At 48.9% G+C, this 57671-nt stretch carries 46 protein-coding genes and 2 other annotated features (1 of these 48 cut by a window edge); of the genes, 6 read left to right on the plus strand and 40 right to left on the minus strand.

Features of this window, described 5'->3' with window-relative positions:
- Positions 1-156 precede the first annotated feature (156 nt).
- From H8B09_RS13030 to H8B09_RS13175, 30 genes are all read right to left on the minus strand, one after another.
- A complete protein-coding gene (locus H8B09_RS13030; RefSeq protein WP_191203970.1) occupies positions 157-1071 on the minus strand; it encodes a phosphotransferase in 915 nt (304 codons plus the stop codon).
- A gap of 369 nt (positions 1072-1440) precedes the next feature.
- Positions 1441-2070 carry a P-loop NTPase family protein gene (locus H8B09_RS13035; RefSeq protein ID WP_191203971.1) on the minus strand — a complete coding sequence of 210 codons (630 nt, stop codon included), beginning with the start codon at positions 2068-2070 and terminating at the stop codon, positions 1441-1443.
- Positions 2071-2564: 494 nt separating this feature from the next.
- Positions 2565-3041, minus strand: coding sequence for a hypothetical protein (locus H8B09_RS13040; protein ID WP_191203972.1), 477 nt, complete (start codon positions 3039-3041; stop codon positions 2565-2567).
- Between the two features lie 240 nt (positions 3042-3281).
- Positions 3282-3500: a DUF7660 family protein gene (locus H8B09_RS13045; protein ID WP_191203973.1), complete on the minus strand. Its 219-nt coding sequence runs from the start codon at positions 3498-3500 to the stop codon at positions 3282-3284.
- A 186-nt stretch (positions 3501-3686) separates the two neighbouring features.
- Positions 3687-3977 carry a type II toxin-antitoxin system HicB family antitoxin gene (locus H8B09_RS13050; protein ID WP_191203974.1) on the minus strand — a complete coding sequence of 97 codons (291 nt, stop codon included), beginning with the start codon at positions 3975-3977 and terminating at the stop codon, positions 3687-3689.
- A 253-nt stretch (positions 3978-4230) separates the two neighbouring features.
- Entirely contained in the window at positions 4231-4608 is a 378-nt protein-coding gene (locus tag H8B09_RS13055) for a VOC family protein (protein WP_191203975.1), read from the minus strand.
- An 86-nt stretch (positions 4609-4694) separates the two neighbouring features.
- The gene (locus tag H8B09_RS13060) at positions 4695-4937 is read right to left on the minus strand and encodes a helix-turn-helix domain-containing protein (RefSeq protein ID WP_191203976.1); all 243 of its coding nucleotides are present in this window, start codon (positions 4935-4937) and stop codon (positions 4695-4697) included.
- A gap of 28 nt (positions 4938-4965) precedes the next feature.
- Complete coding sequence (locus tag H8B09_RS13065; RefSeq protein WP_191203977.1) at positions 4966-6114, minus strand: P-loop NTPase family protein; 1149 nt, start codon at positions 6112-6114, stop codon at positions 4966-4968.
- A 160-nt stretch (positions 6115-6274) separates the two neighbouring features.
- Positions 6275-6589: a hypothetical protein gene (locus tag H8B09_RS13070; RefSeq protein ID WP_191203978.1), complete on the minus strand. Its 315-nt coding sequence runs from the start codon at positions 6587-6589 to the stop codon at positions 6275-6277.
- A 366-nt stretch (positions 6590-6955) separates the two neighbouring features.
- Positions 6956-9724 (minus strand): beta-galactosidase, encoded by a 2769-nt coding sequence (locus H8B09_RS13075; protein ID WP_224753569.1) that lies wholly within the window; start codon positions 9722-9724, stop codon positions 6956-6958.
- Between the two features lie 111 nt (positions 9725-9835).
- Positions 9836-11374, minus strand: a complete 1539-nt coding sequence (locus H8B09_RS13080; protein ID WP_224753570.1) for a glycoside hydrolase — start codon at positions 11372-11374, stop codon at positions 9836-9838.
- A gap of 127 nt (positions 11375-11501) precedes the next feature.
- Positions 11502-12497 (minus strand): carbohydrate ABC transporter permease, encoded by a 996-nt coding sequence (locus H8B09_RS13085; RefSeq protein ID WP_191203979.1) that lies wholly within the window; start codon positions 12495-12497, stop codon positions 11502-11504.
- Positions 12484-13416 (minus strand): carbohydrate ABC transporter permease, encoded by a 933-nt coding sequence (locus H8B09_RS13090; protein ID WP_191203980.1) that lies wholly within the window; start codon positions 13414-13416, stop codon positions 12484-12486. Before H8B09_RS13090 ends, H8B09_RS13085 begins: the two co-directional genes overlap by 14 nt.
- Before the next feature lie 262 nt (positions 13417-13678).
- The gene (locus H8B09_RS13095; RefSeq protein WP_191203981.1) at positions 13679-16306 is read right to left on the minus strand and encodes a DUF5696 domain-containing protein; all 2628 of its coding nucleotides are present in this window, start codon (positions 16304-16306) and stop codon (positions 13679-13681) included.
- Positions 16307-16313: 7 nt separating this feature from the next.
- Complete coding sequence (locus tag H8B09_RS13100; protein WP_224753571.1) at positions 16314-16937, minus strand: YIP1 family protein; 624 nt, start codon at positions 16935-16937, stop codon at positions 16314-16316.
- 54 nt (positions 16938-16991) lie between these two features.
- Positions 16992-18449, minus strand: a complete 1458-nt coding sequence (locus tag H8B09_RS13105) for an NHL repeat-containing protein (RefSeq protein ID WP_191203983.1) — start codon at positions 18447-18449, stop codon at positions 16992-16994.
- Positions 18450-18486: 37 nt separating this feature from the next.
- Complete coding sequence (locus H8B09_RS13110) at positions 18487-19308, minus strand: carbohydrate ABC transporter permease (protein ID WP_191203984.1); 822 nt, start codon at positions 19306-19308, stop codon at positions 18487-18489.
- A gap of 70 nt (positions 19309-19378) precedes the next feature.
- Positions 19379-20260, minus strand: coding sequence for a carbohydrate ABC transporter permease (locus tag H8B09_RS13115; protein ID WP_224753646.1), 882 nt, complete (start codon positions 20258-20260; stop codon positions 19379-19381).
- 57 nt (positions 20261-20317) lie between these two features.
- Positions 20318-23203, minus strand: coding sequence for an extracellular solute-binding protein (locus H8B09_RS13120; protein ID WP_191203986.1), 2886 nt, complete (start codon positions 23201-23203; stop codon positions 20318-20320).
- Between the two features lie 172 nt (positions 23204-23375).
- Complete coding sequence (locus H8B09_RS13125) at positions 23376-25454, minus strand: hypothetical protein (protein WP_191203987.1); 2079 nt, start codon at positions 25452-25454, stop codon at positions 23376-23378.
- Between the two features lie 47 nt (positions 25455-25501).
- Complete coding sequence (locus tag H8B09_RS13130) at positions 25502-26842, minus strand: glycoside hydrolase family 30 protein (RefSeq protein ID WP_318152608.1); 1341 nt, start codon at positions 26840-26842, stop codon at positions 25502-25504.
- Between the two features lie 450 nt (positions 26843-27292).
- Positions 27293-30100 (minus strand): beta-galactosidase, encoded by a 2808-nt coding sequence (locus tag H8B09_RS13135; protein ID WP_191203989.1) that lies wholly within the window; start codon positions 30098-30100, stop codon positions 27293-27295.
- A 374-nt stretch (positions 30101-30474) separates the two neighbouring features.
- The gene (locus H8B09_RS13140; RefSeq protein WP_191204523.1) at positions 30475-31515 is read right to left on the minus strand and encodes a LacI family DNA-binding transcriptional regulator; all 1041 of its coding nucleotides are present in this window, start codon (positions 31513-31515) and stop codon (positions 30475-30477) included.
- A gap of 678 nt (positions 31516-32193) precedes the next feature.
- Positions 32194-32541 (minus strand): hypothetical protein, encoded by a 348-nt coding sequence (locus tag H8B09_RS13145; protein ID WP_191203990.1) that lies wholly within the window; start codon positions 32539-32541, stop codon positions 32194-32196.
- Positions 32542-32594: 53 nt separating this feature from the next.
- Positions 32595-33014 (minus strand): hypothetical protein, encoded by a 420-nt coding sequence (locus H8B09_RS13150; protein ID WP_191203991.1) that lies wholly within the window; start codon positions 33012-33014, stop codon positions 32595-32597.
- A 160-nt stretch (positions 33015-33174) separates the two neighbouring features.
- Positions 33175-34038 (minus strand): M15 family metallopeptidase, encoded by an 864-nt coding sequence (locus H8B09_RS13155; RefSeq protein WP_318152609.1) that lies wholly within the window; start codon positions 34036-34038, stop codon positions 33175-33177.
- A 103-nt stretch (positions 34039-34141) separates the two neighbouring features.
- Positions 34142-35245: a sensor histidine kinase gene (locus tag H8B09_RS13160; protein WP_191203993.1), complete on the minus strand. Its 1104-nt coding sequence runs from the start codon at positions 35243-35245 to the stop codon at positions 34142-34144.
- Positions 35238-35930, minus strand: a complete 693-nt coding sequence (locus H8B09_RS13165) for a response regulator transcription factor (RefSeq protein WP_191203994.1) — start codon at positions 35928-35930, stop codon at positions 35238-35240. The genes H8B09_RS13160 and H8B09_RS13165 overlap by 8 nt, the downstream gene beginning before the upstream one ends.
- 24 nt (positions 35931-35954) lie before the next feature.
- Positions 35955-36302, minus strand: a complete 348-nt coding sequence (locus H8B09_RS13170) for a TetR-like C-terminal domain-containing protein (protein ID WP_191203995.1) — start codon at positions 36300-36302, stop codon at positions 35955-35957.
- Positions 36303-36384: 82 nt separating this feature from the next.
- The gene (locus H8B09_RS13175) at positions 36385-36546 is read right to left on the minus strand and encodes a TetR/AcrR family transcriptional regulator (RefSeq protein WP_191203996.1); all 162 of its coding nucleotides are present in this window, start codon (positions 36544-36546) and stop codon (positions 36385-36387) included.
- 130 nt (positions 36547-36676) lie between these two features.
- Between H8B09_RS13175 and H8B09_RS13180 the strand changes: the two genes are divergently transcribed.
- A complete protein-coding gene (locus H8B09_RS13180) occupies positions 36677-37168 on the plus strand; it encodes an SDR family NAD(P)-dependent oxidoreductase (protein ID WP_191203997.1) in 492 nt (163 codons plus the stop codon).
- Here the strand turns inward: H8B09_RS13180 and H8B09_RS13185 are convergent.
- From H8B09_RS13185 to H8B09_RS13195, 3 genes are all read right to left on the minus strand, one after another.
- Entirely contained in the window at positions 37137-38882 is a 1746-nt protein-coding gene (locus H8B09_RS13185; protein ID WP_191203998.1) for an SGNH/GDSL hydrolase family protein, read from the minus strand. The two genes, H8B09_RS13180 and H8B09_RS13185, sit on opposite strands and share 32 nt — an antisense overlap.
- A gap of 257 nt (positions 38883-39139) precedes the next feature.
- On the minus strand, positions 39140-40837 hold the full coding sequence (locus H8B09_RS13190; protein ID WP_191203999.1) for an RICIN domain-containing protein: 1698 nt from the start codon (positions 40835-40837) through the stop codon (positions 39140-39142).
- A gap of 278 nt (positions 40838-41115) precedes the next feature.
- Positions 41116-42813: an RICIN domain-containing protein gene (locus H8B09_RS13195; RefSeq protein WP_191204000.1), complete on the minus strand. Its 1698-nt coding sequence runs from the start codon at positions 42811-42813 to the stop codon at positions 41116-41118.
- A gap of 303 nt (positions 42814-43116) precedes the next feature.
- On the opposite strand from H8B09_RS13195, the gene H8B09_RS13200 reads away from it, so the two are divergent.
- The gene (locus tag H8B09_RS13200) at positions 43117-43617 is read left to right on the plus strand and encodes a CYTH domain-containing protein (protein ID WP_191204001.1); all 501 of its coding nucleotides are present in this window, start codon (positions 43117-43119) and stop codon (positions 43615-43617) included.
- A 60-nt stretch (positions 43618-43677) separates the two neighbouring features.
- Here the strand turns inward: H8B09_RS13200 and H8B09_RS13205 are convergent, their stop codons facing one another.
- On the minus strand, positions 43678-45063 hold the full coding sequence (locus H8B09_RS13205) for an MFS transporter (protein WP_224753573.1): 1386 nt from the start codon (positions 45061-45063) through the stop codon (positions 43678-43680).
- Positions 45064-45190: 127 nt separating this feature from the next.
- Between H8B09_RS13205 and H8B09_RS13210 the strand changes: the two genes are divergently transcribed.
- Positions 45191-46036, plus strand: coding sequence for a helix-turn-helix transcriptional regulator (locus tag H8B09_RS13210; RefSeq protein ID WP_318152610.1), 846 nt, complete (start codon positions 45191-45193; stop codon positions 46034-46036).
- Positions 46037-46094: 58 nt separating this feature from the next.
- Positions 46095-46355: a binding site (T-box leader), on the plus strand.
- 68 nt (positions 46356-46423) lie between these two features.
- On the plus strand, positions 46424-48115 hold the full coding sequence (locus H8B09_RS13215; RefSeq protein WP_191204002.1) for a glutamine--tRNA ligase/YqeY domain fusion protein: 1692 nt from the start codon (positions 46424-46426) through the stop codon (positions 48113-48115).
- A 120-nt stretch (positions 48116-48235) separates the two neighbouring features.
- Here H8B09_RS13215 and bshB2 read toward each other — a convergent pair whose 3' ends face one another.
- Together bshB2 and H8B09_RS13225 are read right to left on the minus strand one after the other, a co-directional pair.
- Positions 48236-48904 carry a bacillithiol biosynthesis deacetylase BshB2 gene (gene bshB2, locus H8B09_RS13220; RefSeq protein ID WP_191204003.1) on the minus strand — a complete coding sequence of 223 codons (669 nt, stop codon included), beginning with the start codon at positions 48902-48904 and terminating at the stop codon, positions 48236-48238.
- Between the two features lie 23 nt (positions 48905-48927).
- Positions 48928-49272 (minus strand): YojF family protein, encoded by a 345-nt coding sequence (locus tag H8B09_RS13225; RefSeq protein WP_191204004.1) that lies wholly within the window; start codon positions 49270-49272, stop codon positions 48928-48930.
- Positions 49273-49642: 370 nt separating this feature from the next.
- Here H8B09_RS13225 and H8B09_RS13230 point away from each other — a divergent pair, with 370 nt between their 5' ends.
- Positions 49643-50650, plus strand: coding sequence for an SGNH/GDSL hydrolase family protein (locus H8B09_RS13230; RefSeq protein WP_191204005.1), 1008 nt, complete (start codon positions 49643-49645; stop codon positions 50648-50650).
- A gap of 52 nt (positions 50651-50702) precedes the next feature.
- Here the strand turns inward: H8B09_RS13230 and H8B09_RS13235 are convergent, their stop codons facing one another.
- Together H8B09_RS13235 and tkt are read right to left on the minus strand one after the other, a co-directional pair.
- Positions 50703-52568 carry an arginine--tRNA ligase gene (locus H8B09_RS13235; RefSeq protein WP_191204006.1) on the minus strand — a complete coding sequence of 622 codons (1866 nt, stop codon included), beginning with the start codon at positions 52566-52568 and terminating at the stop codon, positions 50703-50705.
- Positions 52569-52612: 44 nt separating this feature from the next.
- Positions 52613-52828, minus strand: a binding site (T-box leader).
- A gap of 99 nt (positions 52829-52927) precedes the next feature.
- On the minus strand, positions 52928-54940 hold the full coding sequence (gene tkt, locus H8B09_RS13240; RefSeq protein ID WP_318152611.1) for a transketolase: 2013 nt from the start codon (positions 54938-54940) through the stop codon (positions 52928-52930).
- A 134-nt stretch (positions 54941-55074) separates the two neighbouring features.
- On the opposite strand from tkt, the gene H8B09_RS13245 reads away from it, so the two are divergent.
- Positions 55075-55968: a LysR family transcriptional regulator gene (locus tag H8B09_RS13245; protein ID WP_224753574.1), complete on the plus strand. Its 894-nt coding sequence runs from the start codon at positions 55075-55077 to the stop codon at positions 55966-55968.
- 119 nt (positions 55969-56087) lie between these two features.
- Here H8B09_RS13245 and H8B09_RS13250 read toward each other — a convergent pair whose 3' ends face one another.
- Together H8B09_RS13250 and gpmA are read right to left on the minus strand one after the other, a co-directional pair.
- Positions 56088-57209: an NAD(P)/FAD-dependent oxidoreductase gene (locus tag H8B09_RS13250; RefSeq protein WP_191204009.1), complete on the minus strand. Its 1122-nt coding sequence runs from the start codon at positions 57207-57209 to the stop codon at positions 56088-56090.
- Positions 57210-57325: 116 nt separating this feature from the next.
- Positions 57326-57671, minus strand: partial view of a 2,3-diphosphoglycerate-dependent phosphoglycerate mutase gene (gpmA, locus tag H8B09_RS13255; protein ID WP_191204010.1) — the 3' end only. Its footprint extends 377 nt past the window's final position; only the last 346 of its 723 coding nucleotides appear in the window; its start codon lies off the right edge, out of view; it ends in the stop codon at positions 57326-57328.

Consider the following 57671-nt stretch of genomic DNA (forward strand, 5'->3'; position numbering starts at 1 on the left):
CGGTGATTGAACTATCGTTTCCCGATAGGTTAATCTCGAAATGCCTCGGGCAGACCGAGAAGCCGCCAGTCCCGCAGCTTGGATACGTTGTTATACGATGTTTATGCCTCTAACATGTTTCGCGGCTCATTTTATCACGCCCATTCAATTGGTATATTAATCAGCGAGAGCACGTATTATGTTAGTTTTTGCTTCATTTAGCAACCTTTCATCTTTATCATCAACAGCCTGCATCATTATCCCAGTTGGAATATACATGGCAATCAATCGAGCTAATATCTTCGTTTCTTCATCTACATCCCCATATACATTGAAAAAGTCAGCTCGCGCATCCGGGGGTAAAAAGCTATACACAACATTCAAGTCACAAGCAGGATGTCCTATATTGACATCTCCCCAATCAATAACCCCTGAAACTTTTCCATTCTTATCTACCAGTATATTTTTAAAATGAAGGTCACCATGTAGGAATACGTTCTTTTGTTTCACTCTTTCAGTTCTGAGCCTTTCCAAATAGTTCGTTATGGCATGATACTCTTCTTCACTAAAATGACAGGCAAGGTCGGAAATGCAATTATGCATCTTTTCCTTACGCCTCGCTATATCAGTCAGATTTCTATGGTCATGTTGAACTCCAATTTCTTGAGCTACTTTCACAGGGAATGCATGCAAACCTTTTAAAAATTGTGCGAGCGTTGTTGCTGAGTACGCGCGTTGCTTGTCAGTTAATCCGACTGGAAACTCCCCGGATAAATAGGGGTAGCCAAGGAAGGGCATAGGATAATTGTAGTCCCCTTCCCCAAAAAACATGGGTAAAGAATAGGCTATAGAAATATAATCTTTAAGCTTAGGTAATATCTTTCCTTCCATCCTTAAAGAACTGAGTGCAACTTTCCTTCTTGGAAAGCGAAATACATATTCACCCCCGACAAGAAAAACAGTGTTATCCCAGCCGTGTCCTAGTTTTTCTACGCTTTTTGAAGCTAACTGAGGAAATTGACTGCTGATTAATTTATAAGCCAAATCTTTTGATACTTCCCATTCTGCATCCCATTGATTCGAACCGCCCATTTCCACCTATCGCCTCCGACATAAAAAAAGGATAGTTTCGCTTAATCGTCATGTACTATTTTACCATTAGTCATTCTTGGGTTTGATAATAAACAGTTGTAAATATTCGTTCCGTTAATCTGCCCGTTACTTCAATGGAAAGGGAGCAGAACCGCGCGGTCTGCTCCCTTTTTTTTGGTTGAACTAACGTTCTCCATTAGCATAATGATCTAACCTGTATTTATGGTACGGTTCTCCGCGCTGTCTGTAACGGCAAGTTTTAGGGCCATCCATTGCGAGATAGCCTCGTTCAACTCACATTACCTCCAAGGAATTGTTTATTAAACCTAAGCCGCAGTAGCTTCTTATTGGATTGTGTTTGTTTGTACTCTAAATGAATCTTTCGATTCGATCCCGATATTCGTCCCACAGATACTCCGAATTTTCAATAATCAACTTTGGAACGTCCCAAGCATCTATGATAGAACGTACAAACGCCTGACTGCCACCCCAAAGTAATCCAGCCTCACGGAAATCTTCCTCCGATTTGAAGGACACTGGCCCCCATTCATTACCGCGAACACTACAAATAAACCTCCATTGAGCTTCCGGACTTACTTGGTAAAAGTAGATAAGAGCCGGTTGCAATGGTGACAGAATCTGTTGCAAGGACTTAGAGAATCGACGTAACTTCTCTCTGTTCATCCCCATGTGAAAAGAGGTATTGATGGTGTCCTGGAAAAAAACACTTTCGATTATGGTGACCTCATTATTGTTTAGCTGCTCATCTACGAACGACCTATACCGGGACTGGAGAAGGTGAATGAATTCGTCCGCTTGACGTTCGTCTTCGAACGAATCAAAGTGTCGGTCGAGAATAAGCAGCGGGTGATTCGATTGTTCCTCTAAGACACAGCGACTAGATATCCCTCGCTTGGTCAGTTGTTCGGAGACCATACGAGCACTTGTCGTCTTACCCGACCCCGGCATACCATCAATTATGATTATCTTAGAATTCATTTTCCGTATCTCCTCCAATTGCGCCAAGGTCTCAGCCCTCAGCTCCCATTAATATTTCCTCAATGAGACGGAGATCCAACACAAATAGCCTACAACATCTCCTTGTAAATGCAAGGAACGGAATAGGCGAATGTTTGCATGGACATAGGTAGCCCTCTGTAAGCATAGATCGGCCTCCATCTCATCGTCGATTCTAAAACGGCATCAACAAAAAAAAAACACCGATCAGGGTTAATTTGTTCATCCGTTTTATTTCCTCAACTTGATGAAACGAAAGCGATTCCCTGTCAATGCCGAAGATGTAAAACCCCTGATTGCAGCAGCTTATCAACCATCGCATGCCCGATATATTGTCGCTCCGATCCATCGTGCGTAATTGCTATCGTTCTCCGTTAGTGTAATTTTTCTACATCATAAGTCCTCCTAGGTAATCAAACTAAATGGGCAAATTTATGCTTCTTTTATTTTAATTTTATCGCACAGCTAGCGACTGCCTATCCTGTCATATTAATATAAGCAACACTCAGGAGCCACAAGCTAATGGGGAGCAAAGTACTCGCGAGTGTTAAATTCATGCTGAATGTTTTCTTCCATTTTAAAGAAATAATAGTGTCGGCAATTAAGAAGAAAAAGGCTGCAATCAGGCTAATGTGGAGCAATATAAGCCCGAAGCCACAATGAAAAATTGTTGAGACAGTCAAACGTAGCCATAGACGTTGAGTAACAGTACTTGCAATCAGTTCACTTATTAATGATGTGGCTACCCCATAAAGGTAAATAGCAGGTGCGGCGTATATCATATAGACGTTAATAATGCGAAATGCTTCGTGTGAGCGGGCACCGATGGAATGTATGCTTTCAGAACTGAACGGATTAGGCTCTAACCAAGCATAGGTAAGGGTGAATAAAAAGGTTGCAATTGCTGCACTTATGATTTTTCTCAAAAATAGTTGTCTAAGTGGAAAGTACATTTTACGTAAATTCCCTCCCCCGCCTAAATTCGTCTACCTAATTTTATCATACCATCCGTTAGCATAATGAAAACGGCAGCCGTTTGCCTGGTTCGACTGCCGCGGTATCCTTATTCAACTATCGTTTCCCGTTAGTTTAATCTTCTGGAGTTTCCCAACCCTCGTCTAGAACAAGCTTACCTGTATTATCTCTGATAAAAGCGGTGCCTGGTGAAACATCAAGAAATTGGAATCATAACTTCATTCATATGCCTTTCCTGCTGCAAGTGTTGTGGCGAAAACGCTCCAGGTTAAGGAATCAGAATAAGCGCCTGAATCGCTCAGCCACGCTTCCATCGCTTCCAAAAAACGATTCAGTGTCGGGTTCTCCCAGTCCTCGGCATGCTCATTTAAGTCCCGCCGCAGCTCGTGAAGATAGGCGATCAATTCGTCCTTACTGGATACCTTACTTGGATCCACCGTTCAACGCCCCTCACTTTACATCTTTACTCCATTATCTGACACCATTAATCTTCCCGCAACACAAAAACAGCCGCGTAGAGATGGTCTGCATCGGCTGCCTCTGAATTATCGAGCAATCGTCTCCCGTTGGAATTGTGAACCTCCTCCTAATCCTGCTGGTTAGCTCAACCACGACATACATCATTACAGTGTTGAGCCCTCAATCCTTATCCTTACCTTTGTTGGTCGGCGTTGACTCATATCCCCAGGCTCTGGTATTAAATCACCGTTTACTATCCGTGATTCAAAGTAAGCTATTTTAACCTCTTCTATATCTTTGAGGAGGTCCACCATCGTAGAACTAATCGCATGACAACCCGGCAATTCTTCGACAACCCCAAAATAATAACCTGATTGGTTATCATCCCTCGGTGGAACATACTCCGCAATAAAGTTGTAGTTCTGTATCATGTAATAAGCAATATCCTTGGTCATAATCACACAACCTTTGCGTTTAATCCATCAATCCTATAGTACCATATTTTGGAACTATCCTGCCCGTTACTTCAATGAAACAGGGAGCAGCGCCGCGGAGGTCTGCTCCTTATTTTGGTTGAACTATAGTTACCCATTAGTTTGTTCATTTTTTAACTACTAATCAGCTTGAAAAATGCGTTAGTATGAACAGGTTGTTCCCAATTGTTAAAGATACTGTCCTAGTTGTTTAATGGAGCATTCCTTCTCTTCGCTAAGCGACGAGACTGATTAAATTGTTATCGGGGTCCTTTATGATCGCATATCGCTCTCCCCACGGTGTATCTCGCGGCTCAAGGAAGCCGTCATACCCAAGCGTCGTCAACTGACGGTACACGTCGTCCAGCGCTTCGTTGCTGGAGAACTGAAAAGCGAGCTCGGTCCGGCAGCCGACAGGATCTTCCCAGCCTTCAAAAACACGCTTTACCGAATCCACCATATCGAATGCAAACACAATTCCTTCTTGCTCCACGTCTACGTGATGCGCTTCGTCGGCGACGTCTGGAATAGCCAGCCCCAGCACGCGATAAAAATCCAACGCCCTCTTCATCTCTTCTACGTAAATCGCGACTCGTTTCAACCTTACCGTCATGCTTTGCAGCTCCCTTCGTTTTGCTTGATTTTCACCCCCATTATAGTAATTGTCCCTCATTTCAAAATAGTAAAAAACGGACTTCCTCACTCTTGCTTGGTCAGCCGTTTGAGTGGAAGTCCGTAATATCGCTTAAAAACACCAGCGAAGTGCGACTGATCATAGTACCCGTGTTGAAGCGCCAAATCCGTCAAGCTTAAATAGTCTCCGCTGTACAATTCCTCCAGCACACTTTGAAAGCGGACGATGCCGAGCATCTCCTTCGGGCTGAGGCCAAGCTCCTCTTCATAATAGGAATGCTGCCCTTTAGCTGAACGAAATGCTCCCATTTATGCACAAACCTCGACCTGGGAATATTCAACTAAAGTTCCCCGTTGGATCATGTTCCTCAGTTAGTAAGCGAGTGAATTTGTTTCCAATCACACTCCAATCTTGAGAAATGTCCCTTCCACCAATAGTGAAACAATTTGATGAAGTCTTTTTATCGGATGACATTGAAAATAATAACTCTACGGAATTATCGCAGATATAAAATTCAGATTCGTTCTTTGGTATTAACCTCTTTTTGTAATTATTATAACTTCCATACAATATCCCGTTTTCAAAGCTAATTTTAAACGTCAGATCATTCCAAACATATTCACCTGTAAAGATCGAGAAATGATGGTTATCTAACATTTTATCGCAACGGCCAACTTCCAATATTCGTAATATTAATTGCTCATAATCAATCCAATTCCTCTTTGCAATATCAATTGAAAGTTTAACGAAATTTGAATGATTGACAATCTCTTGGGCGATTTCATCGTATTCAGTCAAAAAATCAATGTATAGCTCAAAGTCATTTTTTTGTTTTCCTTGTGCGTAAGGAAAATGTCTTCCGACTTTATATGTTTCTCCTCTAATTTCAAACATCTTTCTAATTGAGCTTTCCTTATCCGATGGGGTCAGATAGATTATGACTGGATTTAATGATTTGAGTTCCTCCATTAAGGAATTAATGAATTTCATAATCACGGACTTCGAAAATCCGTTTAGAAGTAATCCATCTGTAAAAAATTGAATAATCGATCCTTCCATGATAATTACTTCATTTTCTTCTATCACTCTTTTCACAAAAGATTGAACCTTTGTTCTTGCAATGGCCAGATATCTACTAGGATCATTTATCCAGAAAAACGGAAAGAGTTCCTTAATTAATTCAGCCTTATTCGAGATTAAATGGCTCCGTCTCAACTCTAATAAACTCACGCAATACATGTTTTCAATAGTTGTAGTCACACCCGAGACAGAATCAAACAATGAAAGCAACTCACTAAACTCACTAAACTCAGTTTCATTCAAGTATACTTCGTTAAAAAAGTTAATTGGATGGTTACTCGCTAATTCATGAATAAAACTATTTGGAACACCCGCCAAATCTAACTGTATAGAAACAGACCTTGCTGTCGTTGATTTTCCTGAACCTGGTATGCCTTCAAAGAGAATTAGGTTTGAATTAATCACAACGATCACTCCTCGTCATTTCATCCCTCAAAGAGGAATATACCATTTTCTAGAAGTGAAAACGGATTCAAGTATGGATTCATTTTGAATAATTCTGCCCGTCAGCTGAATAGACTGCTGAGAAATCAGCAGCCTGTTGTTGTCATGCAATCAATATCCATTAGCTCAATCTAATACGGCACATACAGGAAACGTTCTTCATTATAAAGGATAAGCATATCATCTTTTGTGCCTGTACTTGGGGCATCATAATCATCTGACCACCTATGCATTTCAAAAAACCTAATTTCATACCTGGTCCCAAGGCTTTATCTATGCTTCTTAAAGCTAAAACATATTTTTTTTCATCCCAAACAAATGAGGTAGGAAACTCCTTACAAAGCGATACAGGACTTTCAGGTTTAGATTGGTTAATATTATTTTCAGGTCTAAACATAAAACTGCTTAATACTAAAAAGGTATAAAAAAGCTTCATCAACACACTTCACCTCATTGGATAAGGTGCCCAATTAAAGCCACGCTACCCCGCCCATTACTTCTTCAACGAAAACAGCACTCTAAATCAACACTGAACATTAACAGAGCCATCTTTAGATGATTTCCGTAAGGATAAGTTTTACGAATAATATAACAAACAAAATGAAACATACTTCATTAATCTGAACTGTACTTCCAGCCTATCTCGAATTAGCATCTGTCGTCGTTTGTAAAAGTAGCGTCCACTCAAGCCAAACAAACAAAAACAGCCCTGGACGTCACCGTCCAAGGCTGCTCACTCCCTCTTCAATCCTTACCTATCTATATAACATACGACTTATCGAAATTAAACCTGAACCTAATGTTACCCTTCAATCGTCGTCCAACGCCGATTCGATTGCTCGTCGAACAACAGCTTAGCCTTCGCTGGCGATCTGCCCTCTTCATCGAACAGGACAAGCTCGTTCACGTCTTTCAGCCAATCTAGCGGCAGCTTGTAATCTTCTTGCGGACCGATCTGCCAGTAGCGGCCAAGGTCGATGCCGTTGAGCCAGACGGAGCCTTTGCTCAATCCCGTGAGACGCAGCTTCAGCTTAGCATGAACATCAGCCGGAAGCTCAGGTTTCGCGAACTCGCAGCGATGCCAAGCCGGCCCTTTCTTACTTTCCGTTGTCGACGATGCGCTTACACCCGCTTCCGATGGCACTCCATCTGCGAGCCCCGCCATACTCCACGCTCCGATTGCATTTGACGAATGGTAAGTCAGCAGCTCCAATCGATTGACTGGCGACTTCGCGTACGGCATCTCGATCACATTATCTCCAGGCTGAATGTAAGCCGAGATATCGACTGAATGGTGTGCGAACCAGTTCTGATAACCTTCCAGCGGCACTTCTTTCCCATTAATGCGAAGCGGTACGCTCACTGCACCTACGAGAACTGCCCGATCATGTCCATCCACTTGGAACGTACGCGACAGCGTCGCTTGACCATCCAATGTGTTCACGCGATCAAGATGCACCGTCTCCTCTCCATGTGACCAACCGCTGCGAATATCTGTCGCAGTGCCTTGCACATAACCCGTATCGAACAAGCCTTTAGGCTCCCCGAGATACGGCGAGAAGTTCAACCGACCCATGTTCTGAACGAGAATCTGTACATTATTACTGCCTTTATGCAGCGGAATCTCGATGGAGGAAGACCCAACTTCACGAATCAGTCCAATTTCCGCTCCATTCACATAGACTCTCGCTGTATCTTGAAGCTTCGGCAGAATGAGCGTCGTCTGCTTATCGGAATCGCTTTCGATCAAGCTGGAATAAACGATATAGCCATAAGGCTGCGAGAAGCTTGAGAAGTCCTGCGGAACCTCACACGAAACGCCTTGCACCGAAGCAAGATCCAACGTGCTAGTCACCCAACCAGCCAATTTAGGCGCCTTCAGTTTCACAGCACCAACCGGTTGCCCCGTAGTCTCGCTACTATCTCGCTCCACTCGGAAGTCTTCTGGCCACTCTACTGCCGAAACCGAAGCATTCACTGATGCAACCAACTGTCCGCCTGCCTCTATATCCACATCGAAGCATCCGCCAAACCATTGGCCTTTCGCAATGCGCCACGTCTGATCCATGGCAGTCGTATTCAGCACGATCACCCGCAGCTCTTGACCTCCAATGATCAAACGGACATCCTGAGGCTCATTGAAGTGATAGAAGTCAAACGTAATTGTTCTGCCATCTGCGCTCTGCGCATGCAGAATCGGCTGATCATCCGCGTATTGAATCACTTCATCAGCGTTCAATTCCACCAGCGACCGCTGTCCATCCTTGGCGTAGACGATCAACGTGTGAATACCATTCACAACCTCGTTGCACGCAATCGCAGTATTGCTAATCAAACGAACCCCATCCAGCAGCTGCAAGCCATCCAGCACCGGAACGATTTCCCCCGGGTTGACCATAACCGGCAGCGTCCTGCCGTTCTCAAGTGTTAGATAGACCGTTTCTCGCTCTTCCTTGACGCTTCCGACGAACAGAATCCGCTGCTCTCCGTTCCTTCTGCCACGAACGGTAATGTCTTCCGGCGCCGCAATGCCAGCTGTGTCAAACGACTCCGAATCGAGCAGCAACGAGCCCGCCGCCTCCACGAACAAGGAGAACCGCTTCGCCGCCATATACTTCGGCGTCGTTCTTCCGTACTCGTTCAATGGCGCATCATAATCGTATGATGTAACCATGAAGATATCGCTGCTGCCAACCGTTCTGCCGCCATAACCAGCAAAGTTCGTCCCGCCGAAGAACATGTAATGGCTAATTCCTGTGAAACCTGTCTGAATCGCTTCAAACATGCGCTTCTCGTACAACTGTGGTGTTTTCTGCGTTGCCGCTGGCGCTCCCCAATGCTCGAACCAACCGCTCCAGAACTCCGTCACGATCTTCGGTGTATCCGGCTGCTTCTTCACCAGATTCGCATAATGATGATCGGCGCCGCTCCAGAAGTTCGCACCTTCGATCGCACCCTCAACACCGCCAACGCATGTAATGAGCGGCATATCTATCCCACAGCTCAGCAGCCCGTCCCTTAAGTGGCTCATATAAGCAGATGCAGAAGCATCGTCTGTCAAGTAGCCGTATTCATTCTCTACCTGTACGAGAATAACCGTTCCACCTTGCGACAGTTGACGCTGACGAATGATCTCCGTGATACGGTCGAAGTACAAGTCAACATACTTCAGATAGGTCTCATTGTACTCCCGGAACTTCACGCCTTCCTTGAGGCTGAGCCACCAAGGGAAGCCCCCAAAGTCCCACTCCGCACAGATGAATGGACCTGGTCTTGCAATGACCCACAGGCCAAGCTCTGCGCACAGGTCAAGAAACGCTCCACAGTCTGCATCGCCCTCGAAGTTCCAATCCCCTTCATTCGGCTCATGCACGTTCCATGCAAAATACGTATCAATGCAGTTCATTCCTGCAAGCTTTGCTTTGACAAGAACCTCCCGCCATTCTTCCTTCGGCATCCGGAAGTAGTGAATGGCCGCACTGTTCAGAAACACTCTCTTGCCATTGATGATGTAACTCTTCTCGTCGTATGTGAACTCCACGCCAGTATTGGCTGCATAAGTGGTGTGCATTGCAGTCACCTTCCTCTTCTATGCTTCGCGAATGAATCGCGGTATTAATGTGAAATAGGTTTCATGAAATGGGTTTCATATAAAGGGAAAAACAAAGCTGCCGTGACAGCTTTATCCTCGCCATTGCCCATACCAAGTGACTACTGACCTTGCCGGAATGTTTCCTTCCAGCGTACCGTCTGCCTGAACTTGGATGTCCTCTCCCTGCGACAGATCACTTTCATCCGATGTCACATAAGTCTGCATGACCTTGATGCCGTCTTTCACTTCCATCCCTTGCAATGAAACTCGAATGCTGCGGTCCTCTTGACTGTCATTCACGAACACAGCGGTGAGCGTCTGGTCTCCTTCGTGAATATAAGCCGATCCCATAAGCCCGCAAGCCTCCTGATCATCTGCCTCATTAAGCGCAATTCGTATTGCGCCAGGACGTACAAACTTGCTGTAATTGCCAAGCGCCCATAGGATCTTGGAAGTCAGAATGTTCTGCTCGTCCCCTGGCTTGTTAAAATCGGTATAGATCAGCCCGTCCTTATAATCCTCCTTGGACACAGCCGTCCACCACTGCCAAGCTGCCGCATTCGCTGCCGCCAGGTCAAAATGAATCGCTCGCGCCACACGCAGCGCTGCATTCATCCCAAAATCGCGGCCATGACCGTCAGCACCAAGAATGCAGTACTCCGACATCCAATAGACAGCATCCGAATCGTAACGCGCAATATTCGCAACAAGCAATTCCCTCAGCGTACCAAGGCGGTCATCGCCAGGCTTATCGTAATCCGACCAGTATGAGTGAGATGCAATCTTATGCCCGATCGCTTCCTTCAGCTCAGGATCATCCAACAAGCACTTGATATATTCACGATACTTGCCTGTCCCAAGCTGGTTCGCACCACTCGTGTATTGCTGCTCGCCGGAGAACGTCTCGAACAAATCATCGTCCAGCAGCGACGTAATCTCAACGCCATCTGCCGCGCTGATCTTCGTCTTCATGCCCGCAGCCTGCAGTTGCCTGTACACCTCAAGAAGTACCCGCTTCAGGTCATCGTTGTTATAACGGTTACCTTCTTGCCCCGAATTGTTCCAGTCCCAGGTCGGTTCATTGATCGGGCTTACATACTGAAACTCTAAACCTTCATTATAAAAATGCTTCAGCACATCGATTAGAAACGATGCGAACGCTGGCTCATAGCCCGGCTTCAAGTTAGTCGAACCCACGCTTGGGTCCGGCTGCGCATGCCCGTTCTTCGTCATCCATACCGGTGGGCTGTTGACGAAGGCGATCAGCGTATTCACGCCTCTTTCCTTCGCTGCGCGCAGAAACCACTGCTGACCCGCCTGCTTGCTCCAATCGTAATCGCCGTCTGCCGACATCTTGAAAGCCTCGGCTCGCCGCCACGGATTGCGAATAATATCGCGATCCGTTTCATCTGAGCCTGCGCCAACATTGAAACGCCAAGCGGACAATCCGATACCTTTCTCTCTGGAGAATAGAAGGTCTGCAACACGGGTTTTATTGTCTTCCGTCCAATGCTTACCGATTGGATCCATGGACCATGCGTCAGATGCCCCGAAATTATCGATCGTTTGGTATTTTACTGCCGCGTCGATCAGCATCTTGCTAACATGCGGCTTAATTCCGACTGTCAATCTAGATTCATCCGCCTTTCTTAAAACATATGACTTTATTAATTTTCTACTTCATACGTAATCTTATATTTCTCCAGTATGAAATAGGCTGGACCGCTTATGAGAACGGCACAGCCGTTTCACCTTGTTAGCCAACAATACCTGATTGTTCAAAGTTCTCTACTATACGCCTCTGGACAAGGAAGTAGATGATCAACAGTGGCAGAAGATAGATGATGGCTGCCGCTTGCTTCACTGCGTCAAAGGAGAATGTCGTTGCACCAGGCACCGCATACCATGTTTTAATCGCATACAAAATATTTTGGATGTTACCCTCAGAGAAGGTGGTCACCAGCTTATTGCTTAAGTACGGTCCGTCTGGATGGAAGTAGCCTGTATAGTAGGTGTCCCCGTAATTCCATACGAACGCTAGAATCGCAACCGTCATAACAGCCGGAACAGCATTCGGGAGCGCAACTCTGAAGTACGTTTTGTAGAAGCCGCAGCCGTCCATATAAGCAGCTTCCTCCAGCTCCTTCGGCAGTCCTTTGAAGAATTGCCGGAATACGAAGATGAACATGCTCTGCTTCACGCCGAATCCGAAGAACGCAATTAAGTAGAGCGTATAAGGCTGATTGATTAAGTCTATCGTGCTGCCATGAAGCGCCGTAATGATGCCGAACACATCAAAGTGCTTGAAACTCAAGTATTGCGAAATGAGCAGCGACTGTGGCGGTACAACGAAGGACACGATGACGAGAACCGTCAGCACACTACGTCCCCAGAACTCTACCCTGCCTAACGAATACCCCGCTATTGCGCATACAAAGATCTGAATAACGGCGATGATAACGCCGTAACCGATCGATTGCAGCATCGGAACGAAGTTGCCGAACACCAGTCGAATGGCCGCCTGGAAGCTGACGGTCGAATACTTGATCGGCACCCAGATGACGTCGGGATTCCCGAGATCCTCAATATTGTTGAAAACGACTGGAATGAGTTTAATTAATGGATAGATGATGGCAAATCCCAGACCAATGACAAGCGAGTAGAATAAGAACCCGAATACGAATTTGCTAAACTTTTCTTTGATCACATAACCGTCTATTCGTCTTACGGTCTGTACATCACTTTTCGCCATTGTTCAGTTTCACCACCTTGCTTGTAATGAATAGAAGCAGAAGCAAATCAATCAATACGTTGAATAGATAGACGACCGATAACGAGGAGCCTACGCCAATGTTGTTCTTATTGAACGCAAAATAGTAGATTTCCGTCGAAATCGACGATTGGAGAAACATATCAACGAACGTATAGACCAGCGCGAACAACGAGATGTTTGACAGCAGTGGAAGCGTAATTTTCCAGAATACTTCGTAGCTGTTGGCACCTTCAATGCGAGCGACCTCGTATAGAGATCGATTGATCGACTGCAAGCCTGCCAAGAAGATCAACGTCTGAACCCCTGTCTGAGAGATCAGCGTAAAAATGTTGCTGGCAAGGTCGGAAATAAATAACGTCACATTCAGCGGTAGAAAAGTATAATTGAGCAGGAAATCGATCAGAAAGCTCGTATCAATCTGACTGCTGACTGCTGCATCGGCCACATCGCCGCCCGACGTGATATTGACGAGATCCACGACGACCTTCAGTCCCAATACGATTGGAAGGAAGAAGATGACCCGTGCCAGCCCCCGTCCCTTGAACTTCACGTTCACTAGAATGGCGCAGAACAAGCTGAAGATGACGATAACCGGCGTATTGATGAAGATGTCGATGTTCTCGTCCGTGAATACCCGTAGGAACGTCTGACTCTGACTGGATACTTCCGAGCGGAATAAGTTAGTGAAATTTTGCAAGCCGACATACTTGAGCGTCATGCCCCCGTTGTCGGCAACGCCTACCTCGTGAAACGAGTATTTGATCGTGTTCACTAGCGGCTTTATGAAAAACAGGATGAAGCCGATCAGCCACGGCAGCATGAACACGATGCCATGGATTTTTCTCATATTTTGATGAGATATACGCAGCTTCTTTGGTTTGACCGCTGTACCCTCCACCTTCGGAACCTCCTTAAAGCAATTTTGCTTCTTCTTCGATGTACTGCTTTGCAAGCAAAATTGCTTACCTCGTAAGCATCCGCTTAGCAATTTGCGTGCTTCTTCGATGTACTTCCTGTAAGCAAATTGCTCACTTCGTAAGCATACGCTTAGCAATTTGCGTGCTTCTTCGATGCTTCTATTTGAAAGCAAATTGCTAGCTTCGTAAGGATACGCCTAGCAATTTGCTTTCTTCTTCAATCGCTTCTTGTAAACAAATGACTTACTTGTTGGACTCGATGATGTAGCCTAGCGCATCCAGCTGGTGGCCTGCCACGGTAACGGCATATTTGTTGTAGTTGACGATAACCGCCGCTCCGGATGCATAGGTGGTCTCGAACACGTTTTTCGCCAGCATCTGATGATTGACGATCTGCTTCGAGCCAATCTCTTCAAGTCCTTTGCTGTACTCGGAATATAGAGACTTAATAGAGTCTTTAATAGCCGAATATTGAATCGAAATATAATCGCTGTATTCCGAATTTTTCAGAACGTCGACGTTCTCCGAGCTAATCGTAAACTTCGGAATGCTGCCAAGCTCGAACGCCTGTAGCAAGAAGTAGCTGCTTCGATCTCCCGACATGTTCACGTTCAGCGTCGTATATTCCGTCAACCCGTTCATGACGAGTTGTCTGAATGGAATCGTGCCGTACATCGTGCCATATTCGCTGCTCTCTCTCGAGATATTCTCTGCGTATTGGCTGTAACGGACTTTGTCCATATTCGGATTGTCCAGCGCGATCGTCTTGCTCTCCGACAGCTTCTTCAAATTGTCCTCGACGATGCTATTAGCCACGACCGGATCGATAATGTCTCGTGGATTGTAGTTCCCGTAATAGGTCGAACCCATATCATTCACCGCAATATTCGGATAGTCGTCAGAATCCTTGATGAACTTGTTCACCGTATCGCTTAGGATCAACGGATTGAGCAGATACTGCTTCGTTACATACAAGTTGAACATGCCGCCAGCAAGATCGTACTTCTGGAGGGCAATCGGCTTGCCGTCATAGCCATGCAGCGCGTTCGATTTCAGCCAGAAACCATCGCTCGTATCGGATACTCGCATCAGGTCGGCATTCATGAACAGCTGGCTGTCAGTGTTCTGCTTGAAGTAGTCCATCAAGGCATTCAACTGCTTGCTGCTGCCGTTAGCCTTGGTCAAGTCCGCCTTGTTCGAGATTGTGTTGTTTATGCCTCCATTGAAGAAGCCCTTGTAGTTCACAACCTTGTTGACGTCTTGCAGATCGTTCATGATCGATAGCAGTTGATCGTACTTCGTCATCGAATATGGCTTCGTATAAGGGATTCCGAGGAACCGCTTATCCAGCGTGACCGCTCCGATGACGTCGAGGAACAGCTTCGGCTTCGTATCGTACACGGGCTTCAAGTCGTATTTGTCGATCAAATACTGCTGGTAGCTCTTCGCCATGTCATAATACGAGACGTTGCCGCTGAAAAGCTTATATCGAATCGCATAATCGACGTTGATCAAACCCGTCGTAGACAGGAACCTTGCATCGTTGTCGCTGTAAGGCCCGAACACCTTCACGCGAGAGAACTGCATCGCGTCCAGCGAGCTGTACGTTTTGTTATACAATGTACCGCCTGATGATGTATCGTTCGTACCAAGCTGAACCTTGATCGAGCTCAGCTCCGCTCCAGAATCGATGATTCCCAGATAGCCCTGCGTCTTACCGGCAACATCCGTATCATACATACCGAACAGCGGCATCGTCAGATTCTCCGGAAACTCCGGCATGTCGTAGAGCTTGTCGTAATACGTGTTGTCGTATACGGGACGTTCATACTCCGGATATTTGCCATTGAACGTGTTGAGCTTGAACAAAGCCCCGGAACCGTCTGGTACGAAGATGTACCCATCGCTAATTTTGTCCGCCGAAGCAAGCCCGAAGGCAGGAAGCACAGCAATGTTCTGCAGCGTATAGAAGTTGTTGCCGCCTTTAATTTCATAGGTCGGCACTTTGACGACGAGATCGCCGTTATCGAGCGTCGCTTCCATCGTGATAACGAATTTAGCAGGCTCGGTGATCGACACTTGAATGCCGAATTGCTGGCTGTCCGCCATCAGCATCTCTGTCGTATATCCGACCGCTTTGGACAGACTGATCAGGTCCTTCACAAGCGATGTCGGCGGAAGTCCCGAGAACTTATTGAAGTACAAGTGGTTGTCTTGATCCAGCTGGTACGTAATGGACAAAGCATCGTTATATTTCTGCGCATCTACATTGCTGATCGTTCCATCGAGAATCCCTTTGTTGATGGGATCGACGAACTCTGCTTGATAATTCTCTTCCGAAATCTTCTCGGGCATATACTCGTTCAACCGATACGATTCGGTTTCGAAGAAGTCGAACACGATCTGAACGCCGTTCTCGATCTGATTCAGCTCGTACCGACCGTTCTGAATCGTATATTTGAACGCATCCCATTCGGTCAAGGTGCCGTCCTTGCCTAGAAACTTAATGACAAGCGGCGATTTCTCGACATCTCCGGCGCCCTCATCCAGAAACAGGCTATTCCACTCGGTGCCAGCGGCTGTATCTTTGACTTGTAAATTCAACGTCGTCGTATCGAGATAGAGCTGCTTCTGGCTACTGCTTGCCAGCAGAACGTTGCCCGATTTGGGCTCGATCTTACCAACGACTGGTGAGAGGCCCGCCCTCGCCACGGCAGGTGCAGCCTGCTTGTCGATGCTCCAATGCTTGATCAGCGAAGGTGCATACGAGCCCGCCACGATGAGGACAACAACTATAGCGGCGATGGCGAGCTCTCGATACCCGATATTTTTGATCCGGCGCAGTGCCGTTACTTGTAAGCTATTTAGCATCTTGGCATCACCTTTTCATCCATTCAATGACTACGGAATACACGAATCCGATTACTTTGCTGACCAACATGAAGTACAGGATCGCCAGGAAAACAATCATGATTGCGGAGATGAACGTAACGATAAGCGTGACAACGTTCGTTAAGGGCGAATATTCGTGAATGACGCACAGCCCACAGAATACTAGGAAGTAGAACCAAATGGTTCCGATCACGACGAACGCATGAAGCAGCGCTGCTTCCTCCTGAATAATCGTATTACTCAGGATAATACCGATAATATCGAATATCAGCTTCGGTACTAGCGCATACGTCATGACGACATAGATATCGCCCATGGTCCCGTTCCCGTCGAACAGGGTGGTCACGCTCCAATTGCTAATCATAAAGAGCAAGAAAGGAATCAAGGTCGTTATAAAAAGCATGATGCTGTTCATTGCAAACAACGGATTGTAGTTCAATATAAACCCGGTATATTGATAACCTAAGATACCCGTAAGCCCGCAGATCAGCAAAATGATCGTCGGAAGCGTATAGTTTCTACTTCTAGTAGACTTAACCGCGTAAAACCCGTCGAAAGGATGCAGCAGGACATGGAACATGTATTTACTTTCTGCAATCATACTGGCCATATCGGTGAACCCTACCCTTTCCTTTAAATTGCGTTACCTCTTAAAGATTTGAATTTAGCTGTTTCTCTTGTTGTACCGGAACTCGGAATAGAATAAGGCGAAGGCCACAAGCAGGAACGGAATGATTAACCATACAAAGTGGTGCTGAATGAACAAGTTGCGATACCCGTTATAGGCCTTGGAATAATACCCTCGACTGTTGCCTAATTCGAAGTAATACATCGCATCTTCGTACTTATCTCTCATCAGATAGTTACGGCCTACTCCCGTATAAGCAATGTCATAGTTCGCATTCTGATGGAGCGTTTGCTCATAATCTTTGCCTGCCGCTTCCCATTTGCCGTTAAAATATTGCTTCTCGGCATCCAAGGCAATCTGGCCGAATTCGGTTGGCTGGTAGAGGTAAGCGGTGCTGAACTGCTTATCCGTTACAATCAATCGGTCGCCAGCCCATGCAATCGCAGTAGGGTCCTTCAGATCTCCCTTCAAGTTGCCGTTAGATCCGAATATATTCATGAGGTCCCCTTCAAAATTGTAGAGAAACACGCGTCCCTTCGTCTTGTCGAGCAGCGCATAAACGCCGAAATCCGATACTGCGATATCGACGAACTGGCTTTTCTTATCGGTAATGCCGAAGGAATGCAGGTCGCCGATAACTGGCCAATAGCCGTTCTGAAGCAGTACGTTCTCGCCCTTCGAGTTAAAGCGGAACACTTTATTTTGGGCCGAAGCGTCGAAGGTCGTCGCATAGATAAGCCCTTCCGAGTCAAACGTTATATTGTTGAACGATGGCGCGAATATTTTCTTCATTTTCTGCTTCTGTTGACTCGATGCAATCGACTTCCAGAAGTAGTCCACGACATTGACTTTGGGCTTGTTTAGACCAAAATATCGAGCGAATGTTCCATCGCTATTCAATTGAATGATCCCTTCATAGCTGCCTTGAACGACAACGCTGATCTGACCATCCTTATCGACAATCACTTTGGAAGGCTTGAATTGCGTGACGCCGACCATATTCGCTGGCTTCTCGATACTCCGCTTGAATGCGTAGTTGCTTCCGCTCAGGACGACAATCCGCTCAGCCTCTGTATCCGCGATATAGAGCTCATTAAGCGCCTCACTGAAGTAAACGCCGCCTGGTTTGTTCAGCATCAACTGTTGGTTCGTATCCGGGTTGACGATAATCTTCCCTGCATCGTCCCGAATGAGCTTGATCGACAAGAGAAACTTCAGATCCCTATCGAATACGTCAACACGGCTTTCCGTGGAATCGACGAGGAAGATACGGTCCGAGCTTACGAATACATCGTCAACGCTGCCCAGCGGGATGTCCCCTAGGCTGCTTCCATCCACTTGATTGACAAGTTCGAACGCCGGAAGACTCTTCTGAGAATTGCCCCAGAAATCATACGTATAATTGCTCTCAAAGGTATTGGCAGCAAACGCGCTGGCGGATGGAAGCATCATGCCAAGAATGAAGGCGAAAATTATAGCCCACTTATATTTCATAGCTGTTGGGCCTTCCTTTCCGATTGTGAATTGATCATTATTCTTTAATGCCTGACGTCGCCATTGTCGAGATTACGTTGCTCTGTGAAATAACGAAGACGACGATCGGAACGATCAGCATGATGAGCGTAACGGCCGAGGCAACCCCGGTCCTCGCTACGCCCGCATTAACAATCTGGGATAATGCATAGCTGACCGGCTTGAGCTTCTCGCTGTAGATAAAGCCGCCTCCTGTCGTCCCCCACAAATTCTGGAAGGACAAGATGATTAGCGTGATCCATGCCGAACGCGAGAGAGGCATCATAACCTTCCAGAAAACCGTAAACTCATTGGCCCCGTCCATCTTGGCAGCCTCGATCAATGCATCGGGCACCTGCACCATGAAGTTCTGCATGAGGAACAGTCCTAATGTAGAAGCTGCGGTTGGCAGAATGACAGCCCAATACGTATCGATGAGTCCTAGCTTAGACATGATGACGTAGTTAGGCAGTGCGGTAACGGTACCGTTGAACATAAGCGAGTAAACGATCATTTTGGACATCGTCTTCGATCCCGGGAACACATATTTCGCTAGCGGGAAAGCCGCCATCGAACCGATGATAACGCTGCTCGCCGTACCCGCAGCCGTTAGAAACACGGTGTTGAACAAATAGCGGGACATCGGAATCCAAGAGTTGCCGATAATGATGAACAAATCCTGGAAGTTCGTAAGCGTCGGATTCTGAACGAACAGCTTGGGCGGGAAAATAAAGATCTCGTTGAGCGGCTTGAATGCATTGTTAATGATGAAGACAAGCGGCCAGACACTGAATAATCCGAATAGGCCCAGAAACAAAGTAAGAAAGGCATCGCCGATCATACTCCTGTTTCTTCGTTTGAACTTCCTGGATAGATAAACTTTCTTAATGGCTAAAGGAAGAGCATTCACTCTAGGCACCTACCCTTCTGAGAACCTTCTGGACGATGATGTTGGTAAACACCATGATGAAGAACAGAATCGTTGCAATCGCCGACGCATAACCCATCTCATGTCGAATGAATCCGTAATCGTGCAAGTGAGTCAGAATCGTATGACCCGAGTATTCGACTGACGGGAAGCCCGCAAGCTCGAGTGAAATCTGAGATACGGATAGTGAAGCTGTAATCTGCATCACCGCGCCGAACAACAGCTGCGGTCTCATCGAAGGAAGCGTAATGAACCACAGCTCCTGCCAACGGTTACGAATGCCGTCGATCTGACCCGCTTCATACAGCGTCTTATCAACGTTCTGCAAACCTGCGATGAACGCCAGGAAGCTGACGCCAAGGCTTAGCCACAGCTGAACGAGAATCAGAATCGGGAATACGTATTTCTTCGTATCGAAGAATAGAATCGGCTCGCTTGCGAGACCCAGCTTCATCATCCACGCATTGGCGTAGCCATACATATCGGATGAGAAGATGAGCTTCCAGATCATATAAGCGTTGCCTGAAATCGATGGCGCATAGAACACCAGTGTCATGACGGCGCGCACCTTCGGCGACAGCTCGTTGATCAACCATGAGAACACGAAGCACATCAGGTAACTGACCGGCCCTGTTATGAGCGCGAAGAACAACGTGTTCTTGACGGCAATGAGGAAGACATCGTCATTGACCGTCAGGTTGATATAGTTACGGAGCCCGACAAACGTTGGCGCCTCGAGCATATTGAACGATGTGAAGCTAATAACGATCGAAGTGAGTACAGGGATCGCTGTAAACACCAGGAATAGAATCGCGAACGGCAGAATGAGCAAATACTTGCCTTTATGCTCTTTCCAGACTTGCATAGGGGACCTTCTGCCGCGGTTACTTGTCTTTACTTGTCGACTCGTCAGCATAATCGCCTACTGCTCCTCTTTCAATTGATTCGGATCCAGGTAAGACAGATGGAATTCCTTACGTTTCTTAGCAAGTTCCTTGTCAATTGTTTTGCTATTCAAGTACAGTGTCTCTCGCGAATTGAGTCCACCTGTCACGACTGCACGGAACGCGTAATCGATTGCCCGTGTCGTCATATATCCGCCTGGCACCTCAGGTATGCCAACCGTATCGTTGAACTGCTGAACGATTTGTTTGGAATCCTTATTCGACCATGGGAGCTGCTTGAGCACCTCGAGATTCGCTGTCGGATATCGAGCAGCCGCACCAATGACAGACTCAAGCGACTTCGCATACTGTACTTGCGTATCTGTGCTGAGCCACCACTGCAGGAATGTCCAGCCTGCTTCCTTGTTGTCCGATGCTTTCATGATGATGCTGTCGATCGTGTCGGCAACAGCCTCATTATTCACTGTTCCGTCCGTGCCTTGAACACCTGGCAGCGAAGCGAACGACCACAAACCTCTGATCTCTGGTGCGAATACTTCCAACTGGTTGTAGGTCGTATAAGGAGCAATGCCGATTGGCATCTCACCCGATCTGAATCGATTAGCGAAATCGGCTGTTAATGGAAGTCGTTGGCTTGTAAAGAACCGCGTCAGTCTGTTGAACGCTGACATCGCGCGATCATCAGTCAATCCGGTCTGGATACCGTAATCGCTGCCAGTGCCTTGATACAAGTCTCCGCCATACTGATATACCATAGATGGGTAAAGTGCCTGACCTGGCATCCAGAAATCGTAATTATTCGCATGCAGAATCGAGATGATGCTCTCTACCTCATCCCAGGTCGTAGGCGGCTTCAGACCAAGCTGCTTGAGGATATCGTCTCGATAAAACATCATCAAGAATGTTTCCTGCTCGGGAAGACCAAACGTCCCGTTCTGATAGCCTACCGTGCGCATGGCACTCTCGCTAAACTTCGCTTTCATCTCATCGAAGCCATCCAGCTTCGACAGATCGACGAGCGCATTCCGCATTGCGAAGTTAATTACCGTCGCTTGTGGTACAGCCAGCGCAACGTCTGGGCCATTGCCTGCAAGCGTTGCTGGCAGAATGACATCCTCTGGAATCAACTGCAGATCGACTGCTATGTTAGCGTTCGGCGTGAAGCTCTGATCGATCAGATTCCGAATGATCTGCGCTTGGTCGCGGCCGGCCGAGATCCATACTTTGAGCGCCTTCTTGTCCGTCGTCTCCGACAATTGATTGGCGTCGACGAAGAACGTAGATAGGAAGCGAACGGTTCCGTAATAGCTTTTCTCGAAGAAGTTCGGCTTCGCCTTCGGCAGCTTCGCTCCCGGTGCGGACAATGTGAAGCTGTCGAGTTGGAGCGGCATCTCAGATATGGATGTGATCCATGTTCCTAAGGAAGAGATGTTGTTCTGGAATGTACCCAGCTCGCCAATGACACTGTCGGGCTTCTGGCTTAATCGTTCCGCCTGCACCTGCATCTTCTCGATCATGGCCGTTTTCTCGCCTTTCTCGCCCGTGATGCGTACCAGTTCGTCGACGACCTTCTTCAGTCGATCACTTTCGGTTTTCAACGTTTCTGCGTAATTCGGAATCTTCTTCGTAATCTCGTAGTCGATATACTTATCTGGTACGAGACCGGTGATTTGTACGGTATTGCGATAAATATCATTGAGCGCGAAGACGCTCTTCTCTACTTCCGACAGCGGCATTGCGAATTCGCCTAGGACAGTCTCCAGGGAAATCGTATTCTCCCCTTGCTTCAGATGAAGAAGCAGCTCGTCTTCGCCATTCTCCAGTACATAATTGACGAAGCCAGTATGGAAGCCGAACGGAATGGCGGTTGCTTCCTTGAACGGAACCTCGCCGTTTACTTTCAGCTGCCGATAGGACATGACGCCTCGGTTCGTGTTCTGTTCGCCTCGGAAGGACAGTCTGTAGAGACCTTCCTCCGGTACGTCGATCGTCCATCGCAGGAAATCGCCAGGCGTTCTCCAGTTGGAACCGCCGATCGTATTGAGCTTGATTTTGTAAGGGTGATACGGGACTGTATTCGAATTGCCATAATCCGTCGTCATCAGAATATCAACAGACGATTTCTCGATATCGAGCGTATGCTCGTCAGTTCGTTCTGCTTGGTAGACGATGTTCGCGCCGTCATACACCTTATATTGAGCTTCCCAATCTTGCAGGACTTCCGCGTAAGGCTTGATCGTCGGGGCTGCTTTGAACGTAATATCGCTGATGACGACCGGCTCCTTGACGGACTCGAAGGTGAGCGTGTGCGAGCCTGCACTGAGATAAAACTTGTACGGCTCCAGGCTTCTTCGCTGCGAATCATTAAGATAGACAGTCGTAATCTCAGGCTTCTCTACTGATACAGGCAGAATCTCATTGCCATTTTTATTAACAATCGGCTTACCGCCGCTATTGTCCCATAATTTGTTGAAGATCAATTGATTGAGGCCGGTATACAGGCTTTCATGATCAATGGTCAGCTTTCGCTCGATTTTCGAGTTCGTTCCTTGTACGGGCAGATAGGTGATGGCCATGTTATAAAAGCCCGCTTCCTGCACAGAGACATTCCACGTGATCGTACCGATGTCGCCAGTCTGTACCGCGCCATTCTCTACACTTGCGATCATTCCGCCTGCCTTCTGATACGACAACAGATCCACTTTAACCTCTGAAGAAGCCATCTGCCCCGAGTAACCCGCATCTGCGAGATATTGGCTGTAGGATTCTTCAACGTAGTCATTGTTCTCCGACTGCGATGCAATCGTCGCCTTAGCGCCGCCTGAACGCAGCGAAGGTATAAGTATGACCAATGCGATGATGATCAGCACACCGCCAACTAACATTCTCTTCTTCTTGATCATTACCATGAACCTCCGTTATAGTGCGTGTTCAAAAAGTTCGTTTTTCAGCTCAAAAGCATACTTTTTGAATTACCTCTTATAGCTGATAGGTGCTATGAAAGCCTTCATAGCACCTACCGCCTTTAGACGATTTGCAGTTTAGGACCCTTAGCTGCTGCTTTATAACGGGAGTTTACTTTTCAACCTTGACTTTAATCGTCAGATCCGCTTTGTTGCCTGCGTAGTCCGTTACCGTGAGCTTAACGTCGTACTCGCCAGCCGTCGTAACGTCGAGACTGCCGATATCCGCTGTTACATTGCCTTTCAAGTCAAAGCCATCTTTGTCGACTGCTTGATCGACGAAATCGCCTGCCCAGTTGACTTTCGCTGCGTCTTCATTCACTTTGATCGCGCGGAAGCCTTCTTTCGCCGTGATTGTTGGAGCAGTCGTGTTCTTCGGATCGAATACGATGACAGCGAAAGTGCCTTTGCCTTCATTACCGGCTGCGTCCTTAACCGTCAGAACGAGGCCGTTGTCATATTTGCCGACTTTATCCTTCGTAATGCCGCTCGTATCAACCTTCACATTAGCGAATGGAAGATCGCCGTCAATACCGTCAGTTGCTTTGACAAGCGTATCCCACTTCACTGTGGATGGATCCGTGCCTGCTTCAATTGCGATTGGTTTGCCTACGAGCGCGAAGCTTGGCGGCATGTTATCAACCGTTTTCTCCGAGCTAAGTGCTTTCTCTGTCGAACTCATGACCTCAAGAATTTGGTTCTTCTGCGCATCGATTGCGCCTGCATATTTCGCAGAGCCGTTCAGACCATAGAGAGAGTTACCAAGGATGGTATCTGACCAAAGGTTCGACCAAGGCAGGATACCCGAGTACTCGTTCGGCTTGCTGCCTGCGATGCCAACGAAAGCTTCCATAATGTTAGCGCCAATCTTCTCGTTCGTTACGTCGAAGCCATAGTTGACAGCCGTCATCTTCGCTTGTTTCGTGAAGAAGTCGAGTGCTTTGTCGCTGCCTGCAAGTGTTTTGTAAACCGTCGACCAGTAGATTTCGTAAGCTTTCAGTGCAAGCTCCGTTTTCTCTTTGGAAACGCCCTTCAGAACAGCAAATTGGTTACCTGGGGTAATGACTTGCTGATATCTTGCATCGTCTGCTGGAACGTCGTCTGGTCTTGGGAATGGTACAACACCCATCGATTCGCCGCGTGCAGCGAGCGATTGACCTGCGCCAGCGGAGAGCCATGGCACCATATTCGTGAAGACGGATTCGCCATTGCCGAAGTCGCTGCCGTTCCATGTCCAGCCTGGCACTGAGGTATCATCGCCGTAGCGAACCGACATCATCAGCTTCTTGGAAATGAGACCATCGATATACTCAACGGCTTTCTTCGCTTCAGGAGCATCAGCCGTCAGACCATTCGCACCATATACTGCGCCACCGTTCGAGTGAATAGCTTGCGTTGCCGTGTAACGGTAGTCCGTTTCGAACGCTTTGATAGGTACATCCGTACGTACTGGCGATTTTTTGTTCGCATAGTACTCATTGACCTTCGTCAGATAGTCTTGGAATTTAGACCAAGTCCACTCACCTTTTTTCCACAGGTCAGCAGGATAAACCGTCTGGCCGTTTTCTTTCAGTGCATCTACCTTATCGAGGTAAGTTGCGTTGTATACGAGTGGCCAGTAATTTACAAAATCAAGAATGTAGTTCAGGAAGTAGTTGTGGCCGAACATCTTGTCACCGAACATCCAGGAGCTATCTTCGTCGCTGAAGATGTTCTGGTATTCATCAAGCGGTTGGAAAATGTTCTGTCCAAGCAGCGTACCTTGCGAGCCGCCCCACAGCAGTGCCACGTCAACGATCGGTGCGTTAGCGAGTACCGATTTCAAGAGTGCTTCACGAACGTCGCTTGGATATTGCACCCATTTGATTTTAACGTTGAGCTCTTTCAGAATTGCCTCTTCCGCTTTCGTTCTTGCGAGCAATTGGTCTGGCGCCATGCCCGATTTGCCCGTAACAGGGTCTTTCCAAGACGGGTCATCCCCCGCTTGCCAGTGCGTACCGAATACGATTGTCGTCGGCTCGCCTGTAGGTTTTGTTGCTGTATCATCGGTTTTAGCCGTCGTATCCGTAGATTCTTTCTCTGTATCCGTCGATTTCGTATCGTTGTTCGAGCTGCTGCACGCACCAAGCATAACGACGCAGAATGCAAGAATGATCGATATCGATAGGAACTTCTTCACTTTTACTGACATTGTTGATCCTCCCTTTTAGTACTACCTCTTAGATCATGCTAACTTCGCTATCCTAGAATCCCTTCTAAAAAGCCCGTTGATTGAATCACAAAGGTTGTTACCGACTCCGCGGGAAGCACATAGTGCTTCAGCCCTTTCACCTCCTTCACAAGCGCCAGGTCGGCGTTGTTCGATGTCTCGTAGATCGAGGCATTCTTCCCTTTCAGGCCGCCGAAGTTGACTGGCTTCTCCTGTCCGGTTGAATTGATCGCTACAATGACCGTCTTCTTCTTATCAGGACTGACATAAGCGGAGACCAGCACATCGCTGTCTTGACTGTCGACTTCAATCCGTTGATAGCCCGGCTTAATGAACTTGGCGTAGTTGCCGAAGCTCCACATCCGCTTCGCTGCGCCGAATTCTCGTGTCGTCTCGTTCACATACACAAGCGCATCCCGGTAATCCCCTTTGGCGACAGCCAGCCACTGCTCCCACGTGGATACGTTCAAGATCGTCATATCCTCGTGGATCGTCTTCGCGAGCACTAATGCCGCATCCAATGTGGCAGCGCCGCCGTTCACCATCTCGCACCACTCGGTCTGATACAACGGAAGCATGTTATCGAACTGTTGGAAATACTCAGCAGCAATTCGCTTATCCTTCTCACTTGCCCAGTAAGAATGTACTGCATAAGCATCAATCGACTTCGACAGCACCTCGTCGTCCATGATTCGCTTGTACATGGTTAGCGTGTAATTCGGGTCGTTCCATGTTCCGGATTCGGCGATGAGAAGCTTCACGGGAAGATCCCGTTTCTGCAGCTCCAGTGCGACTTTTCTCGAAAGGCTGATTACCTGTTCCGGCTCGTAATGACTGCCTTCCTGTCCGCCCTTCCAATCCCACTGCGGCTCATTGATTGGGCTTAGATAAGTGACCGGGATGCCTTCCTTCAAGAAGAGCTCCGTAATATCAACCAGATAAGTAGCGAACGCTTCTTCGTTCTCCGGCGGCAGATTGGATAACCCGTTCGGATCGCCAGAGGAATATCCGGATTTCGTCAGCCTCGCCGGCGGGCTGTTGGCGAACAACTCCACAGATGCACCGCGCTTGACCGCTTCTTTCATCGCATGAATCGCATTGTGATCTCGTTCTAGATCGTAGACGCCAGGCGATACTTCCACCGACTGCGTGCTGCGCCATGGATCGTCCGCAACCGTAGGCTGACCGGCTCCGATGTTGTACCGATAAATATTGAGCCCGATCCCCTTCTTGCTGTCATACAACAAATCCATAATGTCGCTGATGTTATCCCAACCGCCGACATCTTGCGCCCACCAAGCGCCCGATGCCCCGAAACCATCAATCTTCTGAAAGGTCTTATCGTAGTTAAGCTGGATGGATTCCCCCACCACATCGCCACCTTCATCATCAGGTTCAGAATCACGCTGTATAATCGATCGGTAAGTGAAAGAACTAATAATGAGACATATAAGCAAGAACACGATTGGGATCATGAACCTTTTCTTACGAAAAATCATTTGTTCACTCCTAACCCTACTGCACCTGGATGATACCGCTTTCACAAACCTCGATTAACTCCAACTGCGTAAGTCTGTTTACCCTCCCCACCGGTAAAATAATGAGCGGCGGGGGCTCCATTAATCGCATCGCATTCGATCAATTGGAATCGGTCAACATCCACAGCTGGCGTTCTTTCGAAACCTCATTTTTGTCGAATGGTTATGTCGAATTATATAGAAACCGGTATCATGAAATGGGTTTCATAAAATCAAAAAAAATAAGCGGCGTATTTCATCATTCATTCAGGTAGCAATATAGCATCTGTTATAAGACTTCTTCTATACAGCTATAAATTCGAATCCATGGAGCTGGCCTCGTTCCTGCCTGTCAACCGCCTCGAGCAGAATCAAAATCTTAGCTCCGTCATCTCCGAACCAAGGACCTGGCAAGTAGATCGAACTTGCATCTCCGCCGGTTAACGCCGGACGCTCCGCTCCGCCCTTCAGCCACAATCGGCTAACGATTGTTTCATTCTGGAACACGGTCATCTTCAAGCCTTGCCCATCCACACGCACCCGCCATCCGCGGCCTTCCTTCGAATTCGGTACGGCAGCATACAACCAAGCCGCGCCGCCGCTGTCTAACGATAAAGGCAGCTCCACCGTTACTGCGGAGTCCTTATTGCGTTCGGCATGCGCTAGCAGCCCTTCTTCCGCTCCGGAAATCGTCCAGTTATCCGCATCCACCGCCTCGTAGAACCGAACCTTCCCGGCTCTTCCCCCCAGATTGCGTTCCAAGAGCACCGTTAGCTGCAGTTGCTCGCCTGGTGTGACGATCGACGTCAGATCCAAGAAGGGATCATACGGATGGATGACTCCAGCCTCTCTGCCATTGACGAACCATACCGCCTTACCTTGGAGGCCTTCAAGATGTACCATGAATCGATTCGCATCTGCATCGGTTGTATAAGTGCGCCGATATACTTCACGAACCGGATGATCCGGCGACATCCAACCGCCGAAGCCTACCATCGGCCAGAGCGTATCATCGAAAGATTCGGTCCATTCGTGCTTGAATGGCCGGTCCTGCAGTCGATGAACATGCCAGTTCTGCGTAATATCCGCTGCTTGAAGCACGACCGCTATTCCTTGCAGCCCCTTCAGGGAATGAAGTCTTAGTCCAGGAAGTCTTGCATCATCGAAATTCGAATGACCCCAGATTTCGGTCTTCGCTGTGATGGCGGACACTGCCTTCGGCTCGGCAAATGGGATGTACCAGCTGCTTCCCGCAGGTACTGCTGTTCCCGCATATTGTCCGTCTGCATACAGCGATACGATATCGCTGCCTTGACGAATCAGTAAGCCTTGCGTCTTGCGGCTATTCGCTGCTGCCACATGGCCTTCGTACCAAGCGAAGCCTCTGTATATACCGACCTTCTCCAAGTAATCGATAGCGCCGTTCACCCGAACAACATCATCGGAACTAAGATCAGATACCATGGATACGGCAGGATCGAATTCAGCCAGCTGCCATTGCAAGTTCACCAGCCCCCGTTCAGACGGAGCCGCTTCCGGCTGTTGTACGATGATTCCTTCTTCGATGGAGTAACGCTCCATGTACAACGCTTTCATCAATGTCGTCGAAACCAGTATGAACTGGCGCCCATCCGCCATTGTAATGCTGACTTGGCTGTCCTCAGTTTCAGCAGGGACTAGCTTGATATGTATCCGATTCTGATCGACCGCCGCTTCTGCGTGAACCTTGTCAATTGCTATGCAACCTTCGAGTTCAAGGACGATCTCGCTCTCACCCGTTTGATGGAAGAGAAGAACTGTACGTTGATCCCCTGCTTCAGCATGAAACATCTCGGCACCTGCGTAGATCAGCTTGCCGTCTATTCCCCAGCTAGCAAGCGACACATCGACAGGGAGAATGATGGAGCGGCCTGCTGGCAGTGACAGCGAATACTGCTCTTCCGAGGATGCTTCAGCATCATTACGAATTTGGATCTGCTTCGCTTCATGATCTCCGTTCGTGACGAACAGCAGGCTGCCTCCGCCGTACAGCTTAAGCTCTTGCGGTCCGAACACTTGGTTAGTCTCAGCAGGCAGTGACCATTCGGAGTTTACTACCGCTTCTGCTTGCGCCATTGCAACTCCATATGTTCCAATGACACGAGTCAAGAGCCTTCCTTCGTAAGCTTCGCCTCGTACGATCCCTTCAGGAGAAATCATCCCGCCGAAATCATAATCAGACGTCATGAAGGCAAGTGGTCTGCCCCAGTTATTCGTCGCATTCGTAAAGCCGAAATCCGTACCTGACACTTGCAAATAAGGGCCAAGAAGCTTTGCTCCCGCTGACAACAGCCTTCTCAGCAAGTAGTGGGATCGATTCGTCTCTGTGACGAGCAGCGGATAGCCCATACCAGCAAGAATATTCCGATAGCTGTGCACCTTCTGCTCGAAGATTGGATCTCGGTCATTCGGATAGAAGTTACAGGTTGGCATAACGCCTTCGGTTAATCCGGATGCTTCGATCAGTCCGCCTTGCCCAGCGCATGCGATCAATGGAACGGTTACACCTGATGTCTGTGCCATGTCTCGCATTGCAGCCATATAACCTTGCGGATCATTGCAGTCGAAGAAATCTAGCTCATTATCGAGTTGAACGGCGATAACCGAACCCGCTGCTCCCAGCTGGAAGCGAGTCAGTATCGGCATAATCTGATCGAACCAGCGTGACACATGCGAGAGAAAGGCTGGATCGTTCTGTCTGATCCGCATGTCATCCTTCGCTAGTAAGTAAGCCGGCAGTGCGCCGCCATCCCATTCGGAGCAAATGTACGGCCCAGGTCTTGCAATGACCCACAGCCCTTCATCCTTTGCAGCTTCGAGGAATTCCTCTACATTGCGCTGACCTTCCCAATCCCATTCACCCTCACGAAGCTCATGATAGTTCCAAGGAAAATAAACATCGATGCAGTTGTAGCCATAAGCTTTCACCTGCGCCATCCGTTCACGCCATAGTTCGCGGGGAATACGGAAATAAAATAAGGAAGCGCTGAGCAGAATGACAGACTTCCCTTGGATGGATACGCTGTTAGGTGTCCATTGCACCACAGGCTCCACATTTACTGAGTTGATCAAGCGTACCACCTCGCCCGGTTAGGATCGCATGAAAATGTAATGAAATCTATTTCATGAAATGGGTTTCATTAATCTGAGGTCATTATATCTCCGCCTTGTATTATCTGTCAATAAAGGATCTGGAACAAAGTTGAAAACGCATACACGCCGGTAGGACTGCTCATAAAAACAACCAAAAACCTTTGCTGCATAAGAGATTTCAGGTTCTAAACCAGTTGAACTTCTGGAAGGTATGCGTTCACAATAATATAACAATCCAACCTTCAAGTCTCGCATATATGATTTAGGATGTGAAACAAAAAAGCTCGTTGTTTCAGTTCTTCCTTGTGAAAGAAACTGAAACAACGAGCTTCAAGGCTTATCAAATGGATGCGTTACTTGCGCTTCACCGGTGCCGGACCACTGCTCTGGCGCACGATCAGCTTAGGTGTAAGTACGGTCGTTCGCTTCGTCGGCATGCCATTGTTGATCTGGAAAATCCGCTCCACTGCATACTTGCCCAGCTCATGCGTATTCTGCGTTACGGTCGTCAATTCCGGAATGACGGCGGTCGACAGAGGAGAATCGTCGAAACCAACGATCGAGATATCTTCCGGGACGTGCAGCCCGCGCTCGGATGCAGCCTTAATAGCACCAATTGCCGTAAAATCATTCACGCACAATACCGCTGTCGGCCGATGCTCGCTGTCATCGAGCAGCTTGTTCATCAGATCCCGACCGGCTTGGATGGAGAACTCCCCATACTGGATCCACTCTTTTCGAAGCGTGAGCTGTTGGTCCTCCAGCGTCTTCTTGACCGCCTTCACCTTCTGAATCGTTGTGGTCATGAAATCCAATCCGCCAATGAAGGCGATATCTCGATGGCCGAGGTCGATCAAATGTTGTGTGGCAAGCGCGGCGCCAACTGCCTCATCGCTGTACACCCGATGAAACTTCGTCTTGGCGAGATTGCCGTTAACAAGAACGACCGGAATCGTTTCCGCTGCCTCTTGCACCTCTTGGACCAGCTCAGGCGGACAATTCGCCAGATTGATGCGGCCTCCGATAAAGATGATTCCGTCGACACGTTTCTCTCGCAGAATGGTCAAATATTCGGATTCCCGATCATCATCACCGGATGTATTGCACAGAAAGAACGTATATCCTTTATCTCTCGCTTCCTGATTCGCCCCATAGAACACCTCTGGGAAGAAAGGGTTCGTAATATCCGGAACGATCATCGCGATCGTTCCCGTTTCTTTCTTGATCAGGCTTCTAGCCAGTGCATTCGGCTGGAACTTATGTTTCTCGATCACCTTCATGATCTTATCTCTTGTGCTGGCCTTTACTGGCGCTGTATCGTTCAACACACGCGATACCGTCGAGACTGACACTTCCGCCTCTCGCGCAATATCGTATATGGTTGTATTCTTCACCATACCTCTATCCATCCTTAGGAAAGATCATATTTTTCTTTGTATACATGATAACAGAACTATCACAACTATGAAACCCATACCATTAATAATTTTGTTAATATATTAACATTCACTATATACACTTGCGATATGGATGAAATATATATCGAAAATCATCATTCAATTTGTTAGAGTTTTGCAAAACATGCACGATGAAGAACAGAGACTTGATCTGCCCTGTTCTTCATCTTATCGTTATGAATTGTTAAATGGAAGCCACTCCTCTTCTATCATTATTCATTCGCACGAACCGTATTAACAGTTTCATAATATAGGAAAAAGTAGGATTGCGCATCCCCCTATTCAAACTGGTCAGCATTTCAATAATGGATTATATTCGGATTAATGACGACCAATTTTCATCCTTTCTATTTCCGATTTCACTCACACTTTTCACTCATTAACACCATTCAGATATTACGCGAGTCTCGCAATTTTCAAAGCAATTTCTCGATTTCTGTTGGTTAAAAATATTCATATAATCCATCTTTTTTCTATAACGGATAACCACTTACAATGAAAAAGGCAGACTCACAGTTCAAGTAGACACAGCAGCGTTAGACGGCACTGCACATACTGGAAACCACGAGTCTGCCTATCTGCAAGACGGACAGCAGTGTTGGATGTAGTAGGAAACTATACCTTGAATTGCTTATATAACGATCGAGAGATGTCCTTCAATTGTACAATCTCGCCATCCACTTCCCTGGAGCTGTTCATTTGCGATTCACTGACAGTGAACAGCTGTTCCACGGAAGCTGCGCTTTGCTGTGTAATCGCATGAATCCTGCTGATCTCGCTTGCGATTTCTACCGATGCCGACTGGATCGAATGGATCGCGCCATCCAGCTGATGAACAAGCTGAATCATTCGACTCAAATCTTCACTCATTTGTTCGAATCCGGCAATCGTATCCTTCGCACGAACGACAGATAGATCCGTCGAGGCCCTTCCTCGTTCAATCTGCTTAACGGAATGTGTCACAATCTCTCCTGTCTGCAATGTGCTCTGCTTGATTTCTTCTGATGAATGCGCAGTCAAGACAATTCGATCATTAATGTCATGCAAATTATGCTCAATATTGCTTCCGACTCTCGCTGCGTCCGCAGTCCGACCGCCACTTCCTTGAAGGACGCATTCATTTCGACAATCTCCTGAATGGTTGTCTGCGACTTATCGGCAACCGTCACCGAAGTCTGTTCAAGTTGATCAGACAACAACTTCACACGCTCTAATATGGCAACGAGCTGCTCCTGCTTCTCAGCACGATCCGCTTCTAATTCTCTTGTAATCTTGTGCTTCGAATGGATCTGAAGCGATGTTGCCGCCGACGTCAGGACAAGGAAGCCTGCATGAATGGCTAACATCATATAAGGTCGCAGTATTAGCAGCAAGATATTGAGGCCAATCGGATCGGGGGACAACAATAGCATTAATTGATTTTTTGTCTGAATCATCTGATTCTCCCTATTAGATAATAAAAAAAACCGACTAAAGTCATTAGTCAGTTGAATTATTTCTCATTATTTAGCAACTAGAAACTCATTTATATTATGCCAAAATGCGTCAAAACTCAATGTTTTTGCAAAATTTTAATAAATACTAGCTTCCCTAGATTTAGAGATAAATGGTTGCTATTACACCATCCTGATTGTCGCCAGACAGCTCATACGTATGATCAACCGGTATTTGGAACGCCGTTTCCCGCGGCACATCTTTATACGTTATTTCATAACGCTGCCCCTCAACGTTGACATAAACTGTTTTGTGCTCCTTCAACCAACCCAAATACTCTTCCAGCGTCAAATTGTTGCTTTGCATTATTTTGCTGTGCGGCAGGCCTACGTAACGGAAATGCCATGGCTCGTATTGAATGCCCGTGATCTTCGTCTTATCCTTCGGATAGCGCAAAATAAATCCATAGTCGGCTGCATGCTGCTTCAGCCACTTACCCTCCGGTGCTTGATCCATCGATTCGAGCGATGAGCCGATATCGAGCGCTAGGCCCAAATTATGTTCGCTTTTGCCTGCCGGCAGCGCGTAATCGGTCCCTTTCTCCTGATAAAGCTGATCCTGCTTCTCCAAATCCCGATACCCGCTGCTGATTATAAAATGGTTCACGTCATCCTTCGCGGCTGCCGCTACCATCTTGCCGAACTGCTCCGCAACGCGCTGAGACAGTTCAATGGAATTATCAAGCAAACCAAATCCATTGACGAGTTCCCTATGGCTGCTCAGTGCAACAATATCCGTCTGGACACCCTCAGGATGCACGGCGTAATCCGAATTTATTAAGACAAGGTTCCCTTGATAGACTTGGTCCTTCTGTACCCGAAGAGCATTCATTGACGAATCGGTCTGGGTGTAGGCGATTTCTTCCGCCTTCGGATAGATAATCCTCACATCCGACGACGATGCAGGCGCATGCTTCGCGCAGCCGGACAATAAACAACAAGCAAGTAAAAAAGCCCACTTCTTCACGTGCATTTCCTCCTCAACCTTCTATGCCCTAAGGTTAAGAGAAAATGTTTAAGAAAGAAGAAGGGCAAATCTAAAGTTTTTCTTAAAGTGCGTTAAGTGAGTGTTATTTCTGAAGGGGGAGTCGGACTTCGAATGCAGTCCGAACCCAACTGCTCTCAGCAGTAATGGTCCCGCCATGTTGTTTGACGATATTTCTCGCGATGAAAAGCCCTAGTCCTGTGCTGCCCTCCTGATGGATCCGGGTTCGAGCCTGGTCGCCTGTGTAGAACATATCGAACAAATGAGGCAGATCATGTTCCGGGATGACTTGCCCGTAGTTCACAACCTGAACAACTGCTTCCGAACCATCGTGGCTGCAGCTAATGTCAACGAACTGTCCGTCCTTGCCGTATCGGGCAGCATTGGACATCAAGTTCTCGAATACGCGGGCCAGCAGCTCGCCGTCCCCTTCGATGACCGTATTCGGAAGCACATTGAGCCGCGCGGTCAACGCATTTTTCTCGAACACAGGGTACATCTCTTCCGTCAACTGACTGAGCAGTTCGCCCAGTTCAATCGGCTTCTTCTCAACGGTAAGCATCCCGTAGTTCATCCGCGTAATTTCGAACAACTCTTCGATAAGCCGTTCCAGCCGTTTCGATTTCGTATATGCGATCGTCGTATAATGCCGCGTCTGGTCAACTGTCAGCTGCTCATTCTTGAGCAGCAGATCAAGATACCCGAGCACGGATGTAAGCGGGGTGCGAAGATCATGGGCCAAATTCAGAACGAGCTGGTCCTTGCTGCTCTCCGCGAAATCGCCGCGCTCAATCGCCTTCTTCAACTGCTCGCTTGCCCGGTTAATATCATCGGCAATCGTTTCGAATTCATCGCCGGAATTCAACCTGATCCGGTTGTTGAAATCACCGCCGGCAAGGGTTCGAATACCTCCTGAGATGATGTGAAAATACGTTGCGTAACGCTTGGTCAGCAGGAAGAAGAACATGATCGCAATCGGAATAAACACGACTAAGAAGAAGTTAAAGTCGCCGATATGCCCGATTACTTTGCGATAGAATACGGTTGCATCTCCAGGGTAACGCACCCTATCGTTATAATAGGACTGGAGCAATTTGTAGAAGATATAAGTCACCAGACCGGCCAACAACATGCTCAGCCCGAATAACATTAGCATTCTTGCTCTGAAGCTGCGGAAGATGCTATCCATTGAACTTGTACCCTACTCCCCATACCGTCTTAATGAACTGATCTTTGTCTTCGCCGAGCTTCTTCCTCAGCGTACGGATATGCACCATTACGGTGTTGCCGCCCTCATAATACGATTCGCCCCATACTTGATGAAAAATATTGTCCGCGCTGAACACCTTGCTCGGATGGCTCGCCAGCAGATGGAGAATATCGAATTCCTTAGGCGTCAGATCGACGCTTCTGCCATAGACAAGCACCGTTCGTTTGTCCGTGTCAATCTTCAACCCTCCGGCTTCGAGAACCGGATTATTCGCCTGCGGCTGCTGATTAAGCAGCATGGACGAACGGCGAAGCTGCGCTTTCACGCGCGCGACCAGCTCCATCGGATTAAACGGCTTCGTCATGTAATCGTCCGCTCCGATAATCAGGCCGGTTATTTTATCGAGATCAGAAGTTTTGGCGCTTAGAAAAATAATCGGCAAAGCATACTTCTCCCGTATCAAACGCGTCACTTCGTGACCATCGAGCTTCGGCATCATAATGTCGAGTATCGCTAGATCGATCGGCTGGGACTGCACTGCCCGAATCGCTGCTTCGCCATCAGACGCTTTAATCGTCTGATAGCCTTCATTGCCTAGATGAATCGCGATAAGATCCGCGATTTCGGTTTCATCGTCGGCGATTAATATGGTCGTGCGCTTCATCAAGTCATTCTCCCCCAACTATATTTAGACCGACAGCGCCTCTTGTGCCGGCTTCTTCCACATCTGCCCTTCGGATAGAGACAGCATGGCGAGCCTGCACAACTGCTGAGCGCTTTCGAAGGAGGTGCCTGGCAGCCCATTAAGCAGCCAGCGCCCCATATAGCCGACCGTTCCGCCTGCGGCGAATGCAGCCTGCGCTTCATTCTGATAAATGCGTTGGAACCGCTCGACAAGCTGCTCGTTCAACCAGCTTGTAAATCGCGGATCTTGAAATCGGTTCCGATAGAAACGTTCATGCGTACGAATATGCTCACAGATGATGATTGTTGCTGGAATCAGGATTTGGTCCTCATAGACCTTCACGACAGCCAACTGATCTTAGGTCATTCTCGCCTCATATACGGCTAACAATTGGCCAGTAATCTCCTCGGTCATCTGCTCAAGCAAATCGAATTTATTCTTGATAATGCAAATAAAAGGTCGACCGGCTGATGCCTGCTTTATGAACGATTGAGTGAACGGATATTTTCTCGAAAGGCATAGCAGCAAGCAAGGAAGTGAACGCCTCGTTAATAAGCCAGCGTGTAGACAACTCGTATCGATCGGTTATGGTCATGCAGCCGCGCCTCTATATCGGAATGGACATTTGCGATGCGATTGTCGTTTGAAACCTCTTAAGCAGTAATCCTATGCTAAAGATGTAACCATATTCATGATAACAACAAACGATAATGGAGGCAAAACGAATGAGCAAAGTATTTGTCATCACCGGCGGTTCAGACGGCATGGGTAAGGCGATCGCTCGCCGTCTCGGTCAGCAAGGCGCGCTGCTCCTGGCGGATGTCAGCGAAGAACGTCTGCAGGCAGCCATCGAAAAACTGGCAGTTGAAGGAATTACGGATGTCTCCAGCCAAGTTGTCGATAATACGAAGAAAGAGCAAGTTGAGGCACTTGCCGCCGCTGCTGCCAGGCTGAGAGAGCTCGGTGCGATCGTACATACGGCAGGTTTATCGCCAACGATGGGCAGCGGCCGTCGAATAATGGAAGTCAACATGGTCGGAACCGGCCTTATTCTGAAAGCGTTCCTGCCGCTGGCCGTTCCCGGCTCCGTCGCGCACGGTAGCTCGGACGCAGGATATGCTCGCCGCTTTGCGGGCGCAGCAGCAATAACAACAAGAGGCTTCCATCGCTGGAAGCCTCTCCTCGTTATTCAACATAGCCGAATCCAAGTATCGTGAACTTGCGATCGCCTTGTCCGGAAGTCATCAAAATATCAACGGTATGCTCCCTCGCAATAGGCTCGTTATACAGGATGACGGCTGAGCAGTGCGTCCAATTCACTTCGTGGGGATCGGCGTCTCTCACGTGAACGCCGTCCACCCATATTTCTGCGCTGCCGAAATCGCTCCTCCCCGAGTCTTTGTACGCAAGCAGCAATCGTTTGCTGCGGATGGTCATCCGGAAGCTCTCATTGCCGGATTCGCCCGTATGCATCCAGTTGTTCGGAAATTGAGGAGTGGCGTAAGGATGATCGTCCATCTCGACCATTTGCAGATCCGTATCGATGCCGGTAAAGCTGCCGGGGACAATGGTCGCGATTCCTTCGCAATTGCTGCGGTCAAGCAGACGCGTTCCAACGAAATCATTGCCGATGACCGGCTGTTTATCGATCACGATATCCGCTTCTGCAGGATGCGCTTGATCCGTCTCCGCGAACAAATAGGCTAGACAGTCCGCCATCAGACGATGCCCGGCATTCGTCGGATGATAAATATCGTAGAAGAACTGCCGCTTCGACATGACCCCGCCTTCACCCTTCCGCAAACGGAATTGTTCGACGACGGCGTCTTTGATACTGACCATCGGAAGACCGTAGTGGGTTCCAACTGGCGCCAATCGATCTTGAAGGTTCCAATCGTTCATGAACACCGAGAAGAGAAGAATTACAGCGGGACGATTATCGGCTGCCAAGATGTTCAGTGCTAAGCTCTCATAGCAGACCCCATTCGTCTCGTCCCCTGCATCGTTCACAGCGAATTCGATAATGACAATATCCGGCTTCACTGCTCCGTCTCGAAGCACATCCCGGTCATACCGGACGATACCGAGCTCGGACGGCGTCCCCCCTACTCCCGCTTTGATCAGATGGATATGATCGCCGCCATTGCGGCCGAACATCTGCTTAAATTGCAAATAGGAGCGATAGGCATAGCTTTCGGTGTGGATCGGCTTTGCCCCAGCGCCTTGAGTAATCGAGCCGCCGATATAAGCAATCGTTACGTCCTCGCCGCGCTTCGCCTTCTCGATCGCCGCTTTCAGCCTGTAGTTATTTCCGCTGCTTAGAAGCGACTTAGCAAGCAAAGCTCGATACGCTTCCGAATCATAATCGACAGGATCTTCAGGCTCGATTGCCTGAACTTCATAGCCGTCATTGAGGTATAAGACTATGCTGACCGTTCCGAGCGCGCCTTGCCGATCGAATTCGATGGCCATTTTGCCCGGAACATCGTCATCCATCGACCACTCCTGCTCTTCAAGCACGAGCACCGATTCCGACCCGTCTGCTCGCACAGGTACGCGAAGCTTGGTCCCTGTCTCGTACTTGCGAGTGCGACCCCAATTCTCCAGAGCAAACCATACTGATCCATGATCGTCATCCGACGTTTTCACCGATATGCCGATGCTGTGAACGAGCTTTCTGAACCCGCTGCAGTTCGTCAATAACTGAACAATCGACTCGTCCGTCACGCCGCTAGTAAACATTACTCGATCGATGAATTGCCGGCCCTCCAAATAGACCTCTTGCGAGAAGCGCCCGTCCGGACGCGCTGTCGCTTCAACGATCGATTCGTACATCAAATAAAAGCTGCTGCGCTTATCGACGGGGTCTCGCGGCGCTGCGGGTCCTCCGTTAACGCCTTCGTCCACTGCCGCCGAGTTATGATCTGTCATACGAGTACGCCTCCTTCGTGCATGTAGTGAAATGATACAGAAAATTGTAACACCGCTGCGAGGTGAACGGACACCTGTCGATATATACTTCTTCCCCCCATAATTTAATAGAATCGCTTATCTCATCGACAGCAATCTAGCGCTGATCATCGCGCTTCTTTGCCGAAAAAGGCCGCACCTACTCCGCGTTACGCGGATTAGGTGCGGCCTGTCATGCAAAATGCTGCGAATGAATGGTTACTTCAAACTAATGCATCCTAATTGATTTTGACCAATTGCCATTGTTGGTTCAGATCGCCGCGATACCAGTTCTGTTGGATCAATGCCCCATTCGAAGTCGAGGCGCTCGCAACCTCTACAGCCTTGTTGCTATTGACATTGAGAATGCTGTAATATCCATTGCTCAGCTTGATCAATCGGAACTGTTGAGCCGTATTATTATAGCTCTGCATCAGCTGAATCGCTTCACCGTTATTGGCGGTTCCATTGCGCACATCCATCACTTTGCCGTCGGATGAGCTTACGCTGGTCAACTTGTAGATGTTATTGTACGTGCCTTGATCCGTAATGACCCACTGCTGAGCCGTTGCGCCATTATCCGTATATTGCTGCAGCTGCAGATTATTCGTGTTCGCACCGCCCGGCACATCAATGACTTTGCCCGATGCACGATTAACGAGCTTGTAGGTCGCGCCGTTCGTGAGTCCGTTCCATACGCCGTTCCAAGGGTTCAACTGTGCACGCTCGTAGTACCAGTCGAACAGGAAGCGCGCCATGCCGTCGCGCGACGCATCGCCATCGTACTTCAAACCTGCTGTAGGGTCAGCGAACGAGCTGCGCGTTCCCGGATCCAGAATGAAACCGTTCATATGCGCCGCAACGCTTACATTGCCTGCAGCCGTGAAGATTGCCTTCGTGTTTTTGCCGAAGCCTTCATTCGAGCCGTTGAACAAGTCCCAATACGAAGGGTCGCCCGACTGTGCCTTATACCAGGTCGTCTCCGTAATATTGATTGGATAGTTGTCGGCGCAAGGCTTGATCGTTGTATTCCAGATCTGCTGCAGCGTTGCGAAATCATCATTCGCGCCGTAACCCGGATACCAGTGCACGGAATAACCGAGATTGTTCAGCGGGTCCGTCAGCGGATTCGATGCGCACAGCTGGTAATATTGATCCCAGCCAAGCCCCGCTGCCCAGATGACATTATCCGCCCCCTTGTTTCGTATCGTCGAAATCATCGAATTCTGGAAGTTCTTGAGCGAGTTCCAATAATCGACGAAGTTGGATTGCGATGGATTGCCGCCCCATACGCCGTTCACATCAGAGAGAACCGGCTCGTTAACGAGCTCGAACATCACGTTGTCCGCGCTTTTGATTCCTGGCTGCGATGCGAGATAACCCCAAATTTCATTGAATTTGGCCAGATTCGAAGGTGTTGTCGCCTTGTTGTCCAGAAGCGTGAAATCAAGACCCAGCGTTACGTACAGGCCTTTGGTCTTGGCATAATTGATATACGGAATAATGACGTCTTGCGTTACGCTCTGCAAGCCGGCGAAGCTATACGTTCCTGCCGCCACATCGCCCATATCATCGCGGTCGATGAACAGACGTACTTGGTTCATATACCAGCCGTGCGAGCTTCCATACTTTGCAGATGTATCTGTGAAGGTGTCTGTAATGTCCTTCAAATACGCAAGAATTGCTGCATGCCGGTTGTTGCCGTTCTGACTTAAGTAGTAGTTGCTGTTCTGGTACGTCCAGTAAGCACCTGATGGCTGATGCCAGCCGCTCAGCAGAACGGGCTGGCCGCTGCTGTTCACGAGCTGTTTGCCGCTGACATGAAGCTTCGACATCTGCATGCCTGACCATGCATTCGCCGACTGCCCATTCATCAGGATTGGCGTCATAATTAACGCCATGAGCAGCAAAAGCTTGATTGACCAACTTGCTTTCATTGATTTTTCATCTCCCAGTTTAATTTCGATTCGCAATTATGAATTCGCTTACATTGGATATTTTATCAATAATGTTGTGTGTAAACTACCTGTCAATACATACCAGTTTACCTGTTTAAATATGGGTCGAGCAGCCTCTCGAAGAGCCTCGGTAATAAAGGATGTCTAAATGCCGACGAGGTTAGGCTTTTACTGGACATGAGAAAGCCGCCCTCAAAACGCCGAGCAGAACGTTTGAGGACGGCTGTATATGGTTCGTATTAGCTAGAATTGCGTCATTAATTGATCTTTACTAATTGCCATTGTTGGTTCAGATCGCCGCGATACAAGTTCTGCTGGATCAACGCGCCGTTCGAGGTGGAGGAGCTCGCAACCTCTACAGCCCTGTTGCTATTGACATTGAGGATGCAGTAATATCCATTGCTCAACTTGATCAATCGGAATTGTTGAGCCGTATTACTAAAGCTCTGCATCAGTTGAATCGCTTCACCATTATTCGAGGTTCCATTGCGCACATCCATTACCTTACCATCGGATGAGCTTACGCTGGTCAATTTGTAGAAGTTATTGTACGTGCCTTGGTCTGTAATGACCCATTGCTGCGCGTTTGCGCCATTATCCGTATACTGCTGCAGCTGCAGCGCATTCGTGTTCTGGCCGCCCGGTACATCGATCACCTTGCCCGAAGCGCGGTTGACGAATTTGTAAGTCCCGCCGTTCGTTAGTCCGTTCCATACGCCGTTCCAAGGATTGAATTGAGCGCGCTCATAATACCACTCGAAGAGGAAACGCGCCATACCGTCGCGCGTCGCATCGCCATCGTACTGCAAACCTGCCGTCGGATCAGCAAACGAGCTTCTCGTACCAGGGTTGAGAATGAAACCGTTCATATGCGCTGCAATGCTGACGTTGCCTGCCGCCGTAAAGATCGCCTTCGTATTCTTGCCGAAGCCTTCATTCGAGCCGTTGAACAGGCTCCAATAATCGGAGTCGCCTGCCTTCTTCTTGAACCAAGTCGTCTCCGTAATGTTGATCGGATAGTTGTCGGCGCAAGGCTTGATCGTTGTATTCCAGATGTTCTGCAGCGTTGCGAAATTGTCATTGGCGCCATAGCCTGGGTACCAGTGAACGGAATAACCGAGATTGTTCAGCGGGTCCGTCAGCGGATTCGATGCGCACAGCTGGTAGTATTGATCCCAGCCAAGTCCGGCTGCCCAGATGACATTATCTGCGCCTTGGTTTCGTATCGTCGAGATCATCGAGTTCTGGAAGTTCTTCAGCGAGTTCCAGTAATCGATGAAATTGGATTGCGACGGATTGCCGCCCCACACGCCGTTAACATCGGAGAGAACCGGCTCGTTAACGAGCTCGAACATCACGTTGTCCGCGCTTTTGATCGCTGGCTGGGATGCGAGATAACCCCATATTTGATTGAATTTAGCAAGGTTCGAAGGCGTCGTCGCCTTGTTGTCCAGAAGCGTGAAATCAAGTCCAAGCGTTACGTACAAGCCTTTGGTCTTGGCGTAGTTGATGTATGGAATAATGACGTCTTGCGTTACGCTTTGCAAGCCGGCGAAGTTATACGTTCCTGCCGCTACATCGCCCATATCTTCGCGGTCAATGAATAGACGTACTTGGTTCATATACCAGCCGTGAGTATTGCCATACTTCGCAGAGGTGTCCGTGAAGGTGTCTGTGATGTCTTTCAAATACGCAAGAACTGCTGCATGCCGATTGTTGCCGTTCTGACTTAAGTAGTAGTTGCTGCTCTGATACGTCCAGTAAGACCCTGATGGCTGATGCCAGCCGCTGAGCAGAACGGGCTGCCCGCTGCTGTTCACGAGCTGTTTGCCGCTGACATGAAGCTTCGACATAGGCATGCCTGACCATGCATTGGCCGACTGCCCATTGATCAGAATCGGCGTCATGATTAACGCCATGAGCAGCAAAAGCTTGATGGACCAACTTGCTTTCATTAATTCCTCATCTCCCTTGTTCATAACAAATTTGTAGGTATGTTAAGTCATGGCAGCACGAAGGTAATAAGAAGCTCTAACATTCGAATATTAACAGCATGAATGCGCTTTCAGAAGAGAGTGTATCATCTTCGCTTCCATCATGAATACCTGTCGATATTCAGTTGATTACCTGTCAAAATCTAGCAAATTGTTGTGTTTCTCCTTACGCATTGAAGGCATTTTTGCAATTCTGACCCATGATTGATTCGAATTGATGGTATAATAATTGCAGTTAAAGCAATTAAAGGAGTTGTGCCGCAAGTGTTAGAAATCGAACGTAAATTTCTGTTGGACAGCGATCCGAAACAACTCATCCAAGAGGGCGTCATCACCTTCCTATCCGAACAGCGAATCGAGCAGACCTATCTGGCATTAGATGAACAGCAGGAAGTTCGGGTACGCCGACTGGTAGACCTTACTACGGATGAGGTGACCTACACGCATACCTTCAAATCGGGTAATGGCCTTATGCGCGAGGAGATTGAATATGCGATTACGGCAAGCATCTACGAGCAGTTAATGAGCGGCCGCAAGCTTATTCCGTTAACGAAGAATCGGATTACAGCACAGCGGGGCGAGCGGATTGTTGAGATCGACATCTACGATCAGATTCAACTCACTGTTCTGGAGGTTGAATTCGATTCAGAAGACGACGCGCTTACATTCGTCCCTCCAGCTTGGTTCGGCAAGGACATCAGCTCGGAGCGCCAATACAGCAACAAGAAGGTATGGCGGGAATTGCAGAACGGAAGCTTGAGCTAAAACGATAAAGACCAATCCCCAAGATGAAGGGATTGGTCTTTTTTGAAGCTAAACAATGAACTACGACTTCCTCACTCGCCCAACCATCAGGTACGATAGAAGGCTCCCGCCTAGTAGAATAAGAGCTGTAACGAAGAGCGAGGCATGCATGCCAGTTACGAAAGACGAATAGCTGCTAACGATTATCCCCATCATAGCAACCCCAAGCGTTGCCCCTAGCTGTCGGCTGGAATTGATCATTCCGGATGCAATGCCGACTTGATCCTTGGGTACGGAAGAGATAACCGCTGCCATAAGCGATGGAATCGTAAGTGAAATGCCGTATCCGAGCAAGATCAACCCCGTCAAAGTAAGCCAGTAGCTTGTCGTGACATTAACCCCGACCAATAGCGCCGTCCCCGCCGCCGCACTCGCAAAGCCGAAAGTCATCGGCATGCGTGGTCCCACGCGACTTACGATACGTCCTGTAAAGATCGGGTTGATCGCCATCGGAATCATCATCGGCAGCAAAGCGAGCCCCGCGGCATGAGCAGATAGCCCTCGTTCCTGTTGAAAGAAGATCGGGATAATAAACAGAATGCCCGACAGCCCAATATTAATGAGCATGCCTGCAGACATACCGGCAGACAGCGAGGGACTGCGAAACAGCTGAAGTGGAATGAGCGGCGTCTTGCTCCGAGCTTCAACAATGATGAAGAGAATGGTGCTTAGAAGCGCTAACCCAAGTGTCCCTAGAATAACGGGGGAGCTCCACCCGTAGGACTCTCCTTCCATCAACGCGTAGGACAACGCCACAATCGACACGATCGCAAGAAGCTGACCTCCGATATCAAGATTACGTTTCGCGTTGCGAGACGTCTCCTTAATGGACACCCATGTAATAGCTAAGCTTACAATCGCGATCGGTATGTTCAAAAGAAAGATGCTTCGCCATCCAAGCGAATCAACCAGCAATCCACCAACAACCGGTCCCGCAGCTAAAGCGATCCCTGTAACTGCTGCCCAAATCCCGAGCGCCCGAGCGCGTTCACCTGGATCGGGATAAGCATGGGCAATAAGCGTCAGAGATGCTGGCAGCAGCGCCGCCCCGCCAATGCCAAGCACAGCGCGCATCGTAATTAGCGCACCTAGCGAGGTGACAGCCGCCGAAATTCCCGACGCGGCTAGAATGAGCACCAGACCGCCGATAAACACTCTCTTCGCCCCGAACTTGTCCGTCATCGTCCCCATCGATAGCATCAAACCCGCGAATACCATGGTGTAGGCGTTCACGACCCATTGCAACCCCGATAATCCTCCGCCTAAATCGGTATGAATAGCAGGCAGCGCCACACTAACGACGGTCATATCCAGCAGCACCATAAAGTACCCAAGCGATATTCCAAGCAGAAAAATAAATTTGGCCGAGCGTGTTAAAACTTTGGTTTGTAGTAGAACTTCTTGCAAACGAATGACTCCCTTCCTTGTTTCGTGGATCTCGCACTTGCTAAGCGTATAGCAGGTCGTATACTTAAACGAGATGCCCTTTTATCCTAGGAGAAATAATCATACGTTTAGGAAGGGAAATAACGATATGCCAATGGAACAATCCGAACAGGAACGGCTCCATGAGTTAGCCCGCTTCCTGAAGTCACGCAGAGCCCGCCTCTCGCCTGAACAAGCTGGCCTGCCTCATACAAGCCGGAGACGCACACCGGGCCTTCGGCGCTCAGAAGTCGCTCAGCTGGCTTGGATCAGCGTTGACTGGTATACGAGACTTGAGCAAGGACGAGACATTCAAGTGTCCGCTCAGGTGCTCGACAATATCGCCATCGCGCTGCAGTTGAATGCAACAGAGCGACGACATCTATATGTACTGGCCCTGCAGCAGCTGCCTGCTGACTACACACAATCTGTCGGCACCATTAGCCCGCTTCTTCAGCGATTCCTTGATCAGCAAGGAACGAGTCCAGCCCTGGTGACCGATCAGCAGCTAAACATTGTTGCTTGGAACAAAGCCTCTAATCTTATCTATGGTGACTACGAAGGGATGTCTCTCCGTGATCGTAATGCGCTCTGGCGAACATTCACGTCCCCGTACATTAAACAATTGCTGCAAGAGAAATGGGAGATGCACGCAAGGCACCGCCTCGCCCAATTCCGCGCTAATTACGGCAAGTTCACAGGTGATCCCGAGTGGATTGCGCTGATCGATGAGTTAAGCGACGTTAGCGAAGCTTTCCGAACATGGTGGCAGGAGCATGACGTGATTGTCGGACCCGAAGGCAAGAAAATCAACTACCACCCGACGGCAGGTCGGCTCGAATTCGACCAGCTTTCTTTTCTCGTATCGGATGCACCTGATCTCACAATCGTGATCAACATGCCGTCGAACGAAGAAACGTTTACTAGCGTTCAAGCGTTGCTGGCACAAGGATAACGTTCACTGTAGAGCTTGTAGTTGGAAAAACGATTTGTTATTATAGGTCCAATATGAATCACAAGCGATGATGAGAAGAGTAAGGAAAGCCGTTCTTCTACAGAGAGCCCCGGAAGCTGCGAAGGAGCGAAGAACGTTTCACTGAACCAAGCCTCTGAGCAGCATGCTGGAACCATTGACGGGGATGGCATGACGGGAGCTCCCGTTACAGAGCTAGAGTATAAGCATCGCCGGAGGCCGGTCATGCCGTACTTGAAGAGATTAATATGGCGACATATTAATGAACCTGGGGTGGCACCGCGACGAGTTCGCCCCCAAGACCATACGTCTTGGGGGTGAGCTTTTTTTGTCGGATTGCAACTTCATGTTCTTAAGGAGGCGCCAGCCATGAGTAATGAGAAAGAGTATGTAAACGAGCATTTTCTAGACCGTCTAATCCGTGAAGAGCTTGAATATTCCCCGTTCGATCGCGAGATGTGCACGCGTTTCCCGCCGGAGCCCAATGGCTATTTGCATATCGGCAGCGCTTATGCGATTCATACGAATTATACGATGGCACACAAGTACGGCGGCAGCTTCCATCTACGATTCGACGATACGAATCCTCTGAAGGAAGATCTCGAATACGTGAATGCCATCATCGGGGATATCAAGTGGCTGGGTTATGATCCAGGCGAACACATCTATTATGGCTCTGATTACTCGGAGACGTTCTATAACGCAGCAGTGACATTGATCAAACGCGGCAAAGCATACGTCTGCGATCTAACAGCGGAAGAAATGGTAAGTTATCGCGGAACGCTGACCGAACCTGGACGGAACAGTCCTTATCGCGATCGAACCGCGGAGGACGATCTTGATCTGCTGGCGCGTATGCGCAACGGCGAGTTCCCGAATGGGTCTAAGACCGTTCGTGCCCGTATCGATATGAGCTCGCCGAATATGAATCTACGCGATCCCGTATTGTATCGGATCATACATGCAGAACATTATCGAACGGGTAATGAGTGGTGCATCTATCCGATGTATGATTTTGCCCATCCGATCCAGGACGCCATTGAAGGCATCACCTATTCCCTCTGCTCGATTGAGTTCAAGGATCATCGGCCGTTGTATGAGTGGGTGCTGAATGAGCTGGGTATCGCAAGTCCGCCGCGGCAAAGGGAATTCGGTCGACTGAACTTAACAGGCGTCGTCACAAGCAAACGGTTCTTGCGGACGTTAGTACGCGATGGCCATGTCGATGGCTGGGATGATCCTCGGCTTCCTACGCTGCAAGGGCTCCGAAGAAGAGGTTTTACGCCCTCAAGCATTCGCAGCTTCGTGGAAGCGATTGGCGGCATCCGCACGGAGAGCACGATCGATATTTCGCTGTTGGATCATTGTCTGCGGCAGGATTTGAAGGAAACAACGGTCAGCGTCATGGCGGTCATGCATCCTTTGAAGGTAGTCATCACGAACTACCCGGAAGATACGACCGAGATGCTGCCTATCGAGAACAACAGTGACAATAAAGCGCTGGGGTCGAGGGAAGTGCCTTGGAGCCGAACGCTCTATATCGAGCGCGACGATTTCATGGAGATACCTGTACCAGGTTTCCATCGACTTATACCTGGTGGCGAAGTTCGGCTGAAGGGCGCATATTTCATTCGCTGCGAGGAAGTCATTAAGGACCCGGATACGGGAGAAGTGATCGAGCTGCACTGTACGTACGATCCGATTACGAAGAGCGGAACCGGGTTCACTGGCCGCAAAGTAAAAGGGACCATCCATTGGGTGTCGGCAGATCATGCGAAGAAAGCGGATGTTCACCTATACGATAAGCTGTTGTTGGAACAAGATATTTCGAAGCGTGACAGCGGCGAATGGGCGCAGCTCATCAATCCTGAATCCAAGGTGATTGTTAGCGATATGCTCATCGAGCCATATGTTGCTGCTGCTGTGCGTACGGATAAGGAGTTAAGATTTCAATTCATGCGGCACGGTTACTTCTGTGTGGATGCGAAGCTGACGAACGATGAACGAATGACGTTCAACCGCATTGTGCCGCTGAAAGACAGCTGGAATCGGAAGGGGTAGTCTGCGTAAGAAATAAAATAACGGTTGCTATGGATGCCTTTGGTGAGGAATCAACCGATTCAGGATGTGAATCCACCAAATAAAGCTTCCATGCAACCGTTACGGTTTACAACACAATGATTAGTCGTTAAATCTGTACGTCCAGAAGCGCTCCATGCCGAAGCGGTCTTCCAGTTCTTTATCCGACAGCTTGTTCTTCCCCATCAGTTCAGGCGCTTGGAATTGGGAACGGTGCGCTCTAATGGAATCGATCTTGTTCTTCAAGAAGCCTCTTACGTCGACAATCGTGTCTGGGCGCCCGATGTCCTCTACCGTATTCTTGGCGAATGCCATGCATTGGACAATCGGCCGCTCTTCCTTCGGCATTGCTGCAACTACCCGAACAACCGCTGCACCAGTGGCATCATGGTCAGGATGAACGCTGTAGCCAGGATAGAACGTAATGATCAAGGAAGGACGAAGCTCCTGAATGAGCTCGCTGATTTTCCCGTCCAGCAGCTGCGGCTCCTCGAACTCGATCATTTTGTCATGGAATCCGAGAAGTCTCAAATCTTCAATGCCGATAGCCTTGCAGGATGCCTTTAGTTCCTCGAGGCGAATGGCTGGCAGCGTAACCCGATTGGCAAAAGGCGGAACGCCCATATTACGCCCCATCTGGCCCAACGTCAGACAAGCGTACGTTACTTTGGCGCCATTATAAACATGAATAGCCAGCGAGCCGGATGCGCCGAACGCTTCATCATCCGGATGCGGCAGCACGACGAGAATTTGTTTGTGCGTATGCGTCATAAGATAAGTCTCCTCCTCTTCCCTTAGAACGGTTGCTTGCTGAGCTGCAAGGCAACAACGAGCTTCCCTTGACCATCATGGCCGGCCATGATCAGTCTCTCCGTATCTTGTTCCTCATAGTGCGTCAGCCCCTCGGTGTAGATCCACCCGAGCTCCATTTTTAACCCAATCCGATAGGGGCCTTCGCCTGAAATCGCACCATGGCCGAAACGGACCTTTGTATTCGTAATAACGATCGAAGCCGGGTGCTTGTTGCTATCGAAATGTGCAGCATAGGCTCCATTTGTCATCTCCAGATGAATATATAGGTCCTGATTCCTCAAGGCATCAATTCTTGCTTGAATGTCTGATTTATTAATAAGCTCCATCACAGCGCCTCCTAAACTGACCACTTGTACATGCAAACACTACTTACAAAAGCATAGCTTAAATTAAAAGGAAGGGCAACGTTGCAGCTCGTCTAACAACCATTCTATGCTTTATTTCTCGCGTATGTTTGGGGTAATGGTTACTGGATTGTACCATTCGAAAGTGATAACAGTGTTTGGTTGGGTGGGTAGGTGGCGGATTGCGGCGAGGGTAGCGGGCATCCGGCAGCTAGCGATCGTTGTTGTATCTAACAATTAAGCAGGCCATTGAGATAACTCGACGGCTTGTTGGACTTCCTTTTATTGCGAACAATGCGTACAATACTATCAAATCAATTCTAGCAGAAGCCCAGGAGGCGGTCGCCACAATATGACGCAAACTATACTTGCACAAGAACAAATCAACTACACCGGCAGGTTCGACTTCACCTCGCCAGATGGTCCCATATTCGCATGGTCAGGGTGTTCCGTTGCAATATCATTCCGAGGATCGGAGATTCATGCGAAGCTCAGACCAGTCTTGCCCGAGATGGATGACAACTGGGTGAATATCACCATCGATAACCAAGAGCCCGTCCCGCTTCGGATCCATCGAACAGATAGCTATGTACTCGCTTCAGGTCTTAGCAATGAAGCACATACCGTCGTCATCTCCAAGCGGACTGAAGCGTTAGTTGGAGAGCTTCAATTTATGGGCTTTGAGCTCCCAGCAGGAACCGAACTTTTGCCGCCGCCAGCACGTCCGCAACGCAAGCTTCAGATCATTGGCGACTCCATCACGGCCGGTTATGGCAATGAAGCCGCAGGAATCGAAGATGGCTTCAAGCCTAGCCAGGAGAATCAATATTGGGCTTATGGCTCCATTACTGCTCGTAACCTGAATGCGGAGCTTCATATTACGGCGTGGTCGGGTAAAGGGATGTACCAGAACTACGGCGGCGAACGGGATGTTCAAATGCCGGAATTGTTCTTGCGCACACTGCCATCCAGCGCCGACAGCGCTTGGGATCTGCAGTCTTGGATACCGGATGCAGTCGTGATCAACCTCGGAACAAACGATTTCAGTGTCGACTCGCTTGACCCGGTTCTATACCGGCATACATATAGGGAGTTCCTTGGCACCATTCGCAACAGCTATCCGAATGCGTACATCCTCTGCACGATCGGGCCAATGAATCTGAAGCCTGTGCCTTATATACAAGAGATCGTGAACGAGCTTCAGCGCACAGCTGGCGACAAGCAGATTGGTTTCTTCGCTTACCCCGAACAGGATATTGAAGCGAATGGAATCGGCGGCGACTGGCACCCATCGCTTAAGACACATGCAAGCATGGCCGAACTGCTGACGAGGGAGCTGCGGGAGCGGTTGGGCTGGTAATCGAATAGGCATTACAGGAAACGCACCAGCTCAAGCGGTGCGTTTCTTAGTGCTACAAACGATTTGGTGTGGGCAATCCCAATACAGTGAGCGCGTCGGCAATCGTTTCTTTGAACTTCAAGGTGAGCCACAGTCTGAGCGGAAGCTTGTGTTCATCTGCTCTCAGAATCGGGCAGGCAGCATAGAAGTTGTTGAACAAGGTCGCCAGCTCATGCGCGTAATTGCAGATAAGGTTCGGAGAAAGTTCGCGGCCTGCTATGTGCAGCGTATCCTGCCAGATCGCGATTTGTCTTAGCAGCGCATATTCCGCCTTCTCGAGCTGATCGAAATGAACAGGCACGTGTGGCTTTCTATTAAACTCAGTCTCAGCCCTGCTTATGATGTTGGCAGCACGCGCATAAGCATACATCAAATACACGCCCGTGTTGCCCGTCACTTCAGTCGCCTGCCCGATATCGAACACTACTTCGGTCGCCAGATTAAAGCGGAGCAGATAGTAACGAATCGCAGCAGCTGCAATGACTCTGCTGGACAGACCCGTTGTATCCGAACGCTTGTTATCGATAATCGTCTCCATCCGATCCAGCAGATCAGCAATTTTGATGCCAATGCCTTGTCTTCCGGACATCGCATAGGACGTCTTGCCATCGGATGTGTCGATCCCCAGCTCCTCGGCTGCGCCAGGACTTAACGAAACGACGCCGTAACTAACATGCCGCAGCTGTTCGGCATGCTCCGTATAACCCAGCAGATCCAGCGCCTGCTTCACCATCGCTTGCGGATATTCTTGACGATGATCGATGACGTTGATCACCATATCTGCTTTGCCGTATGTGCCGTTCGTTCCAGCTACACTCGTTGTCGACAACCCTTCGCCGAAGCTTGCATACTTGAAATCCCTCTCCAGCAAACCAAACTTCCATAGATGATAAGCAATATCTTTAGCCGTATAGGTCAGGATGCCATTGGAGCGAACAAGAACTTTATCTGCGCTGTAATCGGAATCCTGAGTTTCCTCTTCCACACCCGATTGCTTTAATACCCAGCACCCTTCCAGCTTCCCAGCCGTTTCTTTATAAAAATGCTTCGTTCCCTTTAACAACTCAAACGCGGATGCCCAGAATCCTTCCCTTACGATGCTGCTCTCCCAGACAAGAAGATCATACCGAATGCCGAACGCAGCCATCTCAATGAGATGCTCCCGCACAATTCGCTCCGCGACGAGCAGACCGACCCACGATAAGTTCTCGTCTCCTTCTTCTACCGAATGAAGCGTGTTCGTCCGATGCTCAAGCATTAACGGGTTACGCTGGTACTCCCGATTCACGCTCGAATAAATGTCCCAGCAGTAGTCGCCGAAACGAGTATGCCCCTTCTTGTGAGGAATGTGCAGCAGCCCTACTACCGTATCCGCCAGCTGATTGCCCAGATCATCAATGTAATTATGCACTTCGACCTCATGACCGGTTCTTCTCATCAGCCGCACGAGCGCATCCCCGATGCAAGCATTTCTTAAGTGGCCGACATGGGCAGACTTGTTCGGATTGATCGAAGTATGCTCAATGACGACCTTCTCAGCCGTTCCGGCAGGCAGCTTGAATTCTCTCTGCGCCCATTCCTTCCAGTCGATATACAGATTAATGAACCCAGGCGTAGCCACCTCAATCCGATGAATCAACTTCTCGACATTGCCATCCTGCTCCAGCTTCGCCTTCAACATCGAGGCAATTTGAATGGGCGCCTTCCTCAGCATCTTAGCGAGCAGCATCGCAGCATTCGTCGCATAATCGCCATGCTCAAGATGGGCGGGTTGTTCAATTTGGACACGAATAAGTTGGCCATGAACCTCGATCCCCAGCTCCTCCAATAGTTCCTTCACAGACTTCTCAACGCTTGTTACAATCAACTGGCTTATCAATGAATACCCTCCCCTTGGAAAATAAAAAAAGCTTCCGTCTCTATAAAAGAGACGAAAGCTTCTGCATTCGCGGTACCACTCTTGTTGTTAAACTTGCGTTTAACCACTCATAAGATAACGGTCTTCGCCGTGACTTCCTACTGCTTGATTCAGAAGTCATTCTCATGGGTCCGCTTCACTGTTCACGCAGTACCGGTTCTCACCAATCCCGGCTCTCTTGGACTTGCATGCGCAGTTACTCTCCCAATCCTTGAATTTCATGTATTGGATAAAGTATATCCGAACATTCAGAAAAGTCAATCTATAATATGTCGTTCAAAAAAGTCCCTTTTGATCGCGAACTATAAGTTCCATTTTATCTACAAAATAGCTTTTACCCTTCTAACGACATTGTCGACGGTAAACCCAAACTGTTCCATCACGACACTGCCCTTGCCCGATGCGCCAAAATGGTCAATGCCGAGCACATGCTTACGGCTGCCAACATAACGTTCCCAGCCAAAAGACGAAGCCATTTCCACTGCGAATGCCGGAACGTCAGGCTGGATGACGGAAGCCTGATACGACTCCGGCTGCTGGTCGAATAACTCCCAGCTTGGCATGGACACTACACGAGCTGCAATTCCTTCATCCGCCAGAACCGCTTGCGCATCCAGCGCTAATTGGACCTCCGAACCTGTTGCCAGCAATTGAACGACTGGTTTGCCATTCGTGCTGTCGGCGATTACATAAGCGCCTCTACCTACCCCGTCTTGGACTAGCTTCGCGTTGTTCAGCACCGGAAGGTTCTGTCTGCTGAGCACAAGACAGACAGGTCCATCCTGCCGCATGAGCGCAATCCGCCATGCCTGGATCGTCTCGTTCGCGTCGGCAGGCCGAATAACGGTGACGTTCGGCATGGAGCGCAGCGCGGCGAGCTGTTCAATCGGCTGATGCGTTGGACCATCTTCTCCGACCGCGATGCTGTCATGCGTGAGCACAAGAACGCTTGGCAAATTCATAATGGCGGCGAGACGAACTGCTGGTTTCAAGTAATCGGAGAAAACGAAGAAGGTACCGCCAAACGCTTTAACACCGCCATGCAGCATCATCCCATTGACCGCAGCAGCCATCGCAAACTCCCGCACGCCATAATAAATATTGCGGCCGCCATAATAGCCTGGCTTAAACATCGTTTCCCCGTTCAAATGGGTAAACGTTGACGACTCTAGATCGGCCGAACCTCCTATCAAGGAAGGTACGGAAGCAGACAGTTTATTAAGCGTCTCCCCTGACGCCAATCGAGTCGATATAGGCTTATGATCGGATGGATATGCGATTAATGCCGAATCCCAGCCATCAGGCAGCTCGCCTCGAATCGCTTGCTCCAGCTGCTTCGCAAGCTCCGGATACTGCTGTTGATAGGCTGCATAGCGGACAGTCCAATCTTGATAAGCGCTAGTTCCAAGAGCAGCGTATTGAGCGAACAACTGCTTCACATCATCAGGAATATGGAAAGCTGGCTCCTCCGGCCAACCGATTGCCTGCTTGGTCAGCTTAAGCTCATCTGCTCCAAGCGGTGTACCGTGAGCGCCTTCATGGCCCCCTTTGCCCGCCTTGTTCGGACTGCCATACGCAATTGTCGTTTTGACTTCGATCAGCGTTGGTCTGGAGCCATCGGATCTCGCCGATTGAATGGCTTCAGCGATCGATTGCAGATCATTTTGATCATCAACTCGCAAGTAGTCCCAGCCGTATCCTTCGAACCGTAGTCGAACATTTTCCGAGAAAGCCAAGCCCAGCTCCCCATCAAGCGAAATATCGTTGGAATCATACAGAACAACCAGCTTGCCAAGCTTCAAATGCCCTGCTAACGATGCCGCCTCCCCGGAGATCCCCTCCATCAAATCGCCATCGCCGCATATGACGTACGTATGATGGTCGATAATGTCGTGCCCGTCTCGGTTATAGGCAGCTCCAAGATGTGCCTCTGCCATTGCCATCCCGACTGCCGTTGCAAACCCTTGACCAAGCGGCCCCGTCGTTGCGTCAACGCCTGCCGTATGTCCCACCTCAGGATGACCTGGCGTCAAGCTTCCCCATTGCCTGAACTGCTTAATCTCCTCCAAGGGAAGCGCGTATCCGAACAGATGCAGCAGGCTGTACTGCAGCATGGAACCGTGTCCGGCAGATAAGACAAAACGGTCGCGGTTGAACCAATTCGGCTGCTCCGGGCAGTGCTTCATATGCTCTCCCCATAGAACGAAGCCCATCGGTGCAGCGCCCATCGGCATGCCGGGGTGACCTGCCTGCGCTTTCTCGACTGCATCCGCCGACAGCATGCGAATCGTATTGACTGCCTTCTGCGCTAACTCTAAATCTACTTTGACCACGTAACCAACCTCCATAGCAAGTTATTTGGACAGAAGAAGAACTTCCATCCATTGGTTGGTTTTTATTATAATGGGGACATAGATATTGATGAAATCGATATTACACATAGTTGATATAGACAGGAGTAATGGCAATGGAGAACCTTGAGCTGTACCGAGCTTTCTATTGGACGGCAGTTGAACGCAATCTATCAAGAGCAGCCGAGCGGCTGTTCATTACGCAGCCAAGCGTGAGCCACGCCATTAAGCAGCTTGAAGAAGCGTTGTCCGTCACGCTGTTTAACCGCATGCCGAAGGGAGTTACGTTAACGGAGGTAGGCGCGTTATTGTTCGAGCATGTCGATAAGGCATTCCGCGAATTGGAGTCCGCCGAGCGACAAATCGCGGAGATCAATAATCTCGTAAGAGGCGAGCTGCGAATCGGCAGCAGCGACTCTTTGTGCAAATATTATTTGCTCCCGCATCTCGGCCAATTTTACAACGAGCATCCCGACATTCATCTCGACCTCGTTCACGGAACAACGCCGGAGATTATTCGCCAAGTGAAAGACGGCCGAATCGACTTCGGCATCGTCCGGCTTCCTCTAAACGACGATTCTCTTGTCACATTGGAAGCCACGGTCGTGCAAGATTGCTTCGTCGCTGGCGGACGTTTCGCTGAGCTTGCAAGCAAGCCGCTGTCGTTGGCTGACTTGGCCGCCCACTATCCGATCATCCTGTTCGCGAAGACGAGCAGCTCCCGACAATTCATTCAGGAGCTGGCAGCACAGCTGGGCGTTGAACTGCAGCCTGAGATCGAGCTGGCAAGCGTGGACCTTCTCATCGAATTCGCCAAGGCAGGAATGGGCATCTCGTTCGTAACGAAACAATTCGTGATGAACGAGCTTGAAGCTGGCGAGTTAACAGAGTTGAAGCTGAAGGAGTCCATCCCGCCTCGCAGAATCGGCATCGTCTACATGAAGAATCGGCGTCTATCTCCCGCTTCCCGCGCGTTAATCGAGCAGCATCTGCAGGTTAAGCTGCCTTAGCGATGTTGGTGGCCAATCGCCATCGCCATCGCCATCACTTAAACACCATGGCCTTTTTAAAATAACAAATAGACCGTCTTCTACCTGAAGACGGTCTACCTAACAACCTATATCCAACTTTACGTCATCGCCTTGGCAATATCGTAATCTTCCAGCTCGATCTCGAGCGCCTCGCCGAGCGCCAACTTCGCCAACTGGCTGCCCAGATAAGGACCTACGGTCAGTCCAGACGAGCCCAGTCCGTTAGCCGCATATACGCTCTCCCATCCCGGAACTGCGCCAATAACCGGCAGAAAGCCCGGCGTGAACGGGCGAAAACCAACGCGCGTCTCTACAACGGCACTGCTCGCAAGCGCAGGAGCGAGTGACAAACCTTTGTTCAGCACCTCCTGCATGCCGCCCGCGGTCACTCTCGTATCATAGCCATCAACATCATTCTCGTGCGTCGCTCCAATGACAATCCGCTGCTGCTCGAAGCCAAGCAAGTATTGATCGGTTGGCGGCATAATGACGGGCCAAGTGCCTGTATCGTAATCGTCTTCCGCCTGCAAATGAATAATCTGCGCCTTCTGGTAGCTGACTTGGAACTCGATTCCGAGAGGCTGCAGCAGCTGTCTAGCCCAAGCGCCTGCACATACAACAGTCGCATCTGCCGTATAGCTGCATTCTCCCACTGTTACACCCGTTACACGGTTCTCTTGGAATGTTAATTGCGCATCCCCATAAAGCACCTCTGCCCCATGACGTACCGCAGCTCGAATCATCGCATCACAAAGTGCACGTCCATCGACTCGTGCAGCCCCACTGATCCGTACCGCGTGGTAGCCATCGGCCAACAGAGGAAACTGCTCTCGCGTCTCCCGCTCGTTATGCCGAGTAATCTCGCCGATCTCTGCTGCATCTTCTCTACGAAGATGAGCGCGACCTTCCATCTTATCTACCTTCTCCACATCCTCATGGATGCTGAGCGCGCCAACTTGTGCGTAACCGGTGTCGGTCTCCCCGTCGCTGTGCAATTGTTCAATGAGCTCGGGATAATAACGAGCTCCAGCCTTCGCAAGCCGGTACCACACTTGATTGCGCCGCTGCGACAACCATGGACAAATAATGCCGGCCGCAGCAGCCGTTGCCTGCCCTTGATCCTGGCGATCGATAAGCAGAACCTTAGCGCCTGATCGTGCCAGCTGATACGCGGTTGAAGCGCCTAGTATCCCCGCTCCAATGACGATAACGTTCTTCATTGCTGCAATCCTCTCCACTTTACGCTTGATCAACTAACTAGATGATTCGTTCATACAAGCGTAACATCCCTTCAACATGTTTGCTAGTGGATGGCTGGTGAACTTGCCTCGATGATTTACGTTGATTGGATCGGGTTCTTGCCGCCATCCTTATCCAATAAATAGCTTGTGATGGCATTCAAATCATCATCAAGCTCATACACAAGCGGTATGCCAGTCGGGACACTGATTCCGATAATGCCATCGGAGGTGCGGTGATCGAGATATTTGATTAGCGCTCTAATGGTATTGCCATGGGCAGCTATCAGCACATGTTGATTATGAAGCAGCGCATCTTTGATATAGTGATTCCAATATTTCAACACCCGCTCCTCGGTATCGATCAGGCTTTCCGTAAGCGGAATTTCTTCATCCGTTAATGCATGATATTTCGATTCGAATCTCGCATTTCTCGGATCGTCT

Origin of the sequence: Paenibacillus terricola (assembly GCF_014779765.1) — a bacterium.
Classification (GTDB): Bacteria; Bacillota; Bacilli; order Paenibacillales; family Paenibacillaceae; genus Paenibacillus_T; species Paenibacillus_T terricola.

Coding starts and splice junctions, on each gene's coding strand:
- H8B09_RS13050 (WP_191203974.1), bottom strand. CDS start 3,977: ATGACCAAGGATATTGCTTATTACATGATACAGAACTACAACTTTATT.
- H8B09_RS13040 (WP_191203972.1), bottom strand. CDS start 3,041: ATGTACTTTCCACTTAGACAACTATTTTTGAGAAAAATCATAAGTGCA.
- H8B09_RS13100 (WP_224753571.1), bottom strand. CDS start 16,937: ATGGCCAGTATGATTGCAGAAAGTAAATACATGTTCCATGTCCTGCTG.
- H8B09_RS13210 (WP_318152610.1), top strand. CDS start 45,191: ATGCCAATGGAACAATCCGAACAGGAACGGCTCCATGAGTTAGCCCGC.
- H8B09_RS13180 (WP_191203997.1), top strand. CDS start 36,677: ATGAGCAAAGTATTTGTCATCACCGGCGGTTCAGACGGCATGGGTAAG.
- H8B09_RS13035 (WP_191203971.1), bottom strand. CDS start 2,070: ATGAATTCTAAGATAATCATAATTGATGGTATGCCGGGGTCGGGTAAG.
- H8B09_RS13225 (WP_191204004.1), bottom strand. CDS start 49,272: ATGGAGCTTATTAATAAATCAGACATTCAAGCAAGAATTGATGCCTTG.
- H8B09_RS13160 (WP_191203993.1), bottom strand. CDS start 35,245: ATGGATAGCATCTTCCGCAGCTTCAGAGCAAGAATGCTAATGTTATTC.
- H8B09_RS13070 (WP_191203978.1), bottom strand. CDS start 6,589: ATGAAGCTTTTTTATACCTTTTTAGTATTAAGCAGTTTTATGTTTAGA.
- H8B09_RS13110 (WP_191203984.1), bottom strand. CDS start 19,308: ATGATCGGCGATGCCTTTCTTACTTTGTTTCTGGGCCTATTCGGATTA.
- H8B09_RS13055 (WP_191203975.1), bottom strand. CDS start 4,608: ATGACGGTAAGGTTGAAACGAGTCGCGATTTACGTAGAAGAGATGAAG.
- H8B09_RS13075 (WP_224753569.1), bottom strand. CDS start 9,724: ATGCACACCACTTATGCAGCCAATACTGGCGTGGAGTTCACATACGAC.
- H8B09_RS13030 (WP_191203970.1), bottom strand. CDS start 1,071: ATGGGCGGTTCGAATCAATGGGATGCAGAATGGGAAGTATCAAAAGAT.
- bshB2 (WP_191204003.1), bottom strand. CDS start 48,904: ATGACGCATACGCACAAACAAATTCTCGTCGTGCTGCCGCATCCGGAT.
- H8B09_RS13175 (WP_191203996.1), bottom strand. CDS start 36,546: ATGACCATAACCGATCGATACGAGTTGTCTACACGCTGGCTTATTAAC.
- H8B09_RS13120 (WP_191203986.1), bottom strand. CDS start 23,203: ATGATCAAGAAGAAGAGAATGTTAGTTGGCGGTGTGCTGATCATCATC.
- H8B09_RS13125 (WP_191203987.1), bottom strand. CDS start 25,454: ATGTCAGTAAAAGTGAAGAAGTTCCTATCGATATCGATCATTCTTGCA.
- H8B09_RS13245 (WP_224753574.1), top strand. CDS start 55,075: ATGGAGAACCTTGAGCTGTACCGAGCTTTCTATTGGACGGCAGTTGAA.
- H8B09_RS13060 (WP_191203976.1), bottom strand. CDS start 4,937: ATGGGAGCATTTCGTTCAGCTAAAGGGCAGCATTCCTATTATGAAGAG.
- H8B09_RS13105 (WP_191203983.1), bottom strand. CDS start 18,449: ATGAAATATAAGTGGGCTATAATTTTCGCCTTCATTCTTGGCATGATG.
- H8B09_RS13150 (WP_191203991.1), bottom strand. CDS start 33,014: ATGATTCAGACAAAAAATCAATTAATGCTATTGTTGTCCCCCGATCCG.
- H8B09_RS13215 (WP_191204002.1), top strand. CDS start 46,424: ATGAGTAATGAGAAAGAGTATGTAAACGAGCATTTTCTAGACCGTCTA.
- H8B09_RS13185 (WP_191203998.1), bottom strand. CDS start 38,882: ATGACAGATCATAACTCGGCGGCAGTGGACGAAGGCGTTAACGGAGGA.
- H8B09_RS13165 (WP_191203994.1), bottom strand. CDS start 35,930: ATGAAGCGCACGACCATATTAATCGCCGACGATGAAACCGAAATCGCG.
- H8B09_RS13230 (WP_191204005.1), top strand. CDS start 49,643: ATGACGCAAACTATACTTGCACAAGAACAAATCAACTACACCGGCAGG.
- H8B09_RS13085 (WP_191203979.1), bottom strand. CDS start 12,497: ATGGCGAAAAGTGATGTACAGACCGTAAGACGAATAGACGGTTATGTG.
- H8B09_RS13195 (WP_191204000.1), bottom strand. CDS start 42,813: ATGAAAGCAAGTTGGTCCATCAAGCTTTTGCTGCTCATGGCGTTAATC.
- H8B09_RS13250 (WP_191204009.1), bottom strand. CDS start 57,209: ATGAAGAACGTTATCGTCATTGGAGCGGGGATACTAGGCGCTTCAACC.
- H8B09_RS13115 (WP_224753646.1), bottom strand. CDS start 20,260: ATGCAAGTCTGGAAAGAGCATAAAGGCAAGTATTTGCTCATTCTGCCG.
- H8B09_RS13095 (WP_191203981.1), bottom strand. CDS start 16,306: ATGCTAAATAGCTTACAAGTAACGGCACTGCGCCGGATCAAAAATATC.
- H8B09_RS13190 (WP_191203999.1), bottom strand. CDS start 40,837: ATGAAAGCAAGTTGGTCAATCAAGCTTTTGCTGCTCATGGCGTTAATT.